This is a genomic window from Cypionkella psychrotolerans (genome assembly GCF_001294535.1).
GTDB classification, from domain to species: Bacteria; Pseudomonadota; Alphaproteobacteria; order Rhodobacterales; family Rhodobacteraceae; genus Cypionkella; species Cypionkella psychrotolerans.
Window position 1 is genome coordinate 1 of sequence record NZ_LGIC01000066.1, and the last position, 56,367, is coordinate 56,367.

Consider the following 56,367-nt stretch of genomic DNA (forward strand, 5'->3'; position numbering starts at 1 on the left):
GTTCTGGGTCACAGATATCACCTACATCCGCACCCACGAGGGCTTCGTTTATCACGCAGTTGTCATCGATCTATTTTCTAGGCGTGTTGTTGGGTGGTCCATGCAGGGTCGGACCTATACGGATCTGCCGTTGCAAGCCCTTCTGATGGCCGTCTGGCGCCGCAAACCGAAGACCAAAGTCCAAGTGCATTCCGACCAAGGCTCACAGTTCACCAGCTATGAGTGGCAGGAGTTCCTCGAACAGCACAATCTGACGCAAAGCATGAGCCGACGTGGCAACTGCTGGGACAACGCCGTCGCCGAAAGCTTCTTCAACCTGCTCAAACGCGAACGCATCCGCCGAAGAAAGTATAAAACCCGCAAAGAAGCCCGCCAGGATGTGTTCGACTACATCGAGTTCTTCTACAACCCGCAGCGCAAACACGTTAGGAACGGAATGCTGTCGCCGATCGCATTCGAGCAGCAGCAAAAACTGAAGCTGCAAGGTGTCTAGGAAACTCGGGGCTATTCAGTCAGGGTGTTGCGACGACCGGTTGAATCCGCCCAATACTTGTCCACGACTATCAGAAGCTGCTGCGCAAGCACGGCTTCAAGGCGTCCCCTCTCACTGATGTAAACATCCGCTGTCGGGCAGCGGATGAGCGGCAAAGGCAATTGCCATGATAATTCCGCCGTCGAGAGCTTTTTCAAATCCCTCAAGGCCGAAATCGTATAGCGAAGGAACTAGCAGACCCGCCGAGAGGTCGAACTCGCCCTCTTCGAATACATCAACGGCCTCTACAACCCACGCTGCAGACACTCCGCCTTGGGCTGGAAAAGCTCCGTGGCTTTCGAACGGAAGGCCGCTTAACATGAGAACCCGACCGGAACGAAACAGCGGCTGGTCCATTGTGCTCAGACGACAAAGCCTTCGACAGACCAACGGCCCCAGTTTCGCTGGCAATCTGTCACCAATGTAAATGTCTCGCCTCCGATACATAACCATCGCAAAGCTGTTACCCGCATTTTCTAGGTTCCGTCCAAATCTCCCGAAAGGAACCACCATGAAAAAAGCTCTCTCTGTCATCGGCGCTCTTGCGATGACCACCAATGCAGCCTTTGCGGCACCCGTCCAGATCACCTGGTGGCACGGGATGGGTGGCGCGAACGAGCAGGTGATCAATCAGGTGGCCGAAAAGTTCAATGCCGCTCAAGCCGCCTGCGCGATCACCCCGGTGTCCAAAGGCACCTATGAAGAAGCGCTGGCGTCGGGCATTGCGGCGTTCCGGTCGGGCGAGCAGCCGAACATCCTGCAGGTGTTTGATGCCGGTGCCGCCACCATCATCAGCGCCAAGGGCGCGACCATTCCCGCCGAAGACCTGCTCAGCCAGAACCGCCACACGCTGGACCGCGATGCTTTCATCGACGGTATCCGCAATTTCTACGCCGATGCGGATGGCAAATTCATCGGCATGCCGTTCAACTCGTCGGCGCCGATCATGTATATCAACACCGATGCCTTCACCAAGGCCGGTGTGACGCCGCCGAAAACCTGGGAAGAATTTGAGGCCGTGGCGCCCAAGCTGAAAGAAGCGGGCTATGTGCCGCTGGCCGCCAGCCAGTTGACCTGGATGCTGTTTGAGAACTTTTTCTCACGCAACAACATTCAGATGGCATCGAACCACAACGGCTATGACAGCATCGAAGGCACCACGCTGAACGCCACAGCGCCCGAGATGATCGCGTTCTGGAACAAGCTGAAAGAATGGCACACCGCGGGTCTGTTCGGCTTCTACGGCGCAGGCTGGGCTGACAACCAAAAGCCGTTTGAAGAGGGCAAGGTTGCGCTGTGGATCGGGTCCTCGGGTTCGTTTGGCGGGCTGACCAAGACCGCGACCATGCCATTCTCGGCGGATTTCATACCTTACGTCGCTGCGATTGGCGAAGGCAACAAATCCTCGTTCATCGGCGGCGCTGCCCTGTTCGCGATGTCGGGAAAACCCGAGGCTGAGAACAAATGCTCGGCGGATTTCTTCAACTTCCTGACCACGACCGAGATTCAGACCTTCTACCATCAGGCCACCGGCTATGTCGCCATCACCAAGGCGGCGTATGAGGCATCGAAAGCCGAAGGCTGGTACGAAAAGCACCCAGTCGCTGAAGTCGGCATCAAACAACTGCTGCTGCCGACGGGCGAATGGTCGAAAGGTTATCGTCTGGGTTTCTACCCGCAGATCCGCGCTGTCGAAGAGCGTGAATTCAACAAAATCTTCTCGGGCGAAACCACCGTCGAAGACGCGTTCAAGGCCATTGAGACCGAAGGCAATGAGCTGCTGGCGAAGTTCGCCAAGACCGCAGGCTGATAGTTTAGTGCGATATGCCGGGCCTGCCACAGTGCAGGCCCGGCTTTTGTTTTGCCCCCCTGATCCTGTGACGTGAATCCCAATGACCGATGCCACCCAAACGGCCTCTGGCCCGATCCGCCGCTGGATCGCCCGCGCCACCGCACGGCCCGAGCCCGCCAAGCGCGTGCAGTTTGACCGTCCGCTGCTGCCGTGGCTGTTTCTGGCCCCGCAACTGGCGGTGATCTTTGTGTTCTTCTACTGGCCCTCGGCACAGGCGATTTCCTCATCCTTTTACATCGAAGACCCGTTTGGTTTTGGCGCGACGTTTGTGGGTTTTGACAATTACACCGACGCCTTGGGTTCGGCTGAATACCGTCACATCGCCGGGTTTACGGCAATGTTTACCGTTCTGGTCACCGCCTTCTCGCTGGGAATTGGCCTGCTGCTGGCGGTCAAGGCCGATCAGGTGATCCGCGCGAGGTCAACCTATCGCACGGCGCTGATCTCTGTTTACGCCATCGCCCCCCCGGTGGCAGGGCTGATCGGGATGATGCTGTTTGATCAGCATATCGGCCCCTTCGTCAAACTGGCCGCATGGTTCGGTTTGGACATGAAGGTGGGGTTGAATTACTTCGATACGGCTTTCGCGATGATCCTTGTGTCAGTCTGGAAACAGGTGCCCTACAACTTCATCTTCATCCTGTCCGGCCTGCAGAGCATCCCGCAAAGCGTGCGCGAGGCGGCACTGATTGATTGCAAAAACGGTGCGCGCCGCTTCTTCACCGCGATCCTGCCGCTGCTGGCCCCGACAGCGTTTTTCCTTTTGATCATCAACATCACCTACGCGCTGTTTGACACCTTTGCGGTGATCGACGTGATGGTGAAGGACAAGGCCGCCAACAACCCGATCACCCTTGTTTACAAGGTCTATCTCGACGGCTTTCGTGGCAATGACATTGGCGGATCCTCCGCCCAATCGGTGATCTTGATGCTGGTCGTGCTGGTGCTGACCCTCGTGCAATTTCGCTGGCTGGAACGCCGCGTCCATTACGGGTGAGATGATGAACCGGATACGCCCCCTAGACCATTTGATCCTGATCCTTGGCACGCTGTTCATGGTGATGCCTGTGGTGGTTGCGATGATGACCTCCACCCACACAGCGGTCGAAATCCACACCGGCGGGCTGCAACTGCTGCCCGGCAATGATGGCTATGAGACCTATCACACCGTGCTGACCCGGCAGGGCGGCTTTACGGGCCAAGTGACGGGCGCGCGGATGGTGATGAACTCGCTGATCCTCGGGCTGGGTTTTGCGGCGGGCAAGATCGTGCTGTCGATGGCGGCGGCCTATGCGCTGGTCTATTTCCGCTTCCGCTTTGCCACGCTGATGTTCTGGGTGATCTTCACCACCCTGCTGCTGCCGCTCGAAGTGCGGATCATGCCGTCCTATCAGGTGATGTCGCAGCTTGGCCTGCTGAACAGCTACACAGGCCTGATCTTGCCACTACTGGCCTCGGCCACGGGCACATTCTATTTCCGGCAGTTCTTCAAATCCATCCCGGATGAGTTGCTAGAGGCCGCCCGCATCGACGGCGCGGGCCCGGTCAAATTCTTCATCGACGTGATCTTGCCGCTGTCGAAAACCATGATGGCCGCGATCTTCATCATCATGTTCGTCTATGGCTGGAACCAATATCTCTGGCCGATGCTGATGACCACGGATGAGCGGTTCTTCACCCTGATGCGCGGTATCAAGCAGATCCTGCAAGTCTGGGTTGGCAGCCAAATCCCCGATTACAACGAAGCCTTTGCCCTTGCGGTGCTGGCGCTGCTGCCGCCGGTTCTGGTGGTGGTGGTGTTCCAGCGCTGGTTCATCAAGGGCCTGACGGAAAGCGATAAATAATGGCCGCGATCACCATCACCAATGTCTCAAAAACCTATCCGGGGGCAAGTGCGCCGTCGATCACCGACATCAACCTGACCATCGCGGATGGCGAATTCATCGTGCTGGTCGGCCCCTCGGGCTGCGGCAAATCCACCCTGCTGCGGATGGTGGCGGGGCTGGAAGACATCACGGCGGGCGAGGTCAAAATCGGTGACCGCGTCGTCAACAAGGTCGATCCCGCCGACCGTGATATCGCCATGGTGTTCCAGAACTACGCGCTTTACCCGCATATGTCAGTACGCGAAAACATGGCTTACGGCCTGAAAAACCGCAAAACTCCGAAAGCCGAGATTGAGGCGCGCGTGGCCGAAGCCGCCCGTATGCTGGAACTCGGCCCCTATCTTGACCGCAAGCCGCGTGCCCTGTCGGGTGGTCAGCGTCAGCGCGTCGCCATGGGCCGCGCCGTCGTGCGCCAGCCTGCGGCGTTTCTGTTCGACGAGCCGTTATCGAACCTTGACGCCAAGCTGCGGGTGTCGATGCGCGGTGAAATCCGCCGCCTACAAAAGCGGCTTGCCACCACATCGCTGTATGTGACGCATGACCAGCTAGAGGCGATGACGTTGGCCGATCGTCTGGTGGTGCTGAACGCAGGCAGGATCGAGCAGGTCGGAGCACCCTTGGAAATTTATCACCGTCCGGCGACGACTTTTGTGGCGAGTTTCATCGGTTCACCCGCGATGAACCTGCTGGACGCCGAAGTTGACGGCAACCGTCTGCGGATCGGCGGCCATGTGATCGAAACCGGTCGCGCCGTGCCCGCGCATGGCGCTGTCACTCTGGGCATCCGCGCCGAAGATCTGCACATCTCTGCGACCGGCCTGCCGTTCAAAGTCGATTTCGTTGAAGAACTGGGCGCGCAACGTCTGGTGCATGGCAGCATCGATGGGCAGGCGCTGGTGTTATCACTGGACCCGAAAACACCGCTTCAGTATGAGATGTGCCTGTCGGTGATTTCCGACAAGCTGCACCTGTTCGACACCATCAGCGGCAAACGGCTGGAGCAGGCGCACACTATCCCGACCCTTACCCCTGTGCTGGCATGATCTTTGCCACGACACCGCAGCTAACCGGGCTTTCCCAAACCGAGCGGAACCAGATTGCCGAGCTCCCTCGCAATGTGGCGTCGCATGATGTTCGCTTGGCGGCTCTGTCTTGCATGAACTCAGTCGAGGTGGGCGGCACAGCACCCACCGAGCCGCTCGGTTTCCCCTTCACCGTTGCCGCGTGGAACCTCGAACGTTGCCTGTTCCCAACTGAATCGGCCGTCAAAATCGCCACATCTCGTGCTCAGGTGGTGCTGCTGTCCGAGATGGATAACGGCATGGCCCGCACCGCGCAGGCCCACACCACTGCCGCAGTCGCCTCGACCCTTGGCATGGTCTATGCGTATGGGGTTGAATTCATTGAGCTTGGTCTAGGGTCGGAAACTGAACTCGAATTCTGCACCGACAACCATAACCGTCTGGGCTTTCACGGTAATGCAGTTCTTGCCGCAACACCGCTGGTGCAGCCCTTCCTGCTGCGCCTGCCTGGGCAACGCTTCTGGTTTCTTTCGGGTGGCGATCAGTCGCGCTTGGGTGAACGGTTGGCGATTGGCGCGGTGATCCAGACCGAAGCGGGTCCGGTTGTGATGGTCTCGACCCATCTGGAAAGCAACGCAGACGCCGCCCAGCGTGAAACCCAGCTTTGCATTTTGATCGACTCGCTAGAGGCCACGTTCCCCAGCCTGCCGCTGCTCATCGGCGGCGATCTGAACACTGGCAACCATATCGGCGGCGATTGGCGGGACGAGACGCTGTTTGCCCATGCGACACGACGGGGCTTCATGATTCACGGCGGCCCCGAAACCGCAATGACGACACGCGCCAGCCAGATCACCCGCTGGCCTAACCGCGCGATGAAGTTGGACTGGTTTCTGACGCGCGGGTTGCAGATCGCACAATCGCAAATCATCGCATCGACTGACAAATGGGACAAACCGCTTTCAGACCATGACATGATCGTTCTGCAAATTTCGGGTTTAAACCAATGAACTGAGGGGCGGCTTTGTGCCAAGCTTACACCCGCTTTGAGGTGCGGTCAGAATGTAAAGCTGTGAGAAATTGTTGGGGAAGAAACAGAACTTCGGTGCGCTGCGTAGCTAACAGATTGCGCACCATCAAAAAGTGCGTCGGGCTTCTACCTGTTTGTTTGTACCGAGTTCACTTTGACATGGACGCAAAGGCCATCGGCTTACTACAGCAGGTTTGGGGAAGGCGTATTCTCCGCGAAAACATCGCCTTAACGGTGGCTTTGGGCCGTTATCAACTGCCAAAGGCAACACGTCTGCTACGAGCTAAGTAGTTTCGGAGGTGCCGAACTTTGCCTGGATCTTCGCCAAATGCTGTCGCAACGCGTATTGGGCGCTACGGATATGCGCGACGGTCAGATCGGCTGCGGCATCGGCATCGCCGCGCGCGCAGGCTTCCAAGATATCAAGATGCTCGGCATTTGAACGGGCATGACCATCGGTCAGCAACAGTTGCGCGCGCAAATAGCGGTCCAGCCGGTCCATCGCGTTGGTCAGCGTGCCCAGATGAAACGGCAGATTACTGGCTCGATACAGCGTTATATGAAAGGCGCGGTTCAGATCGCCCCAACGCATCGGATCGGTGGTGCTGGCAAAGGCGTCACAAATCGCGCGGGCCTCGGCAATCAGCGCTGGCGTCATATGCGGTACAGCGGCGCGAATTACATGCGCGTCAATGATACAGCGGAAATCGAAAATCTCGCTGGCCTCTGCGATGGACAGGCCGACCACGACTGCCCCCTTGAATCGGTGGTTTTTCACCAGGCCCTGCTGTTCCAGCATGGTGATCGCCTCGCGCACAGGGATACGGCTGGTATGAAACAGCCGCGCGATTTCATCCTGACGCAGCGGATCGCCGTCTTTCAACTCGCCCTCGATGATTGCACGGCGCAACGCCTCAAAGACCAGCCCACCTGCCGAGACCATCTTGGAAACGTCCACACCCTTAAGCGCCATAGTGCCCCCCGCATTTGCTGAATGGTCTACCTACTTGCCATCAAATCGGGAAGAACTTTAATATTGTATATCGGATCCAATCTGGGTTAGGTGCAAAAGCGTGTCGATGGGGAGCTTGGCACGACGTCCACGACCGTGCCTTGCGCCGGTTTGGCGCTGCTTGCCCCACATGCGTCGCAAACAGACAATGGACCGTGAATGACCGATTTTGCGACCGCCCTCGCCGCCTTCCGCCCCGTTCAAGCCGCAGCGATAGAGCCGACAGAGTTGCAGATGCGTCTGGCCGGGCTTCAGGCGCGGATGCAGCGGGATGGGGTCAAGGCGGTCTGGCTGGATGCCTCATCGTCGCTGATCTACTACACCGGGCTACGTTTGGGCCTGTCAGAGCGGATCCATGGCGCGTTGGTGCCGTCTTCGGGTGCGCTGATCTATGTCTCGCCCCAGTTCGAAGTCCCTAAACTGCGCAGCCTGTTGCGACTGGATGGCGACGTTGTGGCGTGGGAGGAACACGAAAACCCCTACGCCCTGATCTCCGCCGAGCTGCGCGCTATGGTCGCCCCGGGTGCCGGATTGGCGCTTGATCTGGCCACCCCGTTTGTGTTCGCCGCAGGCTTGATGGCACAAATTGCAGGGCCGGTGATCTCGGCACAGAGCATGATCGAGGCACAACGCCAGTGCAAATCCACCGCCGAAATTGCGCTGATGCAAACCGCCATGAATGCCAGTTTCGCGGTGCAAAAGGCGGTCCATGCGGGCTTGCGCGCAGGGATTTCCACCACCGAAGTCACCGATTTCATCCTTGCAGCCCATGTGGCACTTGGTCTGAAACCCCTGTTCGCTGCCGCCCAATTCGGCGAGGCCACCGCCTATCCGCATGGCGTGCCAGAGCCGCAAATTCTGCAACAAGGCGATATGGTGCTGTTTGATATGGGCGGCACGCTGCACGGCTACGCCTCGGACATCACGCGCACTTATGTTTTCGGCACCCCCACGCCCCGGCAACGTCAATTGTGGGAATTGGAGCGTCAGGCGCAAAGTGCGGCCTTCGCTGCGGCACAGATCGGTGTCACCTGCGGCGCGGTCGATGATGCCGCACGCGGCGTGCTGACGGCTGCGGGTTTCGGCCCCGGCTACCGCGTCCCCGGCCTGCCGCATCGCACGGGCCACGGCCTTGGCCTCGACATTCACGAGGCACCCTATATCGTGGGCGGCAATGACACACCCTTGGCGGCAGGCATGTGCTTTTCCATCGAACCGATGCTGTGCGTTTACGGCGAATGCGGCGTGCGGCTGGAAGATATTGTTTACATGACACAATCCGGCCCCCGCTGGTTTGTGCCCCCGGCCGAGCGGCTCGATGATCCGTTCGGAAACACGACGACCTGAGGCGCACTCGCAACTGCGCCCATGAAGAAAACCGGCCCGCCTGAATGGGTCGGAACAGTGCTTAACAGAGAGTGAAAGGACCAAGACATGAAAATGCTATCCCGCATCCTGATTGCGGCCTCCGCATTGGCGATGACCACCGCCATGCCTGCCCTTGCCAAGACCTTCGTCTACTGCTCGGAAGCCTCGCCCGAGGGGTTTGATCCGGCCCCCTACACCGCTGGCGGCACCTTTGATGCCTCGGCCCACCCGATTTACAACCGTCTGGTTGAGTTCAAAAAAGGCACAACCGAAGTTGAGCCCGGCCTGGCGGAATCGTGGGAAGTGTCGGCGGATGGGCTGGAATACACCTTCAAGCTGCGTCAGGGTGTGAAGTGGCATTCCAACGAAAAATTCACCCCGTCGCGCGATTTCAACGCCGATGACGTGATCTTCAGCTATCAGCGCCAAGCTTCGGCAGATCACCCGTGGAACCAATATATCGCTGGCATCACCTATGAGTATTACAACTCGATGGAGATGCCCTCGCTGATCAAAGACATCGTCAAGGTTGACGATTACACCGTGAAATTCGTGCTGACCCGTCCCGAAGCACCGTTCCTGGCGAACATCGCGATGCCTTTTGCGTCGATCGTCTCAGCCGAATACGCCTCGGTTCTCGAAGCCGCTGGCACCAAGGAAGATCTGAACAACGCCCCGATCGGCACCGGCCCGTTCAAGTTTGTCGCCTACCAAAAAGACGCCGTGATCCGTTACGCCAAGAACCCGGATTACTGGGGCCCCGCCCCGAAGATCGACGATCTGGTGTTCGCGATCACCCCGGATGCCGCTGTGCGCCTGCAAAAGCTGAAAGCTGGCGAATGCCAACTGATGCCGTACCCGGCGCCTGCTGATCTGGCGGCGATCAAGGAAGATCCGAACCTGAAAGTCGAAGAGCAGGCTGGCCTGAACGTCGGCTACCTCGCCTATAACACCACCCAAGCGCCGTTCGACAATCCGAAGGTGCGTAAAGCGCTGAACATGGCGATGAACAAGCAGGCGATCATTGACGCTGTGTTCCAAGGGGCTGGCCAAGTTGCCAAAAACCCGATCCCGCCGACGATGTGGTCGTATAATGATGCCATCGTCGATGATGTCTACGATCCGGTCGCAGCCAAGGCTGCTTTGGAAGCCGAAGGCGTCAAAGATCTGTCGATGAAGATCTGGGCGATGCCTGTGCAGCGCCCCTACATGCCGAACGCCCGTCGTGCGGCAGAACTGATGCAGGAAGACTTCGCCAAAGTCGGCGTTAAGGTCGAGATCGTCTCCTACGAATGGGGCGAATACCTTGATAAGTCGATGGAGCCGGGCCGCGATGGCGCGGTGATCTTGGGCTGGACCGGCGACAATGGCGACCCGGACAACTTCATGGGCGTCTTGCTGTCCTGCGCCTCGGCTGGCAAGGGCGGCGCAAACCGCGCCTTCTGGTGCAACCAAGAGTTCTCGGATCTGCTGTCGAAAGCCAAGCAGACCTCGGACGTGGCAGAGCGCACCAAGCTTTACGAACAAGCACAGGTGATCTTCAAGGATCAAGCCCCTTGGGCGACGCTCGACCATTCGACGCAATATGTGCCGATGGCCAAGAACGTCACCGGCTTCGTGATGAGCCCCTTGGGCGATTTCACCTTCGATACCGTCGATCTGACTGAATAAGTCAGCCACTCTAACCGGATGCGCGGGGGCCCTCCCCGCGCATCCGACATTTTGGCCGCGTGTTGGCCTAAGGATCCTCACATGATCAGATTCATTCTCAGCAAACTGCTGTATCTGGTGCCAACGTTTCTGGGCATCACCTTGATTGCCTTCAGTTTTGTCCGCATCCTGCCCGGCGATCCGGTACTTTTGATGGCAGGCGAACGCGGCATCTCGCCCGAACGTCACGCAGAGCTTTCGGCACAACTTGGCTTTGACCGCCCCCTTTGGGTGCAATATTTCGATTTCCTCGGCCGGCTGTTCCACGGCGATCTTGGCAACTCGCTGGTCACCAAAAAACCGGTGATGGCCGAATTCCTGACCCTGTTCCCGGCAACGGTTGAACTCGGTCTGGTCGCCATCCTGATCGCCACCCTGATCGGTGTGCCCGTCGGCGTGATGGCAGCCATCAAGCGCGGCTCGTGGTTTGATCAGGTGTCGATGACCGCCGCTTTGGTGGGTTTTTCGATGCCGATCTTCTGGTGGGGCCTGCTGCTGATCATCTTCTTTTCCGGCATCTTGGGCTGGACCCCGGTATCAGGCCGCATTTCACTGATGTATTTCTTCCCCGATGTGACCGGATTCATGCTGATCGACAGCCTGATTTCCGGGCAAAAGGGCGCGTTCACCTCAGCAATCTCGCATCTGATCCTACCGTCCGTCGTGTTGGCCACCATCCCCTTGGCCGTGATTGCGCGCCAAACCCGCTCGGCGATGCTGGAAGTGATGGGCGAAGATTACGTCCGCACCGCCCGCGCCAAGGGCATGTCGCCGTCGCGCGTGATCGGAGTGCATGCGCTGCGCAACGCGATGATCCCGGTGATCACCACCATCGGCTTGCAAATTGGTGTGCTGATGGCAGGTGCCATCCTGACCGAGACGATTTTCTCGTGGCCCGGCATCGGCAAGTGGATGATCGATTCCATCTCGCGCCGTGACTATCCGGTCGTGCAAAGCGGGCTTTTGTTGATTGCGGGGCTGGTGATGCTCGTCAATCTCTTGGTCGACCTGACCTATGGCCTCATCAACCCGAGGATCCGCCACAAATGAGCGATACAACCATCAAACTCAGCGATGCCGCGATCCGCCGTCAGATGCTGGCCGATTTCTGGTTCTACTTCAGGCAAAACCGCGGCGCGGTGGTCGGCATGTGGGTGTTCATCGGTTTGGTGATCTTGGCCGTCTTCGCCCAAGTCATCGCCCCGCATGACCCCACCCAACAATACCGCGACGCGCTGCTCGCCCCGCCGTTCTGGCAAGAGGGTGGCAGCACAAGCTTCCTGCTTGGCACCGACGCTGTGGGCCGTGATATGCTGTCCCGGCTGATCTACGGCGCGCAATATTCACTGTTCATCGGCATCGTCGTGGTGGCCATCGCGCTGATCGGCGGCATCTTCGTGGGCCTGCTGGCGGGCTTCTTCGGCGGTTGGGTCGATACCGTTATCATGCGGGTGATGGATGTGATTCTCGCCTTCCCGTCCTTGCTGCTGGCCTTGGTGCTGGTGGCGGTGCTGGGGCCGGGGCTTACCAACGCGATGATCGCCATCGCCATCGTCTATCAGCCGCACTTCGCCCGCCTGACACGCGCCGCCGTGATGGGCGAGAAAGAGCGCGAATACGTCACCGCCGCCCGTGTCGCAGGCGCAAGCACCATGCGGCTGATGTTCAAAACCATCCTGCCGAACTGCCTCGCCCCTCTGATCGTGCAAGCCACCTTGTCGTTCTCGTCCGCCGTGCTCGATTCCGCCGCCCTTGGCTTCCTTGGCATGGGCGCACAGCCGCCCTCGTCGGAATGGGGCACCATGCTCGCCGAAGCGCGCGAGTTCATCCTGCGCGCGTGGTGGGTCGTTACCCTGCCCGGCCTTGCCATCCTGATCTCGGTGCTGGCGATCAACCTGATGGGCGATGGCTTGCGTGACGCCCTCGACCCCAAGCTGAAGCGGAGCTGAGCCATGGAGAAACAAACCGGGGCCCTTTTGAACATCAAAAACCTGACCGTGCGCTTTGCCACCTCAACCGGGGCCTTCATCGCAGTTGACGGCGTGGATGTCTCGGTCAGCCCGCGCGAAGTGCTGGCGATTGTCGGCGAAAGTGGCTCGGGCAAATCGGTGTCGATGCTTGCGGTGATGGGCCTGTTGCCCGACACCGCCACCGTCACCGCAGATGAGATGACCTACGACGGCCGCGATCTACTGAAGATGACCGCGGCAGAGCGCCGCAAGCTGATCGGGCGTGAGATCACGATGATCTTTCAGGAACCCGTCGCCTCGCTCAACCCGTCCTTCACCGTGGGCTTCCAGATCGAGGAAGTCTTGCGCTTCAATCTCGGGATGGACCGCAAAGCCGCCCGCGCCCGCGCGGTCGAACTTTTCAACGCCGTAGGCATCCCCGAGCCGGAAACCAAGCTGAACGCCTATCCGCACCAGATGTCGGGCGGTCAGTGCCAGCGCGTGATGATCGCCATGGCGATCGCCTCTAACCCGCGGCTGCTGATCGCGGATGAACCCACCACGGCGCTGGATGTGACGATCCAGAAGCAAATCCTCGATCTGCTGATGGATTTGCAGGAAAAGCACGGCATGGCGCTGATCCTGATCACGCATGACATGGGTGTCGTCGCCGAAACCGCCGACCGTGTGATCGTCCAATACAAAGGGCGCAAGATGGAAGAAGCCGATGTGCTGAGCCTGTTTGAAAACCCGCAGAATTCCTACACCCGCGCGCTGTTGTCGGCCCTGCCCGAGAATGCCAAGGGGGATCGTTTGCCCACTGTCGCCGATTTCATGGCAGCGGAGGCAAAGCTATGACCGTGGTGATCGAAGGCAAAGCGCTGACGCAGGATTATCTGGTCAGCGGTGGAATGTTTGCGGCCACCAAGCATGTGCGCGCCGTCAAAGGCGTTGATTTCGCGGTGGAAAAGGGCAAGACCCTTGCCATTGTCGGCGAAAGCGGCTCGGGCAAATCGACACTGGCCCGTATCATCGCGCTGATTGATGCCCCCTCCAGTGGTGTATTGAAGGTTGATGGCCAGGAGATCAACATCAGTCGCAAACGCCTGACGCCCGAGATGCGGTCCAAAGTGCAGATGGTTTTCCAGAACCCCTACGGCAGCCTCAATCCGCGCCAAAAGGTCGGCGATGTGCTGATGGAGCCGCTGCTGATCAACACGCCGCTTTCGGCTGCCGAGCGGCGCGAGAAGGCCGAGGCGATGCTGGCCAAGGTTGGCCTGCAACCCGAACATTTCAACCGCTACCCACATATGTTTTCGGGCGGCCAACGCCAGCGCATCGCCATCGCGCGCGCATTGATGCTGAACCCGGCATTGCTTGTGCTGGATGAGCCAGTCTCTGCGCTGGACTTGTCGGTGCAGGCGCAGGTACTAAATTTGCTCGCCGATTTGCAGGACGAATTCAACCTGACCTATGTCTTCGTCAGCCATGACCTGTCCGTGGTGCGCTACATCGCCGATGACGTGCTGGTGTTAAGCAAGGGTGTAGCAGTTGAGCAAGGTAGTCGTGAGGCGCTGTTCGCAAATCCGCAGCATCCCTATACGCAGCAATTGTTTGCCGCGACACCCGTGACAGACGTAGCCGCAATCCGTGCAAGGGTAGAGCGTCGTCGGCTCGCGGGGGCAAAGCTCTAGCCTTGGCCAAGGTGAGCGAAACTACCGATGAAAGGACGCCTGTTGATTTCCAAGCCTGCGCGATGTGGCGCAGCTCCATGATTCAGGTGGTGCGCGTTCCTAGGCTTCACTTCACGCTGCCATTCGCATGACCAAAATGAGCGCTTATTCGATTAGAACGTACTGCCAAAATTGATGCGGCGCCGAGGCCAGACAGTTTGGCGCATGAAGGGTGAACGAAACGCAACCAATTTGCAATTCCAATTGCCCGCTTCGGGCTTATTCTGTTGAAAACCTCGGCGTGTGAGCCGCGATGACATGGGCTCGTCATTTGCGCGCCCGTCTCTCGATCACGCGGGTCGGGCTACTGTTGGTGTGGGCAGGAGCTTTGCGAGCTTCCTGAGGTTCTGGGCGGCAGCGGCGAGGTGGAATTCATCGTGTGCGCCGAATGGGCCGCGCAATCGGAGACGGTTCAGGCCGAGAATCCGCTTCAGACGTGCAAAAAGCATCTCGACTTTCTTCCGGAGCTCGCAGGAGATTGGGTATTGCTCTGTCCGAGCGATCGCCCGGGCCACATCGCGGGATGGCTCGTAAATCGACCTTGTCACTTTGCGCGAAGGTTCTTTCGGGCAGCATCGCGATCTCAAAGCACAGCCATCGCAATCTGCCTTGCTGGCCCTGTACCGGAGCATACCATCTGCGTCCGGGCTCTTCTCTCTGGGCTTGGCAAATGCACGGCGACTTTGCTTCAGTTCCTTGGTGCCCGGACAGGTGTAAATATCCCTCTCAGCATCATAGGCGACGTCGGCCCGCACGAATATGTCGTCCTTGCGCCCTGATTTGTCGATGACCGGAATATGCGGCGCGCATCCCAGGCTGCTGAACCAGCCAGTCAAGCATCTCGCCCTTGCCATAGGCCGTGTCCGCGATCAGGCGTTACGGCTTTATGCCGAACGTATCGTTCACGCGCTCGATCATCGTCCGCTCCGCCCCAACCTCGGCTTGGCGGATCGAGTGGGCGGCTTCCACATCGAGGATAACATCGTTATCGGTGTCGATCAGATAATTGGTGGAATAGGCAAAATAGGCAGGCCCGCCCCGCGCCCCGGTCCATTGCGATGCCGAATCGGAATGTGATGTGAACTTTGGCTCAACTGGGCTGGCTGCACCAAAAGCCGCATCGTCGAGGGTGGCAAGATATTCCCGTACAGCCCGTGGTGCATCTTCGGGATTGATGGCCCTAGGTTCCCAATCAGCCTGTGGCGTCGAGTTCTTACGGTTTGCATCTGCTGGAATGAGGCTGGCCTCCGCCGCTAAACGCTGGCCGCTCGCCAGCCCTTCTGAGATGCAGCGGGCAACCACCGTCTCGAACAGATGCCGTAGAAGATCGCTGTCGCGGAAGCGGCCATGCCGGTTCTTGGAAAAAGACGAATGGTCGGGGACTTGCTTATTCTGATCCAAGCGACAAAACCAGCGACACGCGAGGTTAAGATGGACCTCGTCGCAAAGCCGACGCTCCGACCGGATCACCATAATATAGCCGACAAGAAGCATTCTAATCATCAACTCTGGATCAACCGATGGCCGCCCCGTGGCACTGCAGAAGGGCGCAAGATGCTGACGAAGGCCAGAGAGATCAACGAACCGGTCGACCGAACGCAACATGCGGTCTGGCGGAACATGTCCTTCGATTGAGAACTCGTAAAACAGAGCGCCCTGCGCTTCTTGCCGCGGTCCCATCATCGCCGCCCACCCCCACCAACCCAACTGAAAGTGAATCAGCGATCAGTCGGCCAATCAAGCTGAGCTTTTCAACAGAATAAGCGCTTTATCACCCCCGATGCGCAGGGTGCCAAGCTGCCCTATGCTGACGATTTTGCCGCGTTGGACCGGGTTGAAGTGACGGGCACCTATACCGGCAAGCTGATCCTACAGCATCCAGCCCCCCGCCATCTGGGTGATCGCCATCTGTGACGGCTCGGGGTCGATCCTGTCTAAAAAGGCCACCGAAGCCCTCGGCCCCGGGATTTCCACCTGCACAATCGGATCAGGGCCCTATGTCTTCAAAGACTGGAAGCTCCGCGATCAGGTGGCGTTAGAGGCAAACCCGGACTATGCGGACCGCGATATGCCCGCATTCCGGCAGATCATCCTAAAGCCGATTGTAGAGCCGCGCACCGCCTTGCTGTTGCTGCTGGCTAAGGAAACGGCGCTGACCGAAGCGGATGGAACAGCCGAAGATGAGCTGGCCAAAGACAGTGACGTGGCGGTCGTCAAGATAGAGGGGATTGACTATTCTTGGGTCAGTACTTGGGTCAGTCTGAACGTCGAAAAGGGCGCGCTGACCGATCCGCGGGTGCGTCAGGCGATCCGACTGGGGATGGATATCCAGACCGTGATCGACGGAGCCTATGCTGGCAAGGTCGGGCGGGCCAATGCTCTGCTGGCCCCGCCACTGCTGGGCTATTGGGCCGAAGCCCCGGTCTATAACCGCGACATTGCCGCAGCGCAGGCGCTGCTGGCCGAGGCAGGGCAAAGCAATATCGCGCTGACCTTCACCTGCCTGAACGATTCAACGTCGCAGGCCATCGCCCAGATCGTGCAGGCCAATCTGTCCGAAATCGGCATTACTCTGACCATCAGCGCGCTGGACCCCGGTGCCTATTGGGCGATGGGGTCGGGCGATGCGGCAAAAGATCTGGAACTGACGCTGATCACCTATGCCTCCAAATTCGACCCCAGCTTTCAGACCCAATGGTTTCTGGGCTCGCAAGTCGGTTTGTGGAACTGGCAGCGCTGGACCAGCGACGAATTTGACCGATTGCACAATGAGGCGGCGGCGATGCTGGGTTGCGCCCTACTCGGCGAGGCCCTACTCGGCGAGGCCCTGCGCGACGCGGTTGACCCAAAGCTGAAAGGGCGGATGTGATGCAGGATGCAAACCGCAGCGGCCCCATCGGTCTGCACAACCTGTCGCTTGATTTTACCAGCCGGGGTGCCGCCCCCAGCCCGGTGCTGCGTGACATCTCGCTCGACATTCCGCCGCGCTCAATCATCGGGCTGGTGGGCGAATCTGGCAGCGGCAAATCGACGGTGGCGCTGGCCCTGATGGGCTTGCTGGCCCCAAATGCGCGGGTACGCGGCGGCCAGATCATGTTGCGCGACCGCAAGATTGAATGCAGCGACAGCGCCGCGCTGGCGGACCTGTGGGGGCATGAGTTTGCGATGATTTTTCAGGATCCCACGGCCTCGCTCAATCCGGTGTTCAGCATCCGGGCGCATCTGCACGAGGTGCTGCGCCGCTGTGACCCACAGGCAAACCACGCCGAAAGGCAGACACGAGCGGTTGCCGCACTGGCAGCGTTTGGCTTTGACCGCCCCGAGGCGCGGGTGCGTAACCATGTGCACGAGCTATCCGGTGGCATGCGGCAACGTGTGGTCATCGCAATGGCGCTGCTGGCGCGGCCCAGCCTGCTGATCGCAGATGAGCCGACCACCGCGCAGGATGTGAACGTCGAGGCGCAGATGTGCGCGATGAAATCGGCTGTTCGATCCTGCTGATCACCCATTCGCTGGGTCTGGTGGCGCGCTACTGCGATCTGGTGGCGGTGATCTATGCCGGTGAAATCGTCGAGCGCGGCGCGGTGGCTGATGTGGTCCGTCACCCGGCGCATCCCTATACCGCCGATCTTTTTACCTGCGATGTCGAGATCGACGCGCCACGGGCCAATCCGCCACTGGCGCAAAGCTTTCAGGTGATCCGCGGCGAGCTGCCCGCCCTGCGGGATTTGCCCAAGGGCTGCATCTATGCGCCGCGCTGTGCCCACGCCGTAGCAGATTGCACCGCAGCACACCCCGATCTGCGGCCATTGGCAGGCAAACCCGGTCAGGAGGCCCGATGCATTCTGACACCATAGCCCCACCCGCAGCCATTGATGTGGCAGCCGCCGTCGTGACCTTTGGCTCCTTCCGGGCGCTGAACGGCGTTTCAGTCGCGGTCCCCACTGGCAGTTGTTTCGGCATTGTCGGCGAAAGCGGTTCTGGCAAAACTACGCTTTTGCGCGCCATTCTAGGGCTTCAGCGGCTGAGCGCGGGTCAGGTTGCCCTGATGGGTGCGGTGCAGCCCCCCGCCCAGCGCGATTTTCGCAGCCTGATCACCACGATCCAGCCGATTTTTCAGGATCCGGCGCAATCGCTGTCGCCGCGCCGCCGGATTGGTCAGTCGATGGACGAGGTGGCTGGATGACTGGGCAAGTCGCGCGACGAGATCCGCGCCCGGCTGGCGGACGTCCTGCAACAGCTGAGCCTGCCGCCGGGCGTGGTTGATCAATATCCGCATCAGATCAGCGGCGGTCAGGCCCGTCGCGCCGCCATCGCCCGCGCCCTGCTGTTCCGTCCCCGCATTCTGGCGGCGGATGAACCAACCGCCGGTCCCGATGTCTCGGTTCAGGGCGATTTGCTGAATTTGTTGCAAGAGATCAGTGTTGAAACCGCGGTGGCCCTGCTGGTGGTCAGCCACAATCTGGCGGTGGTGCGGCTGATTGCCGATCAGGTCGCGGTGAGGCATCGCGGTCGTATTGTCGAGCAAGGCGATTGCGCCACGGTCCTGCAAACGCCGCAGGCCGAGTACACGCAACAACTGCTCGCCTCTTGGCCTCGCGCACATCATGTGGACGACGCCCAAGGATAGCGATGCGATACCCATAAGGATGCCGCAACATAAGGCCACCACCCGGAGCCGTCAGAAACAGGACACGCATCGATGCCCGTATTGGTCAGTTCACCTCCGAAGGCAGAGGTCGCGCTGTTCAACTCAACATACCGCGACCATATTTCTGTCCCGTCGCGCCTTGGGTCAAGTCAGATCGGTGCTGTCATTCGGCGGCGCGCTGGACAGGATCGCGTCCAGCAAACCGGGAAAGCGACTATCCAGATCGTCGCGGCGCAGGCTGAGCGTTCGGCCCCTGCCCTTGGGGTCATTGCGGATCACGCCCGCCTCACGCAGCACCCGCATCAGGTGCGATTTGGTGGATTTGGCGATGCTGGGGTCTTGCAACTGGCAGCGCGCCATATCGACGGGGCCTGCGACCAGTTGGGCAACGATCGCAAGGCGTGCGGGATCGCTGAGGGCAAACAACACCTGCGCAAGCACCAAATCCGCGCGGGCGGGATGCGGCAACTCTCCAACTGGAAAAGGGATATCTTCGCTCATAGTTCGAATATAGTTGAACAGTCGCCGCAAGGGTAGTAGGAAATTGTTCGAAAATAATCGAACAATAAACCAGCCAGCGCCCCGTGAGTGTATAATGCAAATTGAGATCCCCTATACCGCAAGACACCGCGCGGGCTTTGCCATCGTGCTGATTGGCCTGATGCTGATGATGGCCAGCGCAAGCGCGCCCTCGCCGTTCTATCCGGTCTTGCAGCGCGACATCGGCTTTTCTGACCCGGCGCTGACCGGAATCTTTGCAGTCTACACCGTGTTCCTGCTGGCAACGCTGCTCACCGCCGGGTCATGCTCGGACCATCTGGGCCGTCGCCCGGTTCTGTCTGTCGGGTTTGCCGGGCTCGCGCTGTCTTTGCTGGTGTTCGAGCAATCCGCCACGGTCGAAGGCCTGCTGATCGCCCGCGCCATCCAAGGCGTGGCCTGCGCGCTGCTGCTCTCGACGCTTTCGGCGACCATCGTGGATTTAGAGCCGCCGTCGAACCCCGGCAGCGCAGCCATTGTCAATTCGGTGATCCCGCTGATCGGGCTGGCCCTCGGTGCGCTGGCCGCAGGATTTATCATGACCGTGGCGGCAACCCCGAAACAGGATGTGTTCGACGGGCTGATCCTGCTCTGTCTGGTCCTATCCGCCGCCATTTGGGCCCTGCCCGAAACCTCACCCCGGCACGAAGGCTTGCTGTCAGCCCTCCGTCCCCGTATCGGCCTGCCACCCCGCGCCCGCGCCGCGTTTTGGCAGGCGGCCCCGGCGATCATCGCAGGTTGGGCGACGGGCGGGCTTTATCTGTCCCTCGGCGCGCCCATCGTCGCGCGGATCTTCGGGCTGCACAGCAGTCTGATGCAGGCTTTTGTCGTCACGCTGCTGTCAGGGATGGGCGCACTCGCCTGCTATCTCGCACGCCATCGCACCCCGCGTCAGATCACCCTCGGTGGCACCGCAGCGCTTTCCATCGGCACGGCGCTGACCCTGATCGGCATGGCGCTGCCCTCGCTGCCACTTTACCTTGTGGCGCTCTCCATTGCAGGCATGGGCTTTGGCACCTGCTTTTACGGGGCATTGCGCACGCTGATCCCGCTCAGCACACCAAATGAACGCGGCGAGTTCTTCGCAGCAATCCTGACCCTCAGCTACGCCGCCTTCGGCGCACCGACCCTGATCGCAGGGCTGCTGTTGCCGCAACTGGGGTTGACGGTGACGGCGGTTGGCTACGGCGTGATGATCGTCCTGCTCTCGGCCACCGCCGGCCTGATGCGCAAGTTTACCGCAACCGACTGACCTGCCGAGCCTAGATTTGCAACCTTCCCACCGCATCTTGCGCGCCCGTTCAGCTCAATGCACCGCAAGCCTGCCTGACGACAGGCAACCTCCCGGATGACCGTTCGGTGCAGGTGCACCATCTGGATAAGCGGTCAGCCATCGCGAAACATCCTCGCCCCACTCTGGGATCAGATCCACGCCAACACCGCCTCACTCATGAATTTCCAGCATGAACCTAAGGTCAGACCGACGGCTAATCGCAGGACCTGCAGTGGGCTATATCACCTGCCAACAGCCGTCATTTTGGCGACAAACCCAACGGAGTCTCCCCATGCAAACCATCGGCTATGCGGCGCACAGCGCCAGTTCAGACCTTGCCCCGTTCAATTTCACCCGCCGCGTACCCCGCCCCAATGATGTGGTAATGGAAATCCTTTACTGCGGCGTGTGCCATTCTGACCTGCATTGGTCGCACAACGACTGGGGCTGGACGACGTTCCCCGCCGTGCCGGGACATGAGATTGTCGGCCGGGTGATTGAGGTTGGATCGGCTGTCACGAAATACGCGACGGGGGATCATGTGGCCGTGGGCTGCATGGTCGACAGTTGCCAGCAGTGCGATCAGTGCAAAAACGGCGAAGAACAGCTGTGCCGCGAAGGCAATACTGGCACCTATGGTGGGCGGGATCGCATCAGCAAAGACATGACCTACGGCGGCTACTCTAAACACCTTGTCGTGCGTGAGGAGTTTGTTTTGCGGATGCCCAAGGGCTTGGATATCGCCAAGGCCGCACCGCTGCTCTGTGCCGGAATCACCACTTGGTCGCCGCTGCGCACATGGAATGTCGGCCCCGGCAGCCGGGTCGGCGTCATTGGTCTGGGCGGGCTTGGCCATATGGCGGTCAAGCTGGCGGCGGGCCTTGATGCGCATGTGACCGTGCTCAGCCGCACGGCGGACAAGAAGGCGGATGCTAAGGCACTTGGCGCGGCGGATCTGTTGATGTCATCCGACCTACAGGCAATGGCACAAGCGGCGAACGGCTTTGATCTGATCATCGACACCGTACCGGTGAAACACGATCTGAACCCTTATCTGCCGCTACTAGACGTTGACGGCACGCTGGTGATCGTCGGGCAAGTTGGCCCGATGGCAGAAATCTCGACCGTGCCCCTGCTGCTGGGCCGTCGCCGCATCGCCGGCTCGCCGATTGGTGGCATCCGCGAGACGCAAGAGATGCTCGACTTCTGCGCCGAAAAAGGCATCCTGCCGGACGTCGAGATGATCCGCATGGACGAGATCAACGCCGCTTTCGCGCGGATGGAGAAATCCGATGTGCGCTATCGCTTTGTGATCGACATGGCCTCACTGTCAGCTTGACCCACGCAGCCACCACCACTCCCCCATCGAAGGAAGCCCATCATGGAGATCAAACGCAACGGCACCACGGCCTCGGCCCGTGGCCCCGCAGATTGGTTTACCGGCACCGTCCGCATTGACGCCGCGTTCAACGCCACGGCCCCGGCGCGGGCGGGCGGTGCGATTGTCACCTTCGAGCCCGGCGCACGCACGGCTTGGCACACGCATCCTTTGGGCCAACGGCTGATCGTGACGGCAGGTCTGGGGCTGGCACAGCGCGAAGGCGGCCCGCTCGAGGAAATCCGCCCCGGCGATACCGTCTGGTTCGCGCCGGACGAAAAGCATTGGCACGGCGCGACTCCCACCGTTGCCATGACCCATATCGCCATCGCCGAAGCCTTGGATGGCCGCGCCGTTGATTGGCTGGAGCATGTCAGCGACGCCGATTACCCCGCCCCGTAGGGCTGAAAGCACTAACATGACACTCGCAACCCTGACTGAACCGACCGGCACCGCCGGGGTCGGCTGTCTGTCCTGATGCCGCACGCCAGCAGCGCGCTGTGCTGATCGTGGTGCTGGCAAGCTATCTGATGATCCTGCTGGACACCTCCATCGTCATCACCGGCTTGCCCGATATACGGGACGGCTTGGACTTTTTCCCGGCCGGGCTCAGCGGGGTGCAAAACGCCTATACGCTCAGCTTCGGTGGCTTCCTGATGCTGGGCGCGCGGGCGGGTGATCTGTTTGGCCGCCGTCGGGTCTATCTGGCCGGGGTTGCCCTGTTCACACTGGCGTCACTGGTGATTGGACTTGCTCCGAACCCCGCGACGCTGCTCACCGCGCGGGCAGTCCAAGGCATCGGCGCGGCGATCCTTGCCCCGACCACGCTGGCGCTGCTGTCCACCCATTTCGCCGAAGGCGAAGAGCGCAACCGCGCTGTCGCAATACGCCTCGACCGCCGGGGTTGGGGCCAGTCTTGGGTTGGTGCCAGTCTTGGGTTGGTACTGGGCGGCATTTTTGCGGGCTGGATTTCGTGGCGCGTGGGATTTCTGATCAATGTTCCGGTCGGCCTCGCGTTGCATCTCGCCGCCGCGCGCCTGCTGCCGGAAACCGAGGCCACGCCGGGACGGGTTGATATCGCCGGAGCCGTCACCTCGACCCTTGGCATGGGCGCGCTCGTCTTTGGCATCGTGCGCTCGGCCAGCTCGGGTTGGCAGGATCATCTGACGCTTGGCTTGGTCGCCGCAGGATTGGCGCTGGTCGCCTGCTTTCTGGGGATGCAAGCCCGCACCGCACAGCCGCTGCTGCCCCTGCACCTCTTTGCCGACAAAGGTCGCGCCGGGGCCTACGGCGCGCGGGCGCTGTTTCTGGGCGCAATGGTCAGCTTTTTCTTCTTCAGCACCCAGCTGATGCAAGGCGTTCTGCACATGACACCCGTGCAGGTCGGGTTCGGATTTCTGCCGATGACTGTCGTGACCTTCCTGATCTCACTGCTGCTGCCCCGCCTGCTGCGGCGCTTTGGCGGCGGCGTGGTACTGGCGGCAGCTTTCCTCTGCGCAGCGCTTGGCCTTGTTTGGCTGGCGCAAGCGCAAGCCGGGGCCAGCTATTGGATCGCCGTCGGCCTGCCAATGCTGTGGATCGGGCTTGGCAATGGCGCGGCTCTGGCACCGCTGACCGTCGCCGGAGTGCGCCGGGTGACACCACAGGATGCAGGTGCGGCCTCAGGGCTGGTCAACGCGGCACATCAGTTGGGCGGCACGTTGGGTCTGGCCGTGCTGGTGACGGTATTTGCCGCAGCGATGCGGGGAGCACCCACCTCAGACGCGATGGTGACCCACGGCATTTCGGCCGGACTTTACGGCGCGGCAGTGCTGCAAGGGCTGGGTCTGATCGTGACGCTATCCTTCGTTATTCGCGCCGACAAGGCGCACAAAGCCGTCTAATCTGAAAGGAAACTCCATGCCTGCACTCACCGTTCTGATCATCGGGGCCACTGGCAGCATTGGCCGCCCCGTGGTCGATCAAGCCCTATGCCAAGGCCACCGCGTCCGCGCTTTGGTCCGCGATGTAGACCGCGCCCGGCGCACTCTGCCCAAAGAGGTGGAACTGCTGGCAGGTGACCTCACCCGCCCCGAAACCCTCACCGCCGCAGTGCAAGGCGTCGATGCCGTGGTGCTGACCGTCAACGCCGATGGTGGTGGCAAGGCCGCTTCCGAGGCGATCTATTATACTGGGCTGCGCGATCTGTTGACGGTGATCGGCCCGCGCCGGACGCGCATCGCTCTGATGACCGCCATCGGCGTGACCGTCTGCGAAACCAGCTATCAACGCAGCAGCGAGTCGCATGATTGGAAGCGCCGCGCTGAGCGGTTGCTGCGCGCCAGCGGTCAAGATTACACCATCATCCGCCCCTGCTGGTTCGATTACAACGCCACCGAGATGCAGAAGCTTCTGCTATTACAAGGCGATACCCGCCGCTCTGGCACGCCGTCCGATGGTGCCGTGGGCCGCAAGCAGATCGCACGGGTTTTGATCGAAAGCCTGACCTGCCCCGCCGCCAACCGCAAAAGCTTTGAGTTGATCACCGAACGCGGACCCGAGCAAACCGATCTAACGCCACTGTTTGCCGCCCTAAACCCCGACCGCCCCGGCGGTCTGGATGGCGTGCGCGACATCGACAACCAGCCGCTGGCGCAAGAACCCGACCGCGTCCGCGCCGATCTGGCAGAACTCCGCGCCCGTATTGCAGCCACCTGACACAGCTCTGCGGCATTTATCCTCCGCGCTCATGAACCCAAGCGGGATTGCCCCTCTCATCCGCCCCCGGCCAGTCTTACTTTCAAGTTGCTGCATATTGGACAGCAGACCGCCATCCCCAACTGATAGGGCTCTGCATGAAACCCACCGCGAAACGTTCGGCGCTACGCGCCGCAATCATGCCCGTCGCCGCGATTACTGTTCAAGAGCTGGCCGAACCAAATCGTCTCACTTTCCCCGCAGCGCTCGCAGGGTTGGTGCATTGCAGCAAGCGCTGTGCATTACGCCATGACGGCGCTGCGGCGCCCCAGCTCAGCGCGTTAGCCAAGGCGCGCCCCCCTGGGGATAGAATTCAGTCATCCTTTTATGATATCACTGCCACACTGCAAGCTGCATAGGGTTCATAAATGAAGCGCGATGAACTCGGCGATCTTGTGGCCTTCTTAGCCGTCTATGAGGAACGCAGCTTCACCAAGGCGGCGGCGCGGCTGGGCACCTCGCAATCTGCGCTCAGCCATACCGTCAAGCGGCTGGAAGATCGCGTGGCGCTGCGGCTTCTGACCCGCACCACCCGCAACGTCTCTCCGACCGATGCCGATGAAAAGCTGGCCGAAGCGCTGCACCCCGCGCTGGATGATATCGAGGCGCGGCTGGATAGCCTGAACGCGCTGCGCGACCGTCCGGCGGGCAACATCCGCATCACCTCAAGCCGCGATGCCGGACGGGAAATCCTGTTTCCCAAGGCGCGCGATCTGATGCAGGACTACCCTGACATCAATATCGAAATCTCTGTGGATCAGAAGTTCACCGACATCGTCGCAGACCGCTTTGATGCTGGGGTACGTTTGGGCGAAAGCGTCAAAAAAGACATGATCGCGGTGCGCATCGGCCCCGATCTGAAGATGCTGGTGGCAGGCGCACCAAGCTATCTGGCCCAGCATGGCCAGCCGCAAACCCCCGCCGATCTGACGCGTTTCAACTGCATCAACCTGCGCCTGCCCACCCTCGGCGGGCTTTATGCGTGGGAGTTCGGCCAAGGCGACCGCTCGGTCGATGTCAGGGTCGAAGGCCAGTTTATCAGCAATGACCCCGATCTGATCATCGAAGCGGCAGTGGCTGGTTTGGGGCTGTGCTGCCTGACCGACAAACACCTGCAACCGTGGATCGACCGCGGTGCAGTGGTGCCCGTCTTGCAAGAGTGGAGCCAGAGTTTCCCCGGCTACCACCTTTACTATCCATCGCGGTTGCGCGGCTCGCCTGCATTTTCATTGCTGGTCGATAGGCTGCGTTGGCGCGGCTAGCGGCTGACGCCGCACTCAAGTCGCAAGACAGCGCCAAAGTTAAAGCCCGGTCATCGCAAGCACGGCCGCTGGCAACCGCTGCCCCACCAACGAGATTGCAGCGCTGCCGTGGTCAAGCTGCTGCATGTCTTCAGGCGTCAGGCTCAGCGCCGCACCGCCAAGATTTTCCCGTAAACGGGCCAAGCGCTTGGTGCCAGAGATCGGCACGATCTTCGCGCCGCGCGCAAGAAGCCATGCCAGCGCCACCTGTGCCGGCGTGGCACCGTGCCGCGCGGCCACGGCGCTGACCAGACCCACCAGCGCCTGATTGGCCCCGCGCGCTTCTGTGCTAAAGCGCGACACCATCGGGCGAAAATCCCCCGGCGCGAAGGTGGTCTTGGCGGTGATCACCCCGGTCAGAAAGCCCGCGCCCAGCGGTGAGAACGGCACAAAGCCAATGCCAAGCTCGGCAATCATGGGCAGCAATCCAACCTCTGGGTCGCGGTGGAACAGGGAATATTCGCTTTGCACCGCCGCCACTGGCTGCACCGCATGGGCGCGGCGAACCGTAGCGGGCGCGGCTTCCGACAAGCCAAAATGCCCGACCTTACCCTCGGCGATCAACTCGCGCACCGTGCCCGCCACATCTTCAATCGGCACGGCGGGATCGACCCGGTGCTGATAAAACAGGTCGATGCGATCGGTTTTCAACCGCTTCAGCGCGGCCTCGGCCACCCGGCGGATCTGCGCAGGCTGGCTGTTGACGCCGCCGCTGCGGGCAGCAGTGACAGGGTCGATGTCAAAGCCAAACTTGGTGGCAATCACCACCTTATCGCGCAGAGATGCCAGTGCTTCGCCAACAATATCCTCGTTCGTCCACGGGCCATAAGACTCGGCGGTGTCAAAGAAGGTGACGCCAAGATCATAGGCATCGCGGATCGGACTGATGGCATCGGCGCGCTCGGGTACAGCACCATAAACACCGGTCAGGCTCATGCAGCCAAAGCCGATCTCTGAAACAACGGGGCCATTGCAGCCCAAGGTTCTGGTTTTCATCAAAGAATGTCCTGTGTCGGGCCAAGGGCGCCGCATCCGACGCGCCGCCTTGGCGTTCGATGCCGGCAATTCACCCTTTCTCACCGCCGTGATTAGACGGCTAAATCAGCTAAGCTTGATACTTGCGGCATATGAATAGCCTGCCCCGCTGACCAACCCTCTGGCCGCATTGCGGCCCAATATCTGCAGTAAATCCCAAGATCCTTCGTCCGATCTGGACCGCTGTCGAAAATTGCAAACGCAGAAAGACCAGTGATGGCCCGCAAAGTTCCGAAACGCGTCAGGGCACGGCAATGGGCGGGGCGCCCAGCCAACATTCTCAATGTGGCGGTCTCGCGCGCCCGGCAGACCCGATATGTGGTCGGTTCCGCCGCTGCATGGGCGGTGGCAAGCAACAGTCTGCAAATCTTGCAGCAGCAGTTGGCGCACGCGTGACATATCTTTGAAGTGGCGCGCGTCGCTCAGGACGACACCCATGGCGGCTTCAGACCCAAGCCGCTTATGGCGGCGGTCGGTCGGAACAGACGCGCCCTATCCGCAGCCCACCAGATCGCTTGCCAGCATCGCTGCAAAACCCCGCCTCCGCGCAACCCGCAGCTGTCATGCAGCTGTCATGACATGCGCGAGATGGAGCCACAGGACCGATACAGAAATGCCCTGCCACCTCGTCCCCGCCCCTGCAGCGAAGGCAATCGCCCGTATGCCGCGCGTCGGTATGGCAGACTAGATCTCGCCCAGCTTGCGAACGCCCTACTTGTGATACAGCCCCGCGTACTGGTCGCGCAGCAGGTTCTTCTGCACTTTGCCCATGGTATTGCGCGGAAGCTCGTCCATGAAAATCACCCGTTTGGGCTGCTTGAACCGCGCCAGACGGCCTTCCAATGCCGCGACGATGGCGGCTTCGGTCAGCGCAGGGCTACCCGTGGGCACCACAACCGCCGTCACGGCCTCGCCGTAATCCTTATGCGCAAGGCCGATCACTGCGGATTCCAGCACGCCGGGGATCTCGTCAATCTCGGCCTCGATCTCTTTGGGATAGACGTTGTAGCCGCCAGTGATGATCAGATCCTTGCCGCGCCCGATGATATGGACATAGCCGTTGTCGTCGATCCGCCCCAGATCGCCGGTGATAAAAAAACCGTTCGCGCGCAGCTCGGCGGCAGTTTTTTCCGGCATCCGCCAGTAGCCTTTGAACACATTGGCGCCGCGCACCTCGATCATGCCAATCTCACCCTGTGGCAGCTCCACGCCGCTTTCCGGGTCAGTCACAATCACCTCAGTCCCTGGCAGCGCCAGCCCCACCGTGCCCGCCACCCGCGCGCCATCATAGGGGTTCGAGGTATTCATATTGGTCTCTGTCATGCCGTAACGTTCAAGGATCGCATGACCGCTGCGCACCCGCCATGCGCGGTGGGTTTCGGCCAGCAGCGGAGCCGAACCCGAAACGAACAAACGCATATGGGCGGTGGTCTCTGCATTCAACCTATCATCCTCCAGCAGGCGGACGTAAAAAGTCGGAACCCCCATCAGCACCGTCGCCCGCGCCATCAGATCAAAGACGCGCTCGGGGTCGAACTTCGGCAGCAAGATCATCGACGCGCCCGAGAACAGCGTGACGTTTGTGGCCACGAACAGCCCATGGGTGTGGAAAATTGGCAAGGCGTGGATCAGCACATCTTTGTCGGTGTAGCGCCACGCCTCACGCAGCGACAAAGCGTTGGACACCAGATTGCCATGCGTCAGCATAGCGCCTTTCGAGCGCCCCGTGGTGCCCGAGGTATACAGCAACGCCGCCAGATCGTCCTTGTCGCGCAGCACGATGTCAAAACCTGAAGGGGCCGAGGCTGCGGCATCACTCAGGCTGCCTTTGCCCTTGGCATCCAGCGTCACCATCCGCGCCCCGGCCTGTTCAGCGGCCTGTGTCAGATCAGCCGCACGCGCAGGGTCGCAAACAAACAAACTGGGCTCCGCATCACCGATGAAATACGCAATTTCTGCCGCCGTATAGCCGGTGTTCAGTGGCAAAAACACCGCACCCGCGCGGGCGGTGGCAAGATAGAGGATGATCGCCTCGACCGATTTCTCCACCTGCACCGCCACGCGGTCATCCGGCTTCACCCCCAAAGCCACCAGCGCATTGGCCATCCGGCCCGTGCGCGCGACCAGATCGCCGTAGCTGATGCGCGCGCCGTCCGGCGTCTCAATCGCCGTGGCCCCGGCATCGGTGATCGAGCGGGCAAGAATGTCGAACAGGTTGGCGTTCATGGAAAACTCCTGCAAAAACCGAAATCAAAGCTTACCGGCGGGCAGCACGGTTTGCACGCTCTGCGCAGCGGCGACAGGACTGCGCGCGGCACAGCCTTGGCGGTTGGTCACAATCTGAGCAAGATCATAGAGAGCGTTCACCTTCAACCCATGCGATTGTTTCAACCCATGGGCCGATATATCACCCAAACAGGCCCGCCGTTCTAGGCGCACATTGCGCAAGGGAAATCGCACCACGGGGGCGATCATACGCCGCGGGGATCGCGAAGCGCAGCAATAGCGGGCAACGCGCGCTTCGGCGCCTCCGCCACCTGCTTGCTCACAGCGTTGCCGAAAGTCGACCCTTTCGCGCCCTCTGTGGGCCGGAGCAACAGCGTTTGCTGCAGCACAACACCCCGGTTTGAACCTGTTACCGACATGGCAAGCATCGAGCACACCCACTGGCACAGCCGATCCGAACCTCAATTACCCTGAAAAGCCTCATCTTGCGGCAAGGCCCCACCCCAACCCACCCATCTTTACGCCGCCTTTACGCGAAAGCCTCACCTTCGACATATCGCCCTCACGCGAGGTTCTGGCAAAACGCACGGGTCAATCCCGGAGCACACCATGTCCGATCTCATCTACCTATCCCTAACCTTTGCCGCTTTTGGCGGCTGTGCGGCGCTGATCCGCATCCTAGACCGTCTGTGAGGAAATAATGTTCGACCTGATCCTAGGCCTTGCCGTTGCGGCGGGGCTGTTTGTCTATCTTGGGGTGGCGCTGATCGCCCCCCATCGTTTCTAGGGGCAAATGATGACCCTGATTTCATACATCCTCTACTTCGCCGTACTGACAGCGCTTGCCCTTGGCTTAGCTGTCTGGATGCAACGGGTGTTTGAGGCCCGTATCCCGGCTTTGGTTTGGGTGGACCGCATCGTCTTGCGCAGCGCGGGGGTTGACCCCGACCGTCAGATGAACTGGGCCGCCTATGCCATGGCGGTGCTGGCCTTCAACCTTGCAGGCTTTGTGGTGCTTTACGCGCTGCTGCGCTTGCAGGGCTATCTGCCGCTGAACCCCGACGGCATGGGCGCTATGTCGCCCGATCTTGCGTTCAACACCGCCGTCAGCTTTATCACCAACACCAACTGGCAAGCCTATTCCGGCGAGGCGCAACTGTCTTACCTGTCGCAAATGGCCGGGCTGACGGTGCAAAACTTCGTCTCTGCCGCCAGCGGCATGGCGGTGGGCGTGGCGGTGATCCGGGGCTTTTCCGGCCCCAAAGACGGCGGGCTTGGCAACTTCTGGGCCGATATGACCCGCGCGACGCTGTGGATTCTTCTGCCGCTGTCGATTGCGCTGGCGCTGTATCTCGCCGCCCAAGGTGTGCCACAAACCCTGCTCGGTGCTGTCCACACCACCGGGCTTGAGGGCGCAGAACAGATCATCCCGCGCGGCCCTGCTGCGACGCAGATTGCCATCAAACAACTCGGCACCAACGGCGGTGGCTTTTTCGGCGTCAACTCGGCGCATCCGTTTGAGAACCCGACGATTGCATCTGACCTTGCACAATGCCTGTCGATCCTGCTGATCCCGGTGGCGTTCTGCTTCCTGTTCGGCTCCATGGCACGCGAACGCCGCCAAGGTTGGGCGATCTTTGGCGCCATGGGCATCATGCTGCTGGCGGGCCTTGCGGTGATCCATTTCTACGAGACCGCAGGCAACCCGAGCCTTGGCATCGGCGCGAATATGGAGGGCAAAGAGGCCCGCTTCGGCGCAATGCTGTCCTCGCTGTGGGCGGCGTCCACCACGGCAGCCTCGAACGGCTCGGTCAACGCGATGCATGACAGCTTTATGCCGCTGTCGGGCATGGTGCTGATGGTGTTCATGCAGATCGGTGAGGTGATCTTCGGCGGTGTCGGCTCCGGCCTCTATGGCATGCTGCTCTATTGCATCATCGCGGTGTTCTTGGCCGGGCTGATGGTCGGGCGCACCCCCGAATACCTTGGCCGCAAGATCGAAGCCCGCGAAGTGACGCTGGCCGTGGTGGGCTTCCTGTCCATGCCGCTGGGTATTCTGGTGGTCGGCGCGTTTGCTTCCACCCTACCCAGCGCCTTGGCCGCGATTCAAGATCCCGGCCCGCATGGCTTCAGCGAAGTGCTCTACGCCTATTCGAGCGCCACCGGCAACAACGGCTCGGCCTTCGGCGGCTGGGGGGCATCGCTGCCGTGGCACACCACCGCCATGGGTCTGGTGATGATCCTTGGCCGCTATGCGATGATCATTCCGGTGCTGGCGATTGCAGGCTCGCTGTCGCGCAAGACCAAAGCCGAGGCCACCGCTGGCACCTTCCCGACCCATGGGCCGCTGTTCGTCACGCTCTTGATCCTGACCGTGCTGATCCTCGGCGCACTCACCTTCTTTCCTGTGCTGGCCCTTGGACCGATTGCGGAAGAAACCGCACGCGTCGCTGGTCAAAGCTTTTAAGGAACCAAACCCATGTCTAATTCCATCCCAACCGCAAGCCTGCGCGATCTGGCCCCAGCCGCCTTGCGTCAAACCTTCGTCAAGCTGGACCCGCGCGGCCTTGCCCGCAACCCAGTGATCTTCACCACAGCGGTGGTCGCCCTGATGACCACCATCCTCGCGCTGCGCGATATTGGCAGCGGCACGGTAGGCGGCTGGCAAGCGCTACATATCTCAATCTGGCTCTGGCTCTGCGTGCTGTTCGCCAACTTCGCCGAGGCTTTGGCCGAAGGTCGCGGTAAAGCCCGCGCTGATACGCTGCGCGCGACCAAAACCAAAGGCTATGTCAAACGCCTCGAAGGGCCGCAAAGCGAATTCGATGTGGCCCTGCTGACTCCGATTGATGACTTGCAAGCGGGCCAGTTCGTGCTGGTCGAGGCCGGCGATATCATCCCGACCGATGGCGAAGCCATGCGCGGTGTCGCTTCGGTGAACGAAAGTGCCATCACCGGCGAAAGTGCCCCGGTGATCCGCGAGGCCGGGGGGGATCGCTCCTCTGTCACCGGCGGCACCACGGTGGTTTCCGATTGGCTGGTGCTGCGCATCACCGCCGAGCCGGGCAAAAGCTTCATGGACCGCATGATTGCCTTGGTTGAGGGTGCCGAGCGGCAAAAGACCCCGAATGAAATCGCCCTGAACATCCTGCTCGCCGGGCTGACGCTGATCTTCCTGTTCGTCGTCGTCACCCTGCCCGCTTTCGCCAGCTTTGCCGGGCTGAACATCCCCGTCGTGGTGCTGGGCGCACTATTCGTCACACTGATCCCCACCACCATCGGTGGCCTGCTGTCCGCCATCGGCATCGCCGGGATGGACCGTCTGGTGAAATTCAACGTCATCGCCAAATCCGGCCGCGCGGTGGAGGCCGCAGGTGACGTGGACACGCTGCTACTGGATAAAACCGGCACCATCACCTTCGGCAACCGTATGGCCGACGCGCTGATCCCCGCCCCCGGTGTCGATATGGCGACCTTGGCCGAGGCGGCTTACCTTGCCTCGCTGGCCGATGAGACGCCCGAGGGCCGTTCCATCGTCGAGAAAGCCCGCGCGTTGCTGGGCCGTGACCTTGCCCTGCCGGAAGGCTCCACCCCGGTCGAGTTCACAGCCCAAACCCGCCTGTCGGGCCTCGACCTCGCCGACGGCACCAGCCTGCGCAAAGGGGCCATCGACGCCGTGGTACGCCTGACCACGCAAATCCCCGCCCCTGCCCTCGCGCAAGAAATCGACGCGATTGCCCGCTCTGGCGGCACGCCTCTGCTGGTCTCCAGCGGCTACACCATCCTTGGGGCTGTGCATCTGAAAGACGTGGTGAAACCCGGCGTGCGCGAGCGTTTTGCCGAACTCCGCGCCATGGGCATCCGCACCGTGATGATCACCGGCGACAACCCCCTGACCGCCGCCGCCATCGCCGCCGAAGCCGGAGTCGATGATTTCCTCGCCGAAGCCACGCCGGAAATGAAGCTCGACCTGATCAAGCGCGAACAATCCGGGGGGCGTTTGGTTGCGATGTGTGGCGACGGCTCCAACGACGCCCCCGCTTTGGCACAAGCAGATGTGGGCGTGGCGATGAACGCAGGCACCCCGGCGGCGAAAGAGGCAGCCAACCTGATCGACCTCGACAGCGATCCCACCAAACTGATCGAAATCGTCATGGTCGGCAAAGAACTTTTGATCTCGCGCGGCTCGCTGACCACCTTCTCCATCGCCAATGACGTGGCGAAATACTTCGCCATCCTTCCGGCGATGTTTGTAGGCGCCTATCCCGGCCTCGCTGTGCTGAACATCATGGGCCTCGCCTCGCCCAATTCGGCGATCCTGTCGGCGGTGATCTTCAACGCGTTGATCCTAATTGCCCTCGTCCCCCTCGCGCTGCGCGGCGTGAAATACACCCCCTCCTCGGCAGCGGTGCTGCTGCGCCGCAATCTGCTGATCTACGGCTTAGGCGGCCTGATCGTGCCCTTCATCGGCATCAAGGCGATTGACCTCGCCCTCGTCGCGCTCCATCTGGCCTAAGGAACCCATCATGCTTTCCCATCTTCGTCCCGCAATCACCCTCACGCTTGGCTTCACCCTGCTCACAGGCCTCGCCTATCCCTTGGCAATCACTGGAGCGGCACAGGCGCTGTTCCCGACCCAAGCCAACGGCAGCTTTATCGAGAAAGGTGGCGCGGTGGTAGGCTCTGCCCTGATCGCGCAGTCCTTCACGAAAGCAGGCTATCTGCACCCCCGCCCCTCGGCCTCAAGCTACGGCGCGACCCCGTCTGGAGCCTCCAACCTCGGCCCCACCAACGCATCCCTGATCGCCAGCGTCGCCGAACGCCGCACCGCCTATACCGCCGAGAACGGCGCAGAGGCACCGATTGATGCAGTAACAACCTCGGCCTCTGGCCTAGACCCCGACATCAGCCCGGAAAACGCCGCCGCCCAAGCCGCCCGGATCGCCACCGCCCGCAACGCCGATCCCGCCGCCGTGCAAGCGCTGATCGCACAGCAGGTCAAAGCCCCACTGCTGGGCCTGTATGGAGAGCCGACGGTAAATGTGCTGCAAACCAACCTCGCGCTGGATGCGGCCTTCCCCCTGCCGAAATGACGCGATCATCGCATCAGATCGGTCTCACTCCAGCCAAGAGCGGCCATATCCGCCGCCCTTGCCACCGCATCGTCGCCGACGATGAACTCGTCCAACTGCGGCGGCGCGATGGCAGTCGAGGACAGCATCGCATGAACCTGCCCGCGATGGTGCGTCTGATGCTGAAACAGATGCGACAGCAGATCATCCGCCCGGTCAAGTTGCTGCCGCTCGCCACGATCCACACTGACGATCCGGGCCAGCCCCTCGGGCGTGAGCCCCCCTACAAACGCCAACAACCGCGCGTCACACGCGCCCTGCGCCGCAACCAGCGCCTCCAGCGTCACCAACCCCCGCGCATCGCCCAGCGCTGCACGGTCCAGCCGATTGCCCTCCAGCGCATTGATATAAAATCGATCCACCAGCAAAATATGGTTCAACGTCGCGCGGATGGACGGGAAAAAACCCACGCGCGGCGCGGCATACTCCTCTGCCGACAGGAGCGCGCAGGCACCATGCAAGCGATGGTTGGCAAGTCGGTTCATTTGCGCCAGTTTACGCCACACGCGGCAGGGATCACGGGATGATGCAGACACGAACTTTCCTCCCTTATTCCCGGCAAAACTACCGCAGCGCAGGCTTTGCGGCTAGGGGCCAAAGCCATGGCTGACACCGACACCCGCCCCTCGCCCGCAGCCCTGTTGGACCGCGCCAACCGCGAAGGCCGTGGGCGGTTGAAGATCTTCATCGGCGCGGCCCCCGGTGTCGGCAAAACTTGGTCGATGCTGGACGACGGCCACCGCGAATGGGCCAAGGGCGTCGATGTGCTCGCCGCGGTCATCGAAACCCATGGCCGCGCGGAAACCGAGGCCAAACTCGCAGGCCTGCCCCTGCTGCCGCGCAAACCCGTGCTCTACAAAAACCGCGCCCTGACCGAGATGGATCTCGACGCCCTGCTCGCCCGCCGCCCCACACTGGCGCTGATTGATGAGCTGGCCCACACCAATGCCGAAGGCGGCCGCCATGAAAAACGCTGGCAGGATGTGGCCGAAGTCTTAGCCGCAGGCATCAACGTCTACACCACGCTGAACATCCAACATATTGAAACCCTCAACGAAACCGTCGCCCGTATCACCGGCGTCCGGGTGCGCGAAACCGTGCCCGATCAGGTGCTGGAACTCGCCGATGAGATCGAATTGATCGACCTGCCCCCCGATGAACTGCTCGAACGCCTGAAGGCAGGCAAAATCTACCCGCAAGATCAGGCCGCCCGCGCCCTCACCTCGTTCTTCGTCAAAGGCAACCTCACCGCCCTGCGCGAACTCGCGATGCGCACCGCCGCCGACCGGGTTGACGCGCAACTGCGCGAGCATATGGCCGCCAATGCCATCGAAGGCCCATGGCCCACCCAAGAACGCATCCTCGTTTGCCTGAACGACAGCCCCGCCGCCCGCGAAGCCATCCGGGTGGCCAAACGATCCGCCGACCGCGCCCGCGCCGATTGGATCGCGGTGAATGTCACCTCCGCCCGCCAGAATGACCTTGGCGAAGCGCAGCGTGACCGAATTTCCACCGCCCTGCGCCTCGCCGAACGCCTAGGCGCCGAGGTGGCAACCCTAGAGGCCGAGAACGACACCGCCAGCGCCATCCTGTCCTATGCCCGCGCGCGCAATGTCCGCCGCATCATTGTAGGCTACCCCCGCCGCCGCCCGTGGTTCACCCGCTGGCTGCAAGAAGACGTGGTGCAAAACCTGATGCGCGGTGCCGGGTCGTTCGAGATAACCGTCGCCTCGCAACCCGACGAACGCCTAGCCTCAGAACGCCCCCGCCTCACTCTGACCCCGCCCTCGCTTCGCGGCATCGCCGAGGCTATCGGCATTACTCTGCTCGCCAATCTCGCCGCCACTTTGGCCGACAGGCTGTTCCCCGTGGCATCCCTGTCGGTGATCTTCATGACCGCCGTGGTGATCGTGGCGTCGCGTCAAGGCAATCTGCCCGCCATCCTCGCCTCGATCCTCGGCTTTTTCTCTTACGATTTCTTCTTCGTCGAGCCGCGCTGGACCTTCACCATCACCGACCGCGGCGAAGTGCTCACCCTCTGCCTGTTCCTCGTGGCCTCTCTGATCACCGGCAACCTCGCCGCCCGCCTGCGCCAGCGCGTCCGCGTGCAAACCGAAATCGCCGACCGCACCAACAAGCTTTACGATTTCAGCCGCAAAGTCGCCGCCGCCGCCCAGCGCGATGATCTAATCTGGGCCGTCGTCAGCCATGTCGCGGTCAGCTTGCGCTGCGAAAGCATCCTGTTGATGCCAGACACCAGCGAAACGCTGCAAGTCGTCGGCGGCTTCCCCCCGGAAGACCGTCTAGAAGTCCGCGACCAAACCGCCGCCCAATTCGCATGGGACAAAGGCCAGCCCGCCGGGCGCGGATCAGACACCCTGCCCACCGCGCGCTGGTATTTCATGCCGCTGAAAACCAACGAGAACCGCTTGGGTGTTCTCGGCATCGCCTTTAGCAACGACGGCGCGCTGACCCGGCTGGATCAACGCCTGATGGATGCGCTCAATGATCAGATCGTGCTGGCGCTGGAGCGCCTACGGCTGACCGAAGACCTCGCCTCCACCCGCCTTGCCACCGAGACCGAACGCCTGCGCACCGCTTTGCTGTCGTCCGTCAGCCACGACCTGCGCACGCCGCTTGTCACCATCATCGGCGCCGCAGGCAGTCTGACTGACCCCGACGATCTGCCCGAGGCCAGCCGCTTAGAGCTGGCCGAACTGATCCGCGAAGAAGGTGAACGCCTCGACCGCTATGTGCAAAACCTGCTCGACATGACCCGGCTTGGCCATGGCGCACTCCACCCCCATCTCTCCGCCGTCGATCTGGCCGAAGTCGTAGGCTCCGCCCGCCACCGCATGCGCGCCATCTTGCGGCTGCATCCGCTGACCACCGATCTGCCGCAACCCTTGCCACAAGTGCAAGCCGATCCGGTCCTGCTGGAACAAGTCCTGTTCAACATCATCGACAACGCCGCCAAATACGCGCCCGAAGGCAGCGAGATCACGCTCTCCGCCAAAACCAACGGCACCCTGCTGACCCTGACCATCGCCGACAGCGGCCCCGGCATCCCCCCCGAAGACCGCGACCGCATCTTCGAGATGTTCTTCCGGGTTGAAAGCGGCGATCGCCAACGCGCAGGCACTGGCTTGGGCTTGGCTATCTGCAAAGGCCTGATCGAAGCCATGGGCGGCTCCATCCGCGCCGAAGCCACATGGCCAAACGGCACTGGCACGCGTATCGTGATCACGCTGCAAATCCTCATCGCAGCCCAAACCTGAGCCCTCGAAAGCCATATGACAACCGCCCGTATCCTCGTCATCGACGACGAAGCCCCGATCCGCCGCTTTCTGCGGGTGGCGCTGGAATCCGATGGCCATGATGTGATCGAGGCCGCCACCGCCCGCGAAGGCCTGCTCGCCGCCGCCCGTGAAACCCCCGCCATGCTGATCCTCGATCTCGGCCTGCCCGATGCCGATGGCCTGAGCGTGCTGCGCGATCTGCGCGGGTGGAGCACGATGCCGGTGCTGATCCTCTCCGTCCGCGCCGATGAGGCGGGCAAGGTCGCAGCCCTTGATGCAGGCGCGCAGGATTACGTCGTCAAACCCTTCAGCGTCAAAGAACTGCTCGCCCGCGTCCGCAGCCTGCTGCGCGACCGCAGCCCCAATGACTCCGCCCCCGCCCTCATCACCGCAGGCGATCTGCGCATCGACGCCGCCCTGCACCAAGTCAGCCAAAGCGGCACCATCCTGCACCTGACCAAGCGCGAGTTTGACATGCTGTGGATGCTCGCCTCAAACACCGGACGGCTGGTGACGCAAACCATGATCCTCAGCACGCTCTGGGGCCCCGCCCATGCCGAAGACAGCCAATACCTGCGGGTGTTCATTCGCCAGTTGCGCGCCAAACTCGGCGACGACGCCGCCAACCCGCGCTACATCATGACCGAACCCGGTGTCGGCTACCGCTTCATCGCCAGCAATGACTCTGTGGGCAACTGACTCGCCGCCTTGCCACAACAATCCCCGTAGCCCCTCGTCAAAACCTCTCAACCGCGGTTGGCATTCCAGCCGCCGTTGCCCTACGCTGTCCCCATCAAACGCCCCGTGCCACGCCACGGCGGCCAGAAAAAACATATAGGATCAAACACATGGCTGATAAAATCCGTTGGGGAATTCTGGCAACCGGCTGGATCGCCGAGTTGTTCGTCACAGACCTGCACCTGACCGGTCATAGCGTCACCGCCGTAGGCTCGCGCACCGCCGCCAGCGCTGAACGCTTTGCGAAAGCCTTCAACATCCCCACGGCCCACGCCAGCTACGAGGCCCTCGCCGCCGACCCGAATGTCGATATCATCTACATCGCCACTCCACACCCGCAGCATGTCGCGGCAGCCAAACTTGCGCTGAACGCGGGTAAACATATCCTTGTCGAAAAACCCTTCACCATCAACGCCACCGAGGCCATCGAGATCACCACCCTCGCCCGCGCCAAAGGCCTGTTGGTTCTGGAAGCGATGTGGACGCGCTTTCTGCCCCACATGCACCGCATCCGCGAAATCATCGCCGCAGGCACGATTGGCGAGGTCCGCTCGATCACCGCCGACCACAGCCAGAAACTCTCCGACGACCCCAAACACCGCCTGAACGACCTCGCCCTTGGTGGCGGTGCGCTGCTAGATCTCGGCATCTACCCGATCTCGTTCACATGGGATATTTTGGGCAAACCCGACAGCATGCACGCAAGCGCAACCTTCCGCGCAACCGGGGCCGATGCGCAGGTGGCGACGATCTTCCACTATGCCTCGGGCGCCATCGCCACCACTTTGTCGTCCTCTGACAGCGCCGGTCCCAACCGCGCTTGCGTCGTAGGCTCCAAAGGCCGCATTGAGATCGACCGCGTCTGGTACGAACCCACCAGCTTCCGCGTCTACGCAAGCGACAACAGCCTGATCGAAACCTTCGATCAATCCCGCATTGGCCGCGGCATGCAATATCAAGCCGAGGAAGCCGAAGCACTGATCGCCGCAGGCAAGATCGCAAGCGTCCTGCTGCCGCCCGAGCAAACCGTGCAGATCATGCAAACCCTAGATACCCTGCGCGCCCAGATCGGCCTGAAATACCCAAGCGAGGCTTGATCTGCGCAGCCCAAAACAAGAAAAGTCCCGAAACAAGAAAGGCGGTGGCACCCCAGATGCCACCGCCCATTCTTCGGGGGAAAAACGCTTTGGTCGCAAAAGTTCCAACAAACTGCTTTTGAATATGTCTTTTGATAGCCCGAGTCTCAGTGCCGCCGCATACCCAAATTGCGGTAGGCGCGCGAATAAACTGACCCTAGGGAACGCTGATTTCTCGGCGTCACCCCACCACTTATTCCGCGCACAAGGAATTGCTCTTTTCGAAATACTCCCGTGCGGAGCACTCCGCCCGCACAACCCCATAACCATGTGCCGCCATCGGGGGCATCGAGCCCCCTCCTGCGGCTGCTGCCGCTGCAAGCTGCAAACCGCCCACCCATCCGATCCCCGGCAGCGCCGTTCAAAGGGGCTCCATTCGGCGGGCAAACGCGCCCCCAGCGCCTTTGCTTTTCCGCCTCATACCTCTGCGGACGGCACCGCCTTCTCAGTACATCGCGCCGCACCAACAGCACACGCGCAAACAAGAAAGGCGGCGGCACCCCAGATGCCACCGCCCTTTCTTCGGGGAAAAAGTTTTTCGTCTTAAAGGTTCCAGCTAAGCGCTTCTGAACATACCCTTTGATAGCGCAAGCCCCACCCCGCCCGCATACCCAAATTGCGGTAAGGCCCACCAGATTCTCACCGCCTCGGCAAAAATCGCTCCAACACCTCGAACACTTGCGGCCATTCCTTGAAGAACAGCAACTGCCCGGTGTTCGGCACAAAGCGAATGTCCAGATGCGTGTACTCCGCCATCAACTCGCGGATGGTCTGCACCGGGGTCTGCGGGTCCTGATCGCCCTGCAACAGCACCACCGGGGCCTGCACCCGCTTGACCAGATGCGACCAGTCCTTTTCCGATCCGATACATTCCCGCGTAAACGCTTCCGACGCCAAAACCCGCTCGCCCAGACACACTTCCGACCCCGCCAGCATCGCCTCGCGAATCTCCGGGTCGGCAAAGGCCGCCATATCGGCAGGCGAGCCGCCATTCACCTGCGCGAAAAACTTCTCTTTGCCCAACCGCCGCGCCAAGGAAAACCCGGCCTTGACCAGAAATGGCAGGATTTTCGGCGCATAGCGGGCATTGGCGAGGATAAAGCGCTGCCACTTATCCATCCGCTCATATTGCGCCGCCGTGCGCAACGGCAACTGACAGGCGCAGCCCAAAATCCCCGTCACCATCTCGGGACGCTCCAAACTCAAACTCATCGCAAAACGCAAATCCGCGCCCAAAGCGATCACCGCCGCGCGCCGCACCCCCAGATGCTCCAGCACCGCGATGTAATCCGCCGTCACCTCCTCCAGATGCTCCACGCCTTTCGGATGCAATTCGGTGCGCCCATAGCCCGCCCGCACCGGCACGATCACCCGCATCCCACGCCGCCGTGCCGCACGTTCCGCACTGGCAGGCCAGCGGATCAGCCCGAAATCCAGATGCATGAACACGCAGGGCGCGCCCGAGGGCTGGCCGAACTCGATCCACTCCAACCGCCGCCCGTCCGGGCCGCGCATCTGCTGAAACGACAAAGCCTCCAGCGTCCCCGCTTTGGCGACCACGACAGCACCCTCCGAGGGCAGCACCGCCACATCCATCAGCCCCAGCACCACCCGCACCAGCTCGGATTGGCTATGCGTCTCGGTCTTCGCCAAGATCGAGCGCACCTGCGTGCGCACCGTCTCGGCAGACCGCCTGCGCGCCTCGGCGATATCCTTCACCGGCAGCCCCAGGGTGATCCCGCGCACGATCTCGACTTCCGCCGCCGTCAGCCCAAACGCCTCTTGCACCGTCAGCTCAAAGCCCTCGGGCCAGACCAGTTCGGTCGACATCACCAAAGCCAATGGCTTCGACCCTGGGCTTTCCACCGGCCCCACCCGCACGATCACCGGGCTGCCGGTCCGGCGGGACCGCATCCGCAAGGTGATCACCTTCGCGGCCTTGCCCGCCGCGACCGATGCAATCACCCCGCGCAACAGCGCAATATCCTCGACCTCAAATGGCAGGTCAGATAACCGCGCGCCCTCCTTCAACCCAAACGCCACCGCCGCAGGCCGATTATGCCCCGCCAGCACCGGCCCACCGTCACTCAGAAACGCCGCCGAGCGTGGAATATCCTCCAGCACCGAGCGATAGCCGCCATCATCGCGCGTCGCCTCAAAGCGGTCGAGAAACACCAAGGCCCGCGCCATATGCGCCTCAATCTCGGGGTCATCCAACTGCACCGGATCGTGCCCCGGCCCGCTGCGCAAAGGCGCAATCCGGCCTTCCCAGACATCGAGCAGATCTTCCAGCCGGATCGGATCAAGCGCAACCTCATAGAGCCGATCCACAATCTCGGCTCTATCCTCGCGCGAGGGCGTCTGCGCGGCGTCAGCTGGGGACTTCGGCTCGGACATCTGTCTGTGGTGGCGCAAGCCTGCCGTTACGGCAAGTAAAATCCTGTCGCCGCAGCGCAGCAAACGTCAGGAATCTTCCGATTTCCGCGAAGCCCGCCGCCGCCCCTTCCCGCCGCCGCGATCTTTGCCTAAGAATACTGCGAAATCGCCGCCACAGGAGCCCGCCATGATCACCCTCTACGGAGTTTACCGCTCCCGCGCCTCGCGCCCGTTGTGGCTGCTGACAGAACTCGGCCTGCCGTTTACCCACGTCCCGGTGATCCAAGGCTACCGGCTTGCAGACCCCAAAGCCACCGATGCGCCGCTGAACACCACCTCCGCCTCTTACCTTCAGGTCAACCCGCAAGGCCAGATACCCGCCTATACCGAAGACGGTCTTGTGTTGACCGAAAGCCTCGCCATCACCCTGCACATCGCCCGTTGCCACGGCGGAGCCCTAGGCCCGCAAAACAACGCCGAAGCAGCGCTGATGGAGCAATGGTCGCTGTTCGCCGCCACCTCGGTGGAAACGCCGGCGCTGGAAATCCTCTATATCATCGGTGATGGCGGCGACAAAACCCCCGAGGGTCAGGCCAGCATCGCAGTCAATGCCGAAAAACTGCGCCGCCCGCTTGCCCGCTTGGCTGCGCATCTGTCAGCCCACGATTGGCTCGTCGGCGACCGCTTCACCGCCGCCGACATCAACGTCGCCGAGATCGTCCGCTACGCGCAATCCCACCCCACCTTGCTCGGCGAGTTCCCCTCGGTGAAAACCTGGCTAGAACGCTGCCAATCCCGCCCCGCCTTCCAAACCATGTGGCAAGCCCGCGCGGCTGAACCCGCGTAACCGCATAGCCCGTAGGGTGCGTGATTTCACACACCACACCATGCCCCCTCCATCTTGGAACCCGCCCCATGACCCTCACCCATCAAGATGAGCTCGACGGCCTCAAAGCCATCGGCCGCATCGTCGCCAACACTATGCAGGCCATGGCGAAAGCCATGCAACCCGGCATGACCACGCGAGAACTCGACGACATCGGCCGCGCCCTCTTAGATCAAGCCGGGGCGATTTCCGCCCCCCAAGCCACCTACGATTTCCCCGGTGCCACCTGCATCAGCGTCAACGAAGACATCGCTCACGGCATCCCCGGCCCCCGCATCCTCGCCACCGGAGATCTCGTGAACATCGACGTCTCCGCCTCAAAAAACGGCTACTATGCCGATACCGGAGCGACCTTCCGGCTTGGCCCCGTCGCCCCTGCGCTGGATCAACTCTGCCGCGACGGCAAACGCGCCATGCAGATCGGTATCGCCGAAGTCAGCCATAACAAACCCTTGGCCAATATCGGCAACGCCATCGGCCGCTTCGCGCGCAGTCGCGGCTATACCCTGATCCGCAACCTTGCCAGCCACGGTGTAGGCCGCGCCCTGCACGAATACCCCGAGGAAATCGCCACCTGGCCCAACCACGACAAACGCCGCATCCATCGCGGCCTCGTGCTGACCGTCGAGCCCTTCCTGTCACGCGGTGCCCATTTCGCCAATCAGGCCCGCGACGGCTGGACGCTTTACGCCGACCCCACCGCCCCCGTCGTGCAATACGAACACACCATCGTCGCCACCGACAAAGGCCCGATAATCGTGACCCTGCCGGGCTGATCACCCGCCGACCACAACGCAGCGCCGAACGATCCCCCGTGGCGTGCATGCTCGCACCGCACCCATCGCCCCGCCAATGGAGCGCCGCTAAACCGTCGGATCATCCACATAATTCCGCCAGTTGTGCTGCTCCTTGAACCCCAAAACCTCCCGCACCTTGCGGTTCGACAGCAAACTCTCCTGCGCCCCAACCGGACGGCTCAACGGCACCTTCGGGAAGAACCGCGCCAGCAATTCCTGATTGCTCTGACAGACCGAATTGGTGTCATTGCAGGCATTGAACACCTGAAACCCCAACCCGTCTTTCTTCAGCGCCAGATCGACAATCTGCCCCAGATCTCGTGCATCCATATAGCTGAAGGTGATCCGCCGCCGTTGCCCCGGATCAACGAAAAACTCGGGAAACCGAGTCCGATATTCCTGCGGCTCGATCACATTCCCAATCCGCAAAGCATAAATATCATTGCCAAACCGCCGCTGAAAACTCCGCGCCGTGGCTTCATTGACCTTCTTTGACATGCCGTAGCTGTCCATCGGATCAATGTCGTAATCCTCCTCCAGCGGCAAAACCTTGGGATCGACAATCCCATTGGAAAAACAAACCCCGTAGGTTGTCTCTGAACTGGCAATGATCACCTTCGGAATACCCAGCTTACAGGCCGCCTCCAGCACGTTATAAGTGCCCATCACATTGACGCGGTAGGTTTCATTCTCCGCCTGCAACATCAGCGCAGGCACCGCGGCAAAATGCACCACCGCATCAAACCGCGGCGCCGCCCCCGCGTCCAACTCCGCCCCATCCATATGCGCCGCCATCGCGTTGAACATCTGGCCCGAGTCGCAAATATCCGCGTTCAAATCCGCCACTCCGGCAAGCCGCAACGCCACCCGATCCACGTTCAGCACTTTGTGCCCCTGCGCCGCCAGATAGGCCACCACATGTCGCCCCGCCTTGCCCGACCCGCCCGTAAACAATACCCGCATCTCAGCCTCCCGATGTTTCCCCCAGCCTACCCCCCGTATTGCAATCCAGCAACACCCCCACATCTTGCGCCCCTCCCCCCCGATCTGTGATAATCCCCCCAAAAGCCGCAAAACAAGAATCGAGCACGCATGGCCAACGACCTCCTCTCCGGCACGCCCGACACCTACGACGCCTCGTCCATCGAGGTGCTGGAGCCGCTTGAGGCTGTCCGCCTCCGCCCCGGCATGTATATCGGTGGCATTGATGAGCGCGCCTACCACCACCTCGCCGCCGAAATCATCGACAACGCGATGGACGAGGCCGTCGCAGGCCACGCCAACCGCATTGAGGTCGAACTCCACGCCGACGGCTCGCTCACCGTGCGCGACAATGGCCGCGGCATCCCGGTCGATCCGCATCCGAAATTCCCCGACAAATCCGCGCTGGAAGTCATCCTCTGCACCCTGCATTCCGGCGGAAAATTCAACGGCAAAGCCTATGAGACTTCAGGCGGTTTGCACGGTGTTGGCTCCTCGGTGGTCAACGCCCTCTCCGATCACCTTTATGTCGAGGTCGCCCGCAACAAAGAACTCTACGCCCAAAGCTTCTCGCGCGGCACGCCCCTCGGCCCGATCGCCAAGATCGGCGCCGCCCCCAACCGTCGTGGCACCGCCTTCACCTTCCACCCAGATCCGCAAATCTTTGGCAGCCACCACTTCCGCCCCTCGCGCCTGCTCCGCATGGTCCGCTCCAAGGCCTACCTGTTTTCAGGCGTGGAGATCCGCTGGAAATCCGCCATCCCCGACGGCGACACGCCGCTAGAGGCCACCTTCCACTTCCCCGGCGGCCTCGCCGATTATCTCTCCGATACGCTAGAGAAAACCACCACCTACGCCGACCGCCCCTTCGCGGGCAAAGTCTCGTTTCAGGAAAAATTCCAGGTTCCCGGCTCGGTCGAATGGGCGATCAACTGGAGCCCGGTGCGCGACGGCTTCCTGCAATCCTACTGTAACACCGTCCCCACCCCCGAAGGCGGCACCCATGAATTCGGTTTTTGGAGCGCGATCCTAAAAGGCATCCGCGCTTACGGCGAATTGACCAAAAACCGCAAAGCCGAAATGATCACCCGCGACGATATGCTCGCCGGGGGCTGCGCGTTAATATCGGTGTTCATCCGAGAGCCGCAATTCGTCGGCCAAACCAAAGACCGCTTGGCGACCGAAGAAGCCACCCGCTACGTTGAAAACGCCGTGCGCGATCACTTTGACAACTGGCTGGTGTCAGATTCCAAATCCGCAGGCGCGATCATGGATTTCCTGATCCTGCGCGCCGAAGAACGCCTCAAACGCAAGCAAGAGAAGGAAACCCAGCGCAAGACCGCCACTAAAAAGCTGCGCCTGCCGGGTAAACTCACCGATTGCTCCAGCAAAACCCGCGACAACACCGAATTGTTTATTGTCGAAGGCGATAGCGCAGGCGGATCGGCCAAAGGCGCGCGCGATCGTGAAACCCAAGCCATCATGCCGCTGAAGGGTAAAATCCTCAACGTGCTGGGCGCGGCTTCCGGCAAACTCAACGACAACTCCGAAATCCGCGATATCTGCGAGGCTTTGGGCGTGCAAATGGGCAGCCGTTTCAAAGTCGATGACCTGCGCTATGATAAAATCGTCATCATGACCGACGCCGACGTGGACGGCGCCCATATCGCCAGCCTTCTGATGACCTTCTTCTTCACCCAAATGCGCCCGCTGATCGACAAAGGCCATCTGTATCTGGCCTGCCCGCCTTTGTATCGCCTGACCCAAGGCGCACGCCGTCTCTATGTCGCCGACGATGCCGAGAAAGAGCTTTGGCTGGCCAAGGGATTGGGCGGCAAAGGCAAAATCGACGTGCAGCGATTCAAGGGCTTGGGCGAGATGGACGCCAAAGACCTGAAAGACACCACCATGAACCCTGCCACCCGCAAACTGATCCGCGTCACGATTGACGAGGATGCTCCGGGCGAGACCGGGGATCTGGTCGAGCGTCTGATGGGTAAAAAGCCGGAGTTGCGGTTCCAGTATATTCAGGAAAACGCGCGGTTTGTGGAGGAGTTGGATGTTTGACGATGAGAGTTTTGCATGAGGATATTGTGGATGAAAGCTAAGTTAGAGATTGAAATGCGGCTTCGATTTCTGAATTAATGGATTCGATCATTTTTTTGTTAAAATCATATCCCAAAAATGCATTGGTGTGCTCATTGGCTTCCTTCTTGCCCACATCTAATAACATTGAAAATAGTCGATATAAGCTAGCCACACTCTTAGCCCGTAAACTTATTTTTCCCAATTCCGTAAGTGTGTATACAAGAATTTTTTTACGATCGTGGAGCATTGGCAGAACATGCTTTCTTCCATCGTCAATTTCAACCACATGATCCAAAAAGTGACGAGCCGATAACCACAGTATTGCATCTGGCAGTTCCTCAGAGTCACCCCATAACCCGTGCGCAAAATCATTCCGCAGATCAAAAATTGATTTTGCACTTTTATCAATCCGTCGCAGAAGTTCTAGTAACTCATCAGTCAGGCAAGATAAGGCAGCCGCCTGAAGTAACGCTTTCTGTGTCGACGCAGTTTGTATACTTAAATACGTTGATAGACCAATATGAGATTCGGTTCCAAGCATCGCAGAAAGAATTAGACCCCGCGCATTTTCTGCCAGCGATATACTGGCAATCGTTTCCATAATAAGTAGAGCTTCAGCAGGGCGCTTACTGAGCGATTCCGAACCGTGACTGAAATTACAATTAGGCTTAACTCTGGATAATGGATTTGGCACTAGCTTCGTCCTTGTGTTTACGGACTTAATTTGCCTTGTTCTTAAAGACACCGCAAGCAAACCTTAGGATAATTGGTTCACGCAGGTAGGAGTATCTTCCTCGTCTTCACCCTTCCTTAACCATCCCTCCCCTATCCTCACCCTTGCATTTCCCCTTAATGTATGCATATAAATGTGGGACTGGGTCGAGCCAAAGCGCAAAGCGACGCTGCTTCTTCGGGGGCCGGATTTTGCTATGGTCGAAAGCATGGACCTCGACTTGGCCGAGGTAAGTCTTGACGACCGAAAAGACTACGGTGAGATTCGGCTTCAGGCGAGAGGGCTTATTGACGGTCGCCTCTACGTCATAGCCTTCACCCAGCGCGGTGAGAGTTTGCGTCTGATCAGTCTGCGCAAGGCGAGCAAAAGGGAGCAGGTGCTGTGGGAAAATCGCTGAGAGAGTCTGAACCAGACGAAGAAAACCCGGAATGGACCGCCGAAACCTCTGCCCGCGCCAAGCCCGTCTGGGCCTTCCCCGAACTCGTCGCCGTGCTGCAACAACACGGCAAACTCGGTCGCCCGCCGTTGGCCGAGGCTGAGAAAAAGCAACGCGTCACGCTCTACCTCGACCCCGATGTGCTGGCGAACCTGAAACAGGGCGGGAAAGGCTGGCAAACCCGCGCCAATGCTGCTTTGCGCAAGGCGTTGGGGCTGTAGGGTGGGTGCAACCCACCACGCCCAAACCTTAACAGATCCTTACCGACTCCCCACAACCATTTGAAATCAAACACAAACCAAAATGGTCCCAACTCGGGACCACCAAAAACCTACCCCCGCCGCAGCAAATAAATATCCATAATCCACCCATGCGCCGCCCGCGCATTTTCCCGCAAACTCACAATCCGCGCCCCCACCTCGGCCAGCGCCCCCTCAACAATAATCTCCTCAGCCATCCCCACATACCCCCCCCACCAGATACGCACCCCCGTCGGGTCAATACTCTGAAACGAACACTCCCCATCCAACATCACCACCGCCGTATCGACGCCGCTGGGAAACCCCTCCTCCCGCAACCGCCGCCCCGTGGTCACGATAAACGGCGCCCCAATCTCATTCAAAGCCATCCCATGCGCCGCCGTGAGGGCATGAATAGACGTCACCCCCGGCACGACATGAACCCGCTCGCTCGGCACCAACCGCGCAGCAATCCTCAGCGTGGAATCATACAGGCTAGGGTCGCCCCAAACCAACAGAGCCACCCGCTCCGCCGCCCCAATCGCGGCCCGCCACACGTCCGCGATCCGGTCGTGCCAATCCTCAACCCGCGCCTTATAGTCCGCGATGGTTTCGTCCCGCACCGGCAGATCAAACTCCACGATCCGGGTGGCAGGGTTGGTCAGCACATCGCGGCAGATCGCGAGGCGCAATTCGGCCAGATCGGCTTTTCCCTCGCCCTTGCAGGGGATCAGGATCAGATCAGCAGCGTTGATCGCCTTGATGGCTTGCAGGGTCAGATGGTCGGGATTGCCCGTGCCGATCCCGATGAGGGTGAGGGTGAGATCAAACATGGCGCCTCCTAAAGCTGCGCTATTTGCAGCAAAACGCGCGCCAACCGCAAGGATTGGCGCGCGTTGATTTTAGTCAACCTTACTGCGGGCGCGACCAGAGCCAACCCGACAGCGCGCCCAAAGCCGACCAGACGATCAGACCCACCCCCAGCGAGCGCGCCGCGAAGGTTGAGGCCAGTTCGGGCGGGGCAACGCCGGAATAGCTGTCCAATTCGGGCGCGCCGATCACATGCGGGACAGCCAGCAGAGCGACCGCGCCGATCACCGAAGCCACGCCCTTGCCGTAGCCCAGCAGGCCCAAAGCGGCAGCGGTGCAGATCGCGGTGCCAATCCACCAGATCTGACGCGCGGTAAGATCGGCGGCCATGGTGCCGGGGAGTTCAGGTTCCAACCCCATCGCCGGGGCGAGTTGGAAGGCGGCGTAGCCCGCGATGCCCCAGAGCAGGCCTTCGCGCAGGGTCACACGTTTGCCGAACACTTCTGCAAGGCCATAACCTGCTACCAGAACAAGGGCATAGCCGACAAACTCAAGGCCGTAGAACAGACTGGTCGAAGCATTGCGCGCGAATGCGCCGCCTTCTTCAGCGGCCTCGTGCTTGTGCTCATGGCCGTCAGCCTCGACAGCTTCGGGCGTAGCCGGAGCCGTTGCATCTGCCGCAGGCGCTTCGGGGGCGGCATGATCGTGGTCTTCCGCAGGTGATGCCACACCGTTGAAATGCACCAATGCGCCGGTTTCATATTCTTCGCCCAGAAGGATCAGCTTCTGCACGAATGCGAAATGCAGCAGGGCCGCAAGCAGGCCTGCCGCAAAACCAGCGAACACCGCGCTGGTCACCATACGTTGGATCATGCGTTCAGTGGCAGGGGAAGCCAGAAGCGTGACGCACATCATGTGCTGCGTCATGTAGGGTTTGCGAATGGGCAAAACCGGTCAGAAACACGGTCGAGGCGCCAATCATAGCAACAAACAGCACTGACATCAGTGCGGTGGCTTTGCTGGAAACGAGGGTCTTCGTGGTCATTTTACTCTCCATACCGTCACACCCGACGGTGTTTAGCGTTTCTTTGCACGGCCGGTCTCCTGGCTCGCGGGTCTTAGCGACCTTCCGCCTTCCCAGCTTGAGGCTTTTCAGCCGTCAGCCAGTGGCATTTCAGAAGGCCGCTCACCGCATACAGTCGCGGGGGCGGCTGAGGCTTGGGGTGCCGATTGGTCCACCCATTCCTCATTCTCGTTTCAGTTCAGACGCTTTGCGTTTTTAGAACACCATGCCCCTTCATCAGTCGCCTAAGCCCCGGTTTGGGTCAAGCAGAAATACGGCTTTTGAAGGCGCAACGCCGACACTTTGATGCGAATGGCCTAGCCGGGAATGCGCGCGATGGCCTTCGTGCGCAGATTTCCCAATACACGGGCATCGGCGAAATTGCCGTCTGGCGAGGCGGCATAGAGGCGGGCGAAATTTTCAAGCTCGAGCAGATCAGCGGCCGTGATGTCGCCAAACAGATAGGCGGTTTTACCATCCGCCCGAAAGGCGATGGTCTGATCGCGGGTGCAGCCGGACATACATTCGATTTCAAGCACTTCGACATCGGCGGGCATGGCTGCACGCAGGGTGTCGGCAAAGCCCTCGCGGCCCAACTGGCACAGGGTGCAGACGTAAAGCCTCATGCCGGGAACTCGGCCAAGGGGCCGTAGAAGATCAGCGCTGGATGCGGGCTTTGGGCGGTTTGCAGATGCGCAGCAAGGCTGGCGATGGTGTGGCGGGTGATCTGCTGATCGGGGGTTGAAACCGCTTCGGCCAGCAGCGCAGGCGTGTCAGCGGGCAGACCATGGGCGATCAAGCGGCTCGCCAGATCGGCGAAGGTGCGGCGGCCCATATAGACCACGGTGGTTGCCATCGGGTCGGCGAGGGCGGCCATATTGGTGCTTTCCGGCAGGCTTCCGGTCACATCCGCCCCGGTGATGAACTGCACGCGCCGCGCGGTGAGGCGGCGGGTCAACGGGATGCCAGCGGCGGCCGCGGCGGCAGAGGCAGAGGTGACACCGGGGATGATTTCGTAAGCAATGCCAGCGGCTTGCAGCGCGACGATTTCCTCCTCCAGCCGCCCAAACATACCGCAATCGCCGGATTTCAGCCGCACGACGCGCTGGCCTGCCAAAGCGTGATCGACCAGCAGGCGGCTGACGTGATCTTGTTTCGGCGAGGGTCGCCCTGCCCTTTTGCCGACCGCGATCAGATCGGCTTGCGCGGCATGGCCAAGGATCGGGCCGGAGGACAGATCGTCAAACAGCACCACCTCGGCGGCGGCCAAGCGTTGCACGGCCTTGACCGTCAGCAGATCCGGGTCACCGGGGCCAGAGGATACGAAGGAAACAAAGCCAGTCATGTCGCCTCTGCGATCAAATGGAAGAAGGTGCCCGAAGATTGCCCGCCGCCCGCATGGATGCGCAGCGAACCCGTTTCAGGCACTATGGTATCGGTCGCATCGGTGACATGCGCAAGGGCCGCGTCGGGCTGGGCGAGAATGGTAGCATAGTGAAATTCATGGCCGCGCAGGCGGGTGTGGGCCGGGTGGCCAGCCAGTGGTGCGTGTGTTTGGGCTAGGCGGTAGCCCAGATGCATCCGGCGTTTAGCAAAGCTGGTCTCTAGCCCCAGAAGCCCGGTCATTTTATGGCGCTCACCTTGCGCGTCGATCAGGCCCGCACCCATCGCCATATAGCCGCCGCACTCACCATGCACCGATTTGGTCTGGGCGAAGGTTTGCAGGGATTGGCAGAAATGCGCGTTGGCAGCGAGTTTTCCGGCATGAAGTTCGGGGTAGCCGCCGGGCAGCCAGCAGGTTTCAGCACTGGGATCAGGTGCTTCGTCAGCCAACGGCGAGAATGGCAGGATCGTGGCCCCCGCCGCGCGCCATCCGGCCAGAAGATGCGGATAGACGAAAGAGAACGCGGCATCGCGAGCCAAGGCGATGCGGTTGGCGGGCGGGATGATTTTCAGCGGTTGCGCGGGCGGCAGATGGCCACGGGCGGCGGCGCGCAGGGTGTCGAGGTTGAGGTGTTCGGCAATGAACGCCCCAGCTTCGGCCAACAGGGCTTGCAGATGCGGCTGTTCTTCGGCTTGCACGAGGCCCAAATGCCGCTCGGGCAGTGCGATTGAGGCGCGACGCGGCAGCGCGCCCAGCACCGGGATACCCGCCGCCTCCATCCCTGCGCGGACCAGGGCTTCGTGGCGCGGTGAGGCGACCCGGTTTAAGACGACCCCGGCGAAGGGCATCTCGGGGCGCATTTTGGCGAAACCGATGGCGACGGCAGCGGCCGATTGCGCTTGGCCCGAGACATCCAGCACCAGCACCACCGGCCACCCCATCATCACCGCGATATCGGCGCTAGCCCCAGAGCCGAATTCCCCCGGTTTGGCAACGCCATCGAACAGGCCCATCGAGCCTTCGGCGAGGATCAGATCGGCGTCCGCCGCTACCGAAGCCAGCCCTGCGATCCGCGCCGGGGTCATCGCCCAACTGTCCAGATTGACCGAAGCGCGGCCCGAGGCCGCGGCATGGAAGGCGGGGTCGATATAGTCGGGGCCGGATTTGAACGGCTGTACGTTAAGCCCCTGCGCCCGAAAGGCGGCGAGCAGACCCAGCATCAGCGTGGTCTTGCCGGTGCCCGAGGCGGGGGCGGAAATCAGGAGGCCGGGGGGATTCATTTGGCGTCCGGGAAGCGGGGTTCGGTGCCGACGGGGCGGAAGCGGCGGTCGTAATCGCCGGCGTAGAGGCGGCTTTCCTCGAAGCCTTCGGCGGCCAAAGCGGGGCCGACAAGGATCAGCGCCGTGCGCTCCATTTCCGCGCCAATGGCGGTTTGCAGAGTGGCAAGTGTCGCGCGGACGATACGCTCATCCGGCCAAGTTGCGCGCCAGACCACGGCGACAGGGCAATCGGGTCCGTAGTGCGGCGTCAGATCTGCGACAACCTTTTCAAGCACATGCACGGACAGATGGATGGCAAGGGTGGCCCCGGTGGCGGCGAAGGCGGGCAGATTCTCGCGGTCTGGCATCGCGGTGGCGCGGCCAGAGGTGCGGGTCAGGACCACCGATTGGGTCAGGCCCGGCAGGGTCAATTCGGTGGCTAAAGCTGCGGCGGCGGCGGCGAAGGAGGGCACACCGGGGGTCACGTCATAGGGGATATTCAGGGCGCGCAGGCGGCGGAGTTGTTCGCCCATCGCCGACCAGACCGACAGATCGCCTGAATGCAGGCGGGCGACATCTTGGCCTGCGGCATGGGCGGCGGCGAGTTCGGCTATGATCTCGTCCAGCGACAAAGGGGCGGTGTTGATGATCTTGGCACCGGGCGGACAATGCGCCAGCAGCGCTTGCGGCACCAGCGATCCGGCATAAAGGCAGACCGGGCTGGAGGCGATCAGATCACGGCCACGCAGGGTGATCAGATCGGGCGCACCTGGGCCTGCGCCGATGAAATGGATGGTCATATGGGGCTCCTTTCGGCAAGGGCTGCGGTGGCCTTGCCGTCTTGGGATGTGACGCGGGGGCCTAAAAGCCGTGCGCCGGGGCCAGCGTCGGCAAGCGCTGCGGCTTCGGCAAGGCTGCCAGTGCCGTAGTGGGCTTGGACGCGGGCGGATTGGGTGAAGGTCGCTTGGTTTTGCAAGCTTTCCAAGGAAACTGCGTGTAGGGGCAGGGCCATTTCAGCGGCAAGGGCTTGGATGACAGGGGAGTCAGCTTTGTCCTCGGCGGTGGCGAGAGCCTGCGCCTTTTCGCCCCCTGCAGCGCGCAGAGCATCGCGCAGGCTGTCGATCCTGGCACCTTTGCGAAAGCCTATGCCTGCAACGATCATCTTGTGACGCTCCACTGCACGACCGGGCGGGTGGCATCCCAGCCACGCATCCGGCCTAAGGGGGCGGCCGTGGCTAGGTCAATGCGCAGAAGCGTGCCGCCGCGTTGAGCGTGTTGCAGTGCCAGCAGGCTTTCGGTTTCCAAGGTGACGCCATTGGCGACAATGCGGGCGCCTGCGGGCAGGATGTGCCAAAGTTGATCGTAAAGCGCCGCATTGCCACCGCCGCCGACAAAGACGGCATCAGGCAGGGGATGCCCGGAGAGGGTTTCGGCTGCCGGGCCTTCGACGCAGGTCAGACGGTGGTCTATTCCGAAACCGGTGGCATTGGTGCGGATGTTGATGGCGCGGTCGGCACGGAGTTCAAACGACAGCGCGCGGCCCCCCGCCAAGCACCATTCGGCCGAAATCGAGCCGGAGCCTGCGCCAATGTCCCACAGCAACTCACCTGCGCGGGGCGCGAGGGCAGAGAGCGTCAGCGCGCGCACCGGGCGTTTGGTGATCTGGCCGTCATGGGCGAACAGGGCGTCGTCGAGGCCAGAGGCACGCGATAGACCCTTGCCTGCAGTGATCTCGATGGCGACGGCGACCGGGGCAGTGATGTCGGTCAGCGCAATAGCGGCGGCGGTGGTCTGGCGGATACGCTGATTGGGGCCGCCGAGGGATTCCAGAATGGTCAGCTTGGCGTCAAAGCCTTGTTCGATCAGCCATGCCGAAAGGGCTTGCGGCGCGTCGCCGTCGCGCAGCAGGCAGATCGCCCGCGCGCCTTTGGTCAGCGCGGGGCGCAGGCGGGCAAAGGGAGCGGCGTGCAGGCCGTGGCAGGTGATTTCCTCCATCCGCCAGCCGATTTGCGCAGCGGCAAGCTGGAAGGTCGAGGGCGCAGGGAAGGCTTGCCATTCGTCGCGGGAAAGCTGGGCGGTCAGGCTGCTGCCCGCGCCGAACCAGAACGGATCACCCGAGGCGAGCACGGCCACGTTTTGCCCCTTGTGGGCCAGAACGGGGGCCACCGAAAACGGGATCGGCCAAGCACGGCCCTTGTCGCCTGCCGCCACTAAGGCCAAATGACGCGGGCCACCGAAGATGATTTCAGCCCGCGCCAAAGCTTCACGGCTTGCATCCGATAGGCCCGCCAAGCCATCCTCACCCAGACCGATGATCGCAACCCAAGGCTTACCCATGACTCGCATCCTTCTGCTGGGCGGCACCACCGAGGCCAGCCTGTTGGCGCGGGCAATGGCTGCTGCGGGGCAGGATGCGGTGTTCTCTTACGCTGGGCGTACCGATAGCCCAGTGGCGCAGCCCCTGCCCATGCGGGTCGGCGGCTTTGGCGGCGTGGCGGGGCTGGTGGACTATTTGCGCGCCGAGCGGATTGGCGCTGTGATCGACGCCACGCATCCCTTCGCAGCGCAGATGAGCCGCAACGCGATGGAGGCTTGTGCGCAGGCTGGAGTGCCATTGCTGGGGCTGGAGCGCAAGCCTTGGGTGGCGGGGATCGGCGACCGTTGGGTGCATGTGGGTAGCATGGAGGCGGCTGTTGCAGCCCTGCCAGACGCCCCGGCGCGGGTTTTCTTGGCGATCGGCAAGCAGAATTTGGCTGGCTTCGCCGCCAAGCCGCACCACTATCTGCTGCGGCTGGTCGATGCGCCCGATACGCCGCCCTTGCCCGACTGCACCGTGGTTCTGGCGCGCGGGCCGTTTGAGGTAGAGGGCGATAAGGCGCTGCTGATGCAGCATAATATCAGCCATATCGTTGCCAAGAATGCAGGTGGCGCGGGGGCAGAGGCTAAGCTGATCGCCGCCCGCACTTTGGGCCTTCCGGTGATCCTGATCGACCGCCCGGCCCTGCCCGCGCGGCGCATGGTGGGCTCGGTGGCCGAGGTGATGGCTTGGCTGCCTCATGCGGAACGCGGCGTGTAAACGAAGCGGCCAACCCGGCGGGTGGCGGAATTTCCGACGATCACAACCGTGCGCATATCGGCCATTTCGGGCGTGGCTTCGGCGAGGGTGACGGTCTGGATGCGTTCTTCCGGGGTGGACACTGCGCGAGCGAAGGTGATCAGGCGGTCGGGGCCACATTCTTCGCGCAGGATCTCCAAAGCGCGGGCGAATTGGTGCGGGCGGCTGGCGGAGCGCGGGTTGTAGAAGCCCATCGCGAAATCGGCTTGGGCAGCGAGGCGCAGGCGGTGTTCCACCAGCGGCCACGGTTTGAGGTTATCGCTCAGGTTGATAGCGCAGAAATCGTGACCCAAGGGCGCGCCGGCATGGGCGGCGGCGGCAAGCATGGCGGTGATGCCGGGGAGGATGCGGATATCCAAATGGTGCAGGTCGGGTCGATTTTCCAACGCTTCAAACAAAGCCGAGGCCATTGCGAAGACGCCGGGATCGCCGGAGGAGACGATCACCACCTTTGCCCCCTCGGACACAAGGCGCAGGGCATGATCGGCGCGGTCAATTTCAACCCGGTTGTCCGAGCCATGCAAGTTCAGGCCGGGGCGCGGGGCGATACGGGCGACATAGGGGAAATAACCGATCACATCGGTGGCCTCGGCCAAAGCGGCGCGGACCTCTGGCGTCACCATGTTTTCCGCGCCGGGGCCAAGGCCCGCGACGGCCAGCCAAC

The 56,367-nt window shown here is 61.4% G+C and carries 53 protein-coding genes, 3 pseudogenes and 1 riboswitch (1 of these 57 only partly in view); of the genes and pseudogenes, 36 read left to right on the forward strand and 20 right to left on the reverse strand.

Annotated features, from left to right (window positions below; genetic code table 11):
• From AKV04_RS14810 to AKV04_RS14840, 7 genes and pseudogenes are all read left to right on the forward strand, one after another.
• Window positions 1-493 (forward strand): IS3 family transposase (locus AKV04_RS14810; protein ID WP_156317571.1); only part of this gene is annotated, 493 nt, incomplete at its 5' end.
• Window positions 494-555: 62 nt separating this feature from the next.
• A pseudogene (locus AKV04_RS25625) lies at window positions 556-850 on the forward strand (IS3 family transposase); the annotation flags it as partial.
• 193 nt (window positions 851-1,043) lie between these two features.
• Entirely contained in the window at window positions 1,044-2,342 is a 1,299-nt protein-coding gene (locus AKV04_RS14820; protein WP_054007205.1) for an extracellular solute-binding protein, read from the forward strand.
• Between the two features lie 82 nt (window positions 2,343-2,424).
• Window positions 2,425-3,381 carry an ABC transporter permease subunit gene (locus tag AKV04_RS14825; protein WP_054007206.1) on the forward strand — a complete coding sequence of 319 codons (957 nt, stop codon included), beginning with the start codon at window positions 2,425-2,427 and terminating at the stop codon, window positions 3,379-3,381.
• A 4-nt stretch (window positions 3,382-3,385) separates the two neighbouring features.
• The gene (gene ugpE, locus AKV04_RS14830) at window positions 3,386-4,228 is read left to right on the forward strand and encodes a sn-glycerol-3-phosphate ABC transporter permease UgpE (RefSeq protein ID WP_054007352.1); all 843 of its coding nucleotides are present in this window, start codon (window positions 3,386-3,388) and stop codon (window positions 4,226-4,228) included.
• Window positions 4,228-5,313: a sn-glycerol-3-phosphate import ATP-binding protein UgpC gene (locus tag AKV04_RS14835; protein WP_054007207.1), complete on the forward strand. Its 1,086-nt coding sequence runs from the start codon at window positions 4,228-4,230 to the stop codon at window positions 5,311-5,313. The genes ugpE and AKV04_RS14835 overlap by 1 nt, the downstream gene beginning before the upstream one ends.
• 113 nt (window positions 5,314-5,426) lie before the next feature.
• Window positions 5,427-6,302, forward strand: coding sequence for an endonuclease/exonuclease/phosphatase family protein (locus AKV04_RS14840; RefSeq protein ID WP_156317573.1), 876 nt, complete (start codon window positions 5,427-5,429; stop codon window positions 6,300-6,302).
• 303 nt (window positions 6,303-6,605) lie between these two features.
• On the opposite strand, the gene AKV04_RS14845 is transcribed toward AKV04_RS14840, so the two are convergent.
• Complete coding sequence (locus tag AKV04_RS14845) at window positions 6,606-7,295, reverse strand: GntR family transcriptional regulator (protein WP_054007209.1); 690 nt, start codon at window positions 7,293-7,295, stop codon at window positions 6,606-6,608.
• A 198-nt stretch (window positions 7,296-7,493) separates the two neighbouring features.
• Between AKV04_RS14845 and AKV04_RS14850 the strand changes: the two genes are divergently transcribed.
• From AKV04_RS14850 to AKV04_RS14875, 6 genes are all read left to right on the forward strand, one after another.
• Window positions 7,494-8,681 carry a M24 family metallopeptidase gene (locus AKV04_RS14850; RefSeq protein WP_054007210.1) on the forward strand — a complete coding sequence of 396 codons (1,188 nt, stop codon included), beginning with the start codon at window positions 7,494-7,496 and terminating at the stop codon, window positions 8,679-8,681.
• Between the two features lie 93 nt (window positions 8,682-8,774).
• Window positions 8,775-10,373, forward strand: coding sequence for an ABC transporter substrate-binding protein (locus AKV04_RS14855; protein WP_407638452.1), 1,599 nt, complete (start codon window positions 8,775-8,777; stop codon window positions 10,371-10,373).
• Between the two features lie 81 nt (window positions 10,374-10,454).
• Complete coding sequence (locus AKV04_RS14860) at window positions 10,455-11,462, forward strand: ABC transporter permease subunit (RefSeq protein ID WP_054007212.1); 1,008 nt, start codon at window positions 10,455-10,457, stop codon at window positions 11,460-11,462.
• Window positions 11,459-12,361: an ABC transporter permease subunit gene (locus AKV04_RS14865; RefSeq protein WP_054007213.1), complete on the forward strand. Its 903-nt coding sequence runs from the start codon at window positions 11,459-11,461 to the stop codon at window positions 12,359-12,361. Before AKV04_RS14860 ends, AKV04_RS14865 begins: the two co-directional genes overlap by 4 nt.
• Before the next feature lie 3 nt (window positions 12,362-12,364).
• A complete protein-coding gene (locus tag AKV04_RS14870; RefSeq protein ID WP_054007214.1) occupies window positions 12,365-13,219 on the forward strand; it encodes an ABC transporter ATP-binding protein in 855 nt (284 codons plus the stop codon).
• Window positions 13,216-14,055, forward strand: coding sequence for a dipeptide ABC transporter ATP-binding protein (locus tag AKV04_RS14875; RefSeq protein WP_054007215.1), 840 nt, complete (start codon window positions 13,216-13,218; stop codon window positions 14,053-14,055). Before AKV04_RS14870 ends, AKV04_RS14875 begins: the two co-directional genes overlap by 4 nt.
• A 329-nt stretch (window positions 14,056-14,384) precedes the next feature.
• Here AKV04_RS14875 and AKV04_RS14880 read toward each other — a convergent pair.
• Window positions 14,385-15,777, reverse strand: a pseudogene (locus AKV04_RS14880) (IS1182 family transposase).
• Window positions 15,778-15,991: 214 nt separating this feature from the next.
• On the opposite strand from AKV04_RS14880, the gene AKV04_RS14885 reads away from it, so the two are divergent.
• The 4 genes and pseudogenes from AKV04_RS14885 (at window position 15,992) to AKV04_RS27195 (ending at window position 18,724) form a co-directional block, all read left to right on the forward strand.
• Window positions 15,992-16,963, forward strand: a complete 972-nt coding sequence (locus tag AKV04_RS14885) for an ABC transporter substrate-binding protein (RefSeq protein WP_054007216.1) — start codon at window positions 15,992-15,994, stop codon at window positions 16,961-16,963.
• Window positions 16,963-17,595, forward strand: coding sequence for an ATP-binding cassette domain-containing protein (locus AKV04_RS14890; RefSeq protein WP_054007217.1), 633 nt, complete (start codon window positions 16,963-16,965; stop codon window positions 17,593-17,595). The genes AKV04_RS14885 and AKV04_RS14890 overlap by 1 nt, the downstream gene beginning before the upstream one ends.
• Complete coding sequence (locus AKV04_RS14895) at window positions 17,562-17,951, forward strand: oligopeptide/dipeptide ABC transporter ATP-binding protein (RefSeq protein WP_054007218.1); 390 nt, start codon at window positions 17,562-17,564, stop codon at window positions 17,949-17,951. Before AKV04_RS14890 ends, AKV04_RS14895 begins: the two co-directional genes overlap by 34 nt.
• Window positions 17,933-18,724, forward strand: a pseudogene (locus AKV04_RS27195) (ATP-binding cassette domain-containing protein). Before AKV04_RS14895 ends, AKV04_RS27195 begins: the two are co-directional and overlap by 19 nt.
• A gap of 165 nt (window positions 18,725-18,889) precedes the next feature.
• Here AKV04_RS27195 and AKV04_RS14910 read toward each other — a convergent pair.
• Window positions 18,890-19,246, reverse strand: a complete 357-nt coding sequence (locus tag AKV04_RS14910; RefSeq protein ID WP_054007221.1) for an ArsR/SmtB family transcription factor — start codon at window positions 19,244-19,246, stop codon at window positions 18,890-18,892.
• Window positions 19,247-19,340: 94 nt separating this feature from the next.
• Here AKV04_RS14910 and AKV04_RS14915 point away from each other — a divergent pair, with 94 nt between their 5' ends.
• The 6 genes from AKV04_RS14915 (at window position 19,341) to AKV04_RS14940 (ending at window position 25,931) form a co-directional block, all read left to right on the forward strand.
• Window positions 19,341-20,534 carry an MFS transporter gene (locus AKV04_RS14915; RefSeq protein ID WP_054007222.1) on the forward strand — a complete coding sequence of 398 codons (1,194 nt, stop codon included), beginning with the start codon at window positions 19,341-19,343 and terminating at the stop codon, window positions 20,532-20,534.
• A gap of 313 nt (window positions 20,535-20,847) precedes the next feature.
• Window positions 20,848-21,894, forward strand: a complete 1,047-nt coding sequence (locus tag AKV04_RS14920; protein ID WP_054007223.1) for an NAD(P)-dependent alcohol dehydrogenase — start codon at window positions 20,848-20,850, stop codon at window positions 21,892-21,894.
• Window positions 21,895-21,936: 42 nt separating this feature from the next.
• A complete protein-coding gene (locus tag AKV04_RS14925; protein ID WP_054007224.1) occupies window positions 21,937-22,335 on the forward strand; it encodes a (R)-mandelonitrile lyase in 399 nt (132 codons plus the stop codon).
• A gap of 98 nt (window positions 22,336-22,433) precedes the next feature.
• Complete coding sequence (locus AKV04_RS14930; protein WP_054007225.1) at window positions 22,434-23,816, forward strand: MFS transporter; 1,383 nt, start codon at window positions 22,434-22,436, stop codon at window positions 23,814-23,816.
• A gap of 16 nt (window positions 23,817-23,832) precedes the next feature.
• Complete coding sequence (locus AKV04_RS14935; RefSeq protein ID WP_054007226.1) at window positions 23,833-24,630, forward strand: SDR family oxidoreductase; 798 nt, start codon at window positions 23,833-23,835, stop codon at window positions 24,628-24,630.
• Between the two features lie 407 nt (window positions 24,631-25,037).
• Window positions 25,038-25,931: a LysR family transcriptional regulator gene (locus AKV04_RS14940; RefSeq protein WP_054007227.1), complete on the forward strand. Its 894-nt coding sequence runs from the start codon at window positions 25,038-25,040 to the stop codon at window positions 25,929-25,931.
• Window positions 25,932-25,970: 39 nt separating this feature from the next.
• Here the strand turns inward: AKV04_RS14940 and AKV04_RS14945 are convergent, their stop codons facing one another.
• From AKV04_RS14945 to AKV04_RS27580, 3 genes are all read right to left on the reverse strand, one after another.
• Window positions 25,971-26,966: an aldo/keto reductase gene (locus tag AKV04_RS14945; RefSeq protein WP_054007353.1), complete on the reverse strand. Its 996-nt coding sequence runs from the start codon at window positions 26,964-26,966 to the stop codon at window positions 25,971-25,973.
• 750 nt (window positions 26,967-27,716) lie between these two features.
• A complete protein-coding gene (locus AKV04_RS14955) occupies window positions 27,717-29,231 on the reverse strand; it encodes a malonate--CoA ligase (RefSeq protein ID WP_054007229.1) in 1,515 nt (504 codons plus the stop codon).
• 24 nt (window positions 29,232-29,255) lie between these two features.
• Window positions 29,256-29,678 carry a malonyl-CoA decarboxylase domain-containing protein gene (locus tag AKV04_RS27580; protein ID WP_328287154.1) on the reverse strand — a complete coding sequence of 141 codons (423 nt, stop codon included), beginning with the start codon at window positions 29,676-29,678 and terminating at the stop codon, window positions 29,256-29,258.
• Window positions 29,679-29,931: 253 nt separating this feature from the next.
• Between AKV04_RS27580 and kdpF the strand changes: the two genes are divergently transcribed.
• From kdpF to kdpC, 4 genes are read left to right on the forward strand one after another with little or no spacing between them, the layout of a single operon-like run.
• Complete coding sequence (kdpF, locus tag AKV04_RS27870) at window positions 29,932-30,018, forward strand: K(+)-transporting ATPase subunit F (protein ID WP_054007232.1); 87 nt, start codon at window positions 29,932-29,934, stop codon at window positions 30,016-30,018.
• Between the two features lie 9 nt (window positions 30,019-30,027).
• The gene (gene kdpA, locus AKV04_RS14975) at window positions 30,028-31,698 is read left to right on the forward strand and encodes a potassium-transporting ATPase subunit KdpA (protein ID WP_082351659.1); all 1,671 of its coding nucleotides are present in this window, start codon (window positions 30,028-30,030) and stop codon (window positions 31,696-31,698) included.
• Between the two features lie 12 nt (window positions 31,699-31,710).
• Window positions 31,711-33,747, forward strand: coding sequence for a potassium-transporting ATPase subunit KdpB (gene kdpB / locus AKV04_RS14980; protein WP_054007234.1), 2,037 nt, complete (start codon window positions 31,711-31,713; stop codon window positions 33,745-33,747).
• A 10-nt stretch (window positions 33,748-33,757) separates the two neighbouring features.
• Window positions 33,758-34,324: a potassium-transporting ATPase subunit KdpC gene (gene kdpC, locus AKV04_RS14985; RefSeq protein WP_054007235.1), complete on the forward strand. Its 567-nt coding sequence runs from the start codon at window positions 33,758-33,760 to the stop codon at window positions 34,322-34,324.
• 5 nt (window positions 34,325-34,329) lie between these two features.
• Here the strand turns inward: kdpC and AKV04_RS14990 are convergent, their stop codons facing one another.
• Window positions 34,330-34,899 carry a DinB family protein gene (locus AKV04_RS14990; protein WP_235815651.1) on the reverse strand — a complete coding sequence of 190 codons (570 nt, stop codon included), beginning with the start codon at window positions 34,897-34,899 and terminating at the stop codon, window positions 34,330-34,332.
• A gap of 66 nt (window positions 34,900-34,965) precedes the next feature.
• Between AKV04_RS14990 and AKV04_RS14995 the strand changes: the two genes are divergently transcribed.
• The 3 genes from AKV04_RS14995 (at window position 34,966) to AKV04_RS15005 (ending at window position 39,497) form a co-directional block, all read left to right on the forward strand.
• The gene (locus AKV04_RS14995) at window positions 34,966-37,641 is read left to right on the forward strand and encodes a sensor histidine kinase (protein WP_054007236.1); all 2,676 of its coding nucleotides are present in this window, start codon (window positions 34,966-34,968) and stop codon (window positions 37,639-37,641) included.
• A gap of 15 nt (window positions 37,642-37,656) precedes the next feature.
• Complete coding sequence (locus tag AKV04_RS15000; protein ID WP_054007237.1) at window positions 37,657-38,361, forward strand: response regulator; 705 nt, start codon at window positions 37,657-37,659, stop codon at window positions 38,359-38,361.
• A gap of 149 nt (window positions 38,362-38,510) precedes the next feature.
• The gene (locus AKV04_RS15005) at window positions 38,511-39,497 is read left to right on the forward strand and encodes a Gfo/Idh/MocA family protein (protein WP_054007238.1); all 987 of its coding nucleotides are present in this window, start codon (window positions 38,511-38,513) and stop codon (window positions 39,495-39,497) included.
• 678 nt (window positions 39,498-40,175) lie between these two features.
• On the opposite strand, the gene AKV04_RS15010 is transcribed toward AKV04_RS15005, so the two are convergent.
• Window positions 40,176-41,933, reverse strand: coding sequence for a LuxR C-terminal-related transcriptional regulator (locus AKV04_RS15010; protein ID WP_054007239.1), 1,758 nt, complete (start codon window positions 41,931-41,933; stop codon window positions 40,176-40,178).
• A 166-nt stretch (window positions 41,934-42,099) separates the two neighbouring features.
• On the opposite strand from AKV04_RS15010, the gene AKV04_RS15015 reads away from it, so the two are divergent.
• Complete coding sequence (locus AKV04_RS15015) at window positions 42,100-42,759, forward strand: glutathione S-transferase family protein (protein WP_054007240.1); 660 nt, start codon at window positions 42,100-42,102, stop codon at window positions 42,757-42,759.
• 68 nt (window positions 42,760-42,827) lie between these two features.
• Entirely contained in the window at window positions 42,828-43,574 is a 747-nt protein-coding gene (map, locus tag AKV04_RS15020) for a type I methionyl aminopeptidase (RefSeq protein WP_054007241.1), read from the forward strand.
• Between the two features lie 87 nt (window positions 43,575-43,661).
• Here the strand turns inward: map and AKV04_RS15025 are convergent, their stop codons facing one another.
• Window positions 43,662-44,558 (reverse strand): NAD-dependent epimerase/dehydratase family protein, encoded by an 897-nt coding sequence (locus AKV04_RS15025; protein WP_054007242.1) that lies wholly within the window; start codon window positions 44,556-44,558, stop codon window positions 43,662-43,664.
• 129 nt (window positions 44,559-44,687) lie between these two features.
• Here AKV04_RS15025 and parE point away from each other — a divergent pair, with 129 nt between their 5' ends.
• Window positions 44,688-46,643, forward strand: coding sequence for a DNA topoisomerase IV subunit B (gene parE / locus AKV04_RS15030; RefSeq protein WP_054007243.1), 1,956 nt, complete (start codon window positions 44,688-44,690; stop codon window positions 46,641-46,643).
• Between the two features lie 37 nt (window positions 46,644-46,680).
• On the opposite strand, the gene AKV04_RS26230 is transcribed toward parE, so the two are convergent.
• A complete protein-coding gene (locus AKV04_RS26230; protein WP_156317574.1) occupies window positions 46,681-47,265 on the reverse strand; it encodes a hypothetical protein in 585 nt (194 codons plus the stop codon).
• 265 nt (window positions 47,266-47,530) lie between these two features.
• Between AKV04_RS26230 and AKV04_RS15040 the strand changes: the two genes are divergently transcribed.
• Together AKV04_RS15040 and AKV04_RS15045 are read left to right on the forward strand one after the other, a co-directional pair.
• Window positions 47,531-47,794, forward strand: coding sequence for a BrnT family toxin (locus tag AKV04_RS15040; protein WP_054007245.1), 264 nt, complete (start codon window positions 47,531-47,533; stop codon window positions 47,792-47,794).
• Window positions 47,779-48,054: a BrnA antitoxin family protein gene (locus AKV04_RS15045; protein WP_054007246.1), complete on the forward strand. Its 276-nt coding sequence runs from the start codon at window positions 47,779-47,781 to the stop codon at window positions 48,052-48,054. The genes AKV04_RS15040 and AKV04_RS15045 overlap by 16 nt, the downstream gene beginning before the upstream one ends.
• 110 nt (window positions 48,055-48,164) lie before the next feature.
• On the opposite strand, the gene cobF is transcribed toward AKV04_RS15045, so the two are convergent.
• The 9 genes from cobF to cbiE all read right to left on the reverse strand — a co-directional run bounded on the left by cobF (window position 48,165) and on the right by cbiE (window position 54,925).
• On the reverse strand, window positions 48,165-48,905 hold the full coding sequence (cobF, locus tag AKV04_RS15050; protein WP_054007247.1) for a precorrin-6A synthase (deacetylating): 741 nt from the start codon (window positions 48,903-48,905) through the stop codon (window positions 48,165-48,167).
• 79 nt (window positions 48,906-48,984) lie between these two features.
• Window positions 48,985-49,743 carry a CbtA family protein gene (locus AKV04_RS15055; protein WP_054007248.1) on the reverse strand — a complete coding sequence of 253 codons (759 nt, stop codon included), beginning with the start codon at window positions 49,741-49,743 and terminating at the stop codon, window positions 48,985-48,987.
• Window positions 49,744-49,759: 16 nt separating this feature from the next.
• Complete coding sequence (locus AKV04_RS15060) at window positions 49,760-49,927, reverse strand: CbtB domain-containing protein (RefSeq protein WP_054007355.1); 168 nt, start codon at window positions 49,925-49,927, stop codon at window positions 49,760-49,762.
• Window positions 49,928-49,959: 32 nt separating this feature from the next.
• A riboswitch (cobalamin riboswitch) is annotated at window positions 49,960-50,189 on the reverse strand.
• A gap of 73 nt (window positions 50,190-50,262) precedes the next feature.
• Window positions 50,263-50,571 (reverse strand): DUF1636 domain-containing protein, encoded by a 309-nt coding sequence (locus tag AKV04_RS15065; protein ID WP_054007249.1) that lies wholly within the window; start codon window positions 50,569-50,571, stop codon window positions 50,263-50,265.
• Complete coding sequence (gene cobA, locus AKV04_RS15070; RefSeq protein WP_054007250.1) at window positions 50,568-51,290, reverse strand: uroporphyrinogen-III C-methyltransferase; 723 nt, start codon at window positions 51,288-51,290, stop codon at window positions 50,568-50,570. The genes AKV04_RS15065 and cobA overlap by 4 nt, the downstream gene beginning before the upstream one ends.
• Window positions 51,287-52,609 (reverse strand): cobyrinate a,c-diamide synthase, encoded by a 1,323-nt coding sequence (locus tag AKV04_RS15075; protein WP_054007251.1) that lies wholly within the window; start codon window positions 52,607-52,609, stop codon window positions 51,287-51,289. Before AKV04_RS15075 ends, cobA begins: the two co-directional genes overlap by 4 nt.
• On the reverse strand, window positions 52,606-53,388 hold the full coding sequence (cobM, locus tag AKV04_RS15080; RefSeq protein ID WP_054007252.1) for a precorrin-4 C(11)-methyltransferase: 783 nt from the start codon (window positions 53,386-53,388) through the stop codon (window positions 52,606-52,608). The genes AKV04_RS15075 and cobM overlap by 4 nt, the downstream gene beginning before the upstream one ends.
• Entirely contained in the window at window positions 53,385-53,750 is a 366-nt protein-coding gene (locus tag AKV04_RS15085) for a cobalamin biosynthesis protein (RefSeq protein WP_054007253.1), read from the reverse strand. Before AKV04_RS15085 ends, cobM begins: the two co-directional genes overlap by 4 nt.
• Window positions 53,747-54,925, reverse strand: a complete 1,179-nt coding sequence (gene cbiE / locus AKV04_RS15090; protein ID WP_054007254.1) for a precorrin-6y C5,15-methyltransferase (decarboxylating) subunit CbiE — start codon at window positions 54,923-54,925, stop codon at window positions 53,747-53,749. The genes AKV04_RS15085 and cbiE overlap by 4 nt, the downstream gene beginning before the upstream one ends.
• Here cbiE and AKV04_RS15095 point away from each other — a divergent pair.
• The gene (locus AKV04_RS15095; protein ID WP_054007255.1) at window positions 54,924-55,664 is read left to right on the forward strand and encodes a cobalt-precorrin-6A reductase; all 741 of its coding nucleotides are present in this window, start codon (window positions 54,924-54,926) and stop codon (window positions 55,662-55,664) included. The two genes, cbiE and AKV04_RS15095, sit on opposite strands and share 2 nt — an antisense overlap.
• On the opposite strand, the gene cobJ is transcribed toward AKV04_RS15095, so the two are convergent.
• Window positions 55,643-56,367 carry the 3' portion of a precorrin-3B C(17)-methyltransferase gene (gene cobJ, locus AKV04_RS15100; RefSeq protein ID WP_054007256.1) on the reverse strand. Its footprint extends 7 nt past the window's final position, so 725 of the gene's 732 nt are visible here — the last part of the coding sequence; its start codon lies beyond the right edge, outside the window — the gene reads right to left on this strand; its stop codon occupies window positions 55,643-55,645. The two genes, AKV04_RS15095 and cobJ, sit on opposite strands and share 22 nt — an antisense overlap.

What these genes read in the sequence shown, in the direction of transcription:
- AKV04_RS15010 (WP_054007239.1), bottom strand. Translation starts at nt 41,933, where the DNA reads ATGTCCGAGCCGAAGTCCCCAGCTGACGCCGCGCAGACGCCCTCGCGC.
- AKV04_RS14890 (WP_054007217.1), top strand. Translation starts at nt 16,963, where the DNA reads ATGCAGGATGCAAACCGCAGCGGCCCCATCGGTCTGCACAACCTGTCG.
- kdpC (WP_054007235.1), top strand. Translation starts at nt 33,758, where the DNA reads ATGCTTTCCCATCTTCGTCCCGCAATCACCCTCACGCTTGGCTTCACC.
- AKV04_RS14915 (WP_054007222.1), top strand. Translation starts at nt 19,341, where the DNA reads ATGCAAATTGAGATCCCCTATACCGCAAGACACCGCGCGGGCTTTGCC.
- AKV04_RS14835 (WP_054007207.1), top strand. Translation starts at nt 4,228, where the DNA reads ATGGCCGCGATCACCATCACCAATGTCTCAAAAACCTATCCGGGGGCA.
- AKV04_RS14860 (WP_054007212.1), top strand. Translation starts at nt 10,455, where the DNA reads ATGATCAGATTCATTCTCAGCAAACTGCTGTATCTGGTGCCAACGTTT.
- AKV04_RS14845 (WP_054007209.1), bottom strand. Translation starts at nt 7,295, where the DNA reads ATGGCGCTTAAGGGTGTGGACGTTTCCAAGATGGTCTCGGCAGGTGGG.
- AKV04_RS14945 (WP_054007353.1), bottom strand. Translation starts at nt 26,966, where the DNA reads ATGAAAACCAGAACCTTGGGCTGCAATGGCCCCGTTGTTTCAGAGATC.
- AKV04_RS15085 (WP_054007253.1), bottom strand. Translation starts at nt 53,750, where the DNA reads ATGATCGTTGCAGGCATAGGCTTTCGCAAAGGTGCCAGGATCGACAGC.
- AKV04_RS14855 (WP_407638452.1), top strand. Translation starts at nt 8,775, where the DNA reads ATGCTATCCCGCATCCTGATTGCGGCCTCCGCATTGGCGATGACCACC.
- AKV04_RS14995 (WP_054007236.1), top strand. Translation starts at nt 34,966, where the DNA reads ATGGCTGACACCGACACCCGCCCCTCGCCCGCAGCCCTGTTGGACCGC.
- AKV04_RS14865 (WP_054007213.1), top strand. Translation starts at nt 11,459, where the DNA reads ATGAGCGATACAACCATCAAACTCAGCGATGCCGCGATCCGCCGTCAG.
- kdpA (WP_082351659.1), top strand. Translation starts at nt 30,028, where the DNA reads ATGACCCTGATTTCATACATCCTCTACTTCGCCGTACTGACAGCGCTT.
- cobF (WP_054007247.1), bottom strand. Translation starts at nt 48,905, where the DNA reads ATGTTTGATCTCACCCTCACCCTCATCGGGATCGGCACGGGCAATCCC.
- AKV04_RS15075 (WP_054007251.1), bottom strand. Translation starts at nt 52,609, where the DNA reads ATGAATCCCCCCGGCCTCCTGATTTCCGCCCCCGCCTCGGGCACCGGC.
- AKV04_RS15005 (WP_054007238.1), top strand. Translation starts at nt 38,511, where the DNA reads ATGGCTGATAAAATCCGTTGGGGAATTCTGGCAACCGGCTGGATCGCC.
- AKV04_RS14920 (WP_054007223.1), top strand. Translation starts at nt 20,848, where the DNA reads ATGCAAACCATCGGCTATGCGGCGCACAGCGCCAGTTCAGACCTTGCC.
- AKV04_RS15015 (WP_054007240.1), top strand. Translation starts at nt 42,100, where the DNA reads ATGATCACCCTCTACGGAGTTTACCGCTCCCGCGCCTCGCGCCCGTTG.
- AKV04_RS14840 (WP_156317573.1), top strand. Translation starts at nt 5,427, where the DNA reads ATGAACTCAGTCGAGGTGGGCGGCACAGCACCCACCGAGCCGCTCGGT.
- AKV04_RS14935 (WP_054007226.1), top strand. Translation starts at nt 23,833, where the DNA reads ATGCCTGCACTCACCGTTCTGATCATCGGGGCCACTGGCAGCATTGGC.
- cobA (WP_054007250.1), bottom strand. Translation starts at nt 51,290, where the DNA reads ATGACTGGCTTTGTTTCCTTCGTATCCTCTGGCCCCGGTGACCCGGAT.
- map (WP_054007241.1), top strand. Translation starts at nt 42,828, where the DNA reads ATGACCCTCACCCATCAAGATGAGCTCGACGGCCTCAAAGCCATCGGC.
- AKV04_RS14940 (WP_054007227.1), top strand. Translation starts at nt 25,038, where the DNA reads ATGAAGCGCGATGAACTCGGCGATCTTGTGGCCTTCTTAGCCGTCTAT.
- ugpE (WP_054007352.1), top strand. Translation starts at nt 3,386, where the DNA reads ATGAACCGGATACGCCCCCTAGACCATTTGATCCTGATCCTTGGCACG.
- AKV04_RS15040 (WP_054007245.1), top strand. Translation starts at nt 47,531, where the DNA reads ATGTGGGACTGGGTCGAGCCAAAGCGCAAAGCGACGCTGCTTCTTCGG.
- cobM (WP_054007252.1), bottom strand. Translation starts at nt 53,388, where the DNA reads ATGACCATCCATTTCATCGGCGCAGGCCCAGGTGCGCCCGATCTGATC.
- AKV04_RS15065 (WP_054007249.1), bottom strand. Translation starts at nt 50,571, where the DNA reads ATGAGGCTTTACGTCTGCACCCTGTGCCAGTTGGGCCGCGAGGGCTTT.
- AKV04_RS14870 (WP_054007214.1), top strand. Translation starts at nt 12,365, where the DNA reads ATGGAGAAACAAACCGGGGCCCTTTTGAACATCAAAAACCTGACCGTG.
- AKV04_RS26230 (WP_156317574.1), bottom strand. Translation starts at nt 47,265, where the DNA reads ATGGAAACGATTGCCAGTATATCGCTGGCAGAAAATGCGCGGGGTCTA.
- AKV04_RS15000 (WP_054007237.1), top strand. Translation starts at nt 37,657, where the DNA reads ATGACAACCGCCCGTATCCTCGTCATCGACGACGAAGCCCCGATCCGC.
- AKV04_RS14925 (WP_054007224.1), top strand. Translation starts at nt 21,937, where the DNA reads ATGGAGATCAAACGCAACGGCACCACGGCCTCGGCCCGTGGCCCCGCA.
- AKV04_RS14850 (WP_054007210.1), top strand. Translation starts at nt 7,494, where the DNA reads ATGACCGATTTTGCGACCGCCCTCGCCGCCTTCCGCCCCGTTCAAGCC.
- parE (WP_054007243.1), top strand. Translation starts at nt 44,688, where the DNA reads ATGGCCAACGACCTCCTCTCCGGCACGCCCGACACCTACGACGCCTCG.
- AKV04_RS14825 (WP_054007206.1), top strand. Translation starts at nt 2,425, where the DNA reads ATGACCGATGCCACCCAAACGGCCTCTGGCCCGATCCGCCGCTGGATC.
- AKV04_RS15025 (WP_054007242.1), bottom strand. Translation starts at nt 44,558, where the DNA reads ATGCGGGTATTGTTTACGGGCGGGTCGGGCAAGGCGGGGCGACATGTG.
- AKV04_RS15055 (WP_054007248.1), bottom strand. Translation starts at nt 49,743, where the DNA reads ATGGTGACCAGCGCGGTGTTCGCTGGTTTTGCGGCAGGCCTGCTTGCG.
- kdpB (WP_054007234.1), top strand. Translation starts at nt 31,711, where the DNA reads ATGTCTAATTCCATCCCAACCGCAAGCCTGCGCGATCTGGCCCCAGCC.
- AKV04_RS14875 (WP_054007215.1), top strand. Translation starts at nt 13,216, where the DNA reads ATGACCGTGGTGATCGAAGGCAAAGCGCTGACGCAGGATTATCTGGTC.
- AKV04_RS14820 (WP_054007205.1), top strand. Translation starts at nt 1,044, where the DNA reads ATGAAAAAAGCTCTCTCTGTCATCGGCGCTCTTGCGATGACCACCAAT.
- cbiE (WP_054007254.1), bottom strand. Translation starts at nt 54,925, where the DNA reads ATGGGTAAGCCTTGGGTTGCGATCATCGGTCTGGGTGAGGATGGCTTG.
- AKV04_RS15095 (WP_054007255.1), top strand. Translation starts at nt 54,924, where the DNA reads ATGACTCGCATCCTTCTGCTGGGCGGCACCACCGAGGCCAGCCTGTTG.
- AKV04_RS14955 (WP_054007229.1), bottom strand. Translation starts at nt 29,231, where the DNA reads ATGAACGCCAACCTGTTCGACATTCTTGCCCGCTCGATCACCGATGCC.
- kdpF (WP_054007232.1), top strand. Translation starts at nt 29,932, where the DNA reads ATGTTCGACCTGATCCTAGGCCTTGCCGTTGCGGCGGGGCTGTTTGTC.
- AKV04_RS14910 (WP_054007221.1), bottom strand. Translation starts at nt 19,246, where the DNA reads ATGAGCGAAGATATCCCTTTTCCAGTTGGAGAGTTGCCGCATCCCGCC.
- AKV04_RS15060 (WP_054007355.1), bottom strand. Translation starts at nt 49,927, where the DNA reads ATGACCACGAAGACCCTCGTTTCCAGCAAAGCCACCGCACTGATGTCA.